General features: G+C 66.8%; 57 protein-coding genes, 1 pseudogene and 1 riboswitch (2 of these 59 running past the window's edge). Of the genes and pseudogenes, 25 read left to right on the forward strand and 33 right to left on the reverse strand.

Features of this window, described 5'->3' with window-relative positions:
- The 5 genes from AC1DVA_RS05065 to AC1DVA_RS05085 all read right to left on the reverse strand — a co-directional run.
- Window positions 1-1,133, reverse strand: partial view of a serine hydrolase domain-containing protein gene (locus tag AC1DVA_RS05065; protein ID WP_476805195.1) — the 5' portion only. The gene continues 376 nt to the left of window position 1, outside the view; 1,133 of the gene's 1,509 nt are visible here — the first part of the coding sequence; its start codon is at window positions 1,131-1,133; its stop codon lies off the left edge, out of view.
- Between the two features lie 12 nt (window positions 1,134-1,145).
- On the reverse strand, window positions 1,146-2,306 hold the full coding sequence (locus tag AC1DVA_RS05070) for an amidohydrolase (protein ID WP_265051557.1): 1,161 nt from the start codon (window positions 2,304-2,306) through the stop codon (window positions 1,146-1,148).
- A 174-nt stretch (window positions 2,307-2,480) separates the two neighbouring features.
- Window positions 2,481-2,696, reverse strand: a complete 216-nt coding sequence (locus AC1DVA_RS05075; protein WP_476805196.1) for a hypothetical protein — start codon at window positions 2,694-2,696, stop codon at window positions 2,481-2,483.
- 93 nt (window positions 2,697-2,789) lie between these two features.
- On the reverse strand, window positions 2,790-3,530 hold the full coding sequence (locus AC1DVA_RS05080; RefSeq protein ID WP_265051555.1) for a M48 family metallopeptidase: 741 nt from the start codon (window positions 3,528-3,530) through the stop codon (window positions 2,790-2,792).
- A gap of 44 nt (window positions 3,531-3,574) precedes the next feature.
- Entirely contained in the window at window positions 3,575-4,876 is a 1,302-nt protein-coding gene (locus tag AC1DVA_RS05085) for a polyhydroxyalkanoate depolymerase (RefSeq protein WP_476805289.1), read from the reverse strand.
- 179 nt (window positions 4,877-5,055) lie between these two features.
- Between AC1DVA_RS05085 and AC1DVA_RS05090 the strand changes: the two genes are divergently transcribed.
- Complete coding sequence (locus AC1DVA_RS05090; protein WP_476805197.1) at window positions 5,056-6,408, forward strand: ActS/PrrB/RegB family redox-sensitive histidine kinase; 1,353 nt, start codon at window positions 5,056-5,058, stop codon at window positions 6,406-6,408.
- Between the two features lie 87 nt (window positions 6,409-6,495).
- Entirely contained in the window at window positions 6,496-7,062 is a 567-nt protein-coding gene (locus tag AC1DVA_RS05095; RefSeq protein ID WP_265051553.1) for an ActR/PrrA/RegA family redox response regulator transcription factor, read from the forward strand.
- A 78-nt stretch (window positions 7,063-7,140) separates the two neighbouring features.
- Here the strand turns inward: AC1DVA_RS05095 and AC1DVA_RS05100 are convergent, their stop codons facing one another.
- Window positions 7,141-8,310 (reverse strand): MFS transporter, encoded by a 1,170-nt coding sequence (locus AC1DVA_RS05100; protein WP_476805198.1) that lies wholly within the window; start codon window positions 8,308-8,310, stop codon window positions 7,141-7,143.
- 98 nt (window positions 8,311-8,408) lie between these two features.
- Here AC1DVA_RS05100 and AC1DVA_RS05105 point away from each other — a divergent pair, with 98 nt between their 5' ends.
- Window positions 8,409-9,374, forward strand: a complete 966-nt coding sequence (locus AC1DVA_RS05105) for a LysR family transcriptional regulator (protein WP_476805199.1) — start codon at window positions 8,409-8,411, stop codon at window positions 9,372-9,374.
- Here the strand turns inward: AC1DVA_RS05105 and AC1DVA_RS05110 are convergent.
- Entirely contained in the window at window positions 9,366-9,833 is a 468-nt protein-coding gene (locus AC1DVA_RS05110) for an MmcB family DNA repair protein (protein WP_476805200.1), read from the reverse strand. The genes AC1DVA_RS05105 and AC1DVA_RS05110 overlap by 9 nt on opposite strands.
- A 264-nt stretch (window positions 9,834-10,097) precedes the next feature.
- The gene (locus AC1DVA_RS05115; protein ID WP_476805201.1) at window positions 10,098-11,156 is read right to left on the reverse strand and encodes a LacI family DNA-binding transcriptional regulator; all 1,059 of its coding nucleotides are present in this window, start codon (window positions 11,154-11,156) and stop codon (window positions 10,098-10,100) included.
- A 118-nt stretch (window positions 11,157-11,274) separates the two neighbouring features.
- Here AC1DVA_RS05115 and AC1DVA_RS05120 point away from each other — a divergent pair, with 118 nt between their 5' ends.
- From AC1DVA_RS05120 to AC1DVA_RS05140, 5 genes are all read left to right on the forward strand, one after another.
- The gene (locus AC1DVA_RS05120; protein WP_476805202.1) at window positions 11,275-12,291 is read left to right on the forward strand and encodes a TRAP transporter substrate-binding protein; all 1,017 of its coding nucleotides are present in this window, start codon (window positions 11,275-11,277) and stop codon (window positions 12,289-12,291) included.
- Between the two features lie 93 nt (window positions 12,292-12,384).
- Window positions 12,385-14,232 (forward strand): TRAP transporter large permease, encoded by a 1,848-nt coding sequence (locus AC1DVA_RS05125; RefSeq protein WP_476805290.1) that lies wholly within the window; start codon window positions 12,385-12,387, stop codon window positions 14,230-14,232.
- Between the two features lie 20 nt (window positions 14,233-14,252).
- Entirely contained in the window at window positions 14,253-14,807 is a 555-nt protein-coding gene (locus tag AC1DVA_RS05130) for a VOC family protein (RefSeq protein WP_476805203.1), read from the forward strand.
- Between the two features lie 116 nt (window positions 14,808-14,923).
- Window positions 14,924-16,207, forward strand: coding sequence for a ribulose-bisphosphate carboxylase large subunit family protein (locus AC1DVA_RS05135; protein WP_476805204.1), 1,284 nt, complete (start codon window positions 14,924-14,926; stop codon window positions 16,205-16,207).
- Between the two features lie 5 nt (window positions 16,208-16,212).
- Window positions 16,213-17,502, forward strand: coding sequence for a four-carbon acid sugar kinase family protein (locus tag AC1DVA_RS05140; protein ID WP_476805205.1), 1,290 nt, complete (start codon window positions 16,213-16,215; stop codon window positions 17,500-17,502).
- A gap of 205 nt (window positions 17,503-17,707) precedes the next feature.
- Here the strand turns inward: AC1DVA_RS05140 and AC1DVA_RS05145 are convergent, their stop codons facing one another.
- The 6 genes from AC1DVA_RS05145 to AC1DVA_RS05170 form a co-directional block, all read right to left on the reverse strand.
- Window positions 17,708-18,652: a threonine ammonia-lyase gene (locus tag AC1DVA_RS05145; protein ID WP_476805206.1), complete on the reverse strand. Its 945-nt coding sequence runs from the start codon at window positions 18,650-18,652 to the stop codon at window positions 17,708-17,710.
- Window positions 18,649-19,692 (reverse strand): succinylglutamate desuccinylase/aspartoacylase family protein, encoded by a 1,044-nt coding sequence (locus AC1DVA_RS05150; RefSeq protein ID WP_476805207.1) that lies wholly within the window; start codon window positions 19,690-19,692, stop codon window positions 18,649-18,651. The genes AC1DVA_RS05145 and AC1DVA_RS05150 overlap by 4 nt, the downstream gene beginning before the upstream one ends.
- 177 nt (window positions 19,693-19,869) lie before the next feature.
- Window positions 19,870-20,652, reverse strand: coding sequence for a transporter substrate-binding domain-containing protein (locus tag AC1DVA_RS05155; RefSeq protein ID WP_476805208.1), 783 nt, complete (start codon window positions 20,650-20,652; stop codon window positions 19,870-19,872).
- A 39-nt stretch (window positions 20,653-20,691) separates the two neighbouring features.
- Complete coding sequence (locus AC1DVA_RS05160) at window positions 20,692-21,423, reverse strand: amino acid ABC transporter ATP-binding protein (protein ID WP_476805209.1); 732 nt, start codon at window positions 21,421-21,423, stop codon at window positions 20,692-20,694.
- Window positions 21,410-22,057: an amino acid ABC transporter permease gene (locus AC1DVA_RS05165; RefSeq protein ID WP_476805291.1), complete on the reverse strand. Its 648-nt coding sequence runs from the start codon at window positions 22,055-22,057 to the stop codon at window positions 21,410-21,412. The genes AC1DVA_RS05160 and AC1DVA_RS05165 overlap by 14 nt, the downstream gene beginning before the upstream one ends.
- The gene (locus AC1DVA_RS05170) at window positions 22,057-22,719 is read right to left on the reverse strand and encodes an amino acid ABC transporter permease (protein ID WP_476805210.1); all 663 of its coding nucleotides are present in this window, start codon (window positions 22,717-22,719) and stop codon (window positions 22,057-22,059) included. The genes AC1DVA_RS05165 and AC1DVA_RS05170 overlap by 1 nt, the downstream gene beginning before the upstream one ends.
- 141 nt (window positions 22,720-22,860) lie before the next feature.
- Between AC1DVA_RS05170 and AC1DVA_RS05175 the strand changes: the two genes are divergently transcribed.
- The gene (locus AC1DVA_RS05175) at window positions 22,861-23,643 is read left to right on the forward strand and encodes an IclR family transcriptional regulator (RefSeq protein ID WP_476805211.1); all 783 of its coding nucleotides are present in this window, start codon (window positions 22,861-22,863) and stop codon (window positions 23,641-23,643) included.
- 33 nt (window positions 23,644-23,676) lie between these two features.
- Here the strand turns inward: AC1DVA_RS05175 and ureG are convergent, their stop codons facing one another.
- From ureG to AC1DVA_RS05215, 8 genes are read right to left on the reverse strand one after another with little or no spacing between them, the layout of a single operon-like run.
- On the reverse strand, window positions 23,677-24,294 hold the full coding sequence (gene ureG / locus AC1DVA_RS05180; RefSeq protein WP_476805212.1) for an urease accessory protein UreG: 618 nt from the start codon (window positions 24,292-24,294) through the stop codon (window positions 23,677-23,679).
- Window positions 24,291-25,013 carry an urease accessory protein UreF gene (locus AC1DVA_RS05185; RefSeq protein WP_476805292.1) on the reverse strand — a complete coding sequence of 241 codons (723 nt, stop codon included), beginning with the start codon at window positions 25,011-25,013 and terminating at the stop codon, window positions 24,291-24,293. Before AC1DVA_RS05185 ends, ureG begins: the two co-directional genes overlap by 4 nt.
- Window positions 24,946-25,443 (reverse strand): urease accessory protein UreE, encoded by a 498-nt coding sequence (locus AC1DVA_RS05190; protein WP_476805213.1) that lies wholly within the window; start codon window positions 25,441-25,443, stop codon window positions 24,946-24,948. Before AC1DVA_RS05190 ends, AC1DVA_RS05185 begins: the two co-directional genes overlap by 68 nt.
- Window positions 25,444-25,451: 8 nt before the next feature.
- The gene (gene ureC, locus AC1DVA_RS05195; protein WP_476805214.1) at window positions 25,452-27,164 is read right to left on the reverse strand and encodes an urease subunit alpha; all 1,713 of its coding nucleotides are present in this window, start codon (window positions 27,162-27,164) and stop codon (window positions 25,452-25,454) included.
- A complete protein-coding gene (locus AC1DVA_RS05200; protein WP_265051534.1) occupies window positions 27,164-27,469 on the reverse strand; it encodes an urease subunit beta in 306 nt (101 codons plus the stop codon). Before AC1DVA_RS05200 ends, ureC begins: the two co-directional genes overlap by 1 nt.
- A 4-nt stretch (window positions 27,470-27,473) precedes the next feature.
- Window positions 27,474-28,055, reverse strand: coding sequence for a HupE/UreJ family protein (locus tag AC1DVA_RS05205; RefSeq protein WP_476805215.1), 582 nt, complete (start codon window positions 28,053-28,055; stop codon window positions 27,474-27,476).
- Window positions 28,056-28,076: 21 nt separating this feature from the next.
- On the reverse strand, window positions 28,077-28,379 hold the full coding sequence (locus AC1DVA_RS05210) for an urease subunit gamma (protein WP_265051532.1): 303 nt from the start codon (window positions 28,377-28,379) through the stop codon (window positions 28,077-28,079).
- Window positions 28,380-28,407: 28 nt separating this feature from the next.
- Window positions 28,408-29,253: an urease accessory protein UreD gene (locus AC1DVA_RS05215; RefSeq protein WP_476805293.1), complete on the reverse strand. Its 846-nt coding sequence runs from the start codon at window positions 29,251-29,253 to the stop codon at window positions 28,408-28,410.
- 591 nt (window positions 29,254-29,844) lie between these two features.
- Between AC1DVA_RS05215 and AC1DVA_RS05220 the strand changes: the two genes are divergently transcribed.
- The 5 genes and pseudogenes from AC1DVA_RS05220 to AC1DVA_RS05240 all read left to right on the forward strand — a co-directional run bounded on the left by AC1DVA_RS05220 (window position 29,845) and on the right by AC1DVA_RS05240 (window position 34,675).
- Entirely contained in the window at window positions 29,845-30,240 is a 396-nt protein-coding gene (locus AC1DVA_RS05220) for a (R)-mandelonitrile lyase (RefSeq protein ID WP_265051530.1), read from the forward strand.
- Window positions 30,241-30,289: 49 nt separating this feature from the next.
- A complete protein-coding gene (locus tag AC1DVA_RS05225) occupies window positions 30,290-31,294 on the forward strand; it encodes a 1-aminocyclopropane-1-carboxylate deaminase/D-cysteine desulfhydrase (RefSeq protein WP_476805216.1) in 1,005 nt (334 codons plus the stop codon).
- Window positions 31,295-31,328: 34 nt separating this feature from the next.
- Window positions 31,329-31,539: riboswitch (cobalamin riboswitch) on the forward strand.
- Window positions 31,540-31,808: 269 nt separating this feature from the next.
- Window positions 31,809-32,839, forward strand: a pseudogene (locus AC1DVA_RS05230) (ABC transporter substrate-binding protein).
- Window positions 32,836-33,879 (forward strand): FecCD family ABC transporter permease, encoded by a 1,044-nt coding sequence (locus AC1DVA_RS05235; protein WP_476805217.1) that lies wholly within the window; start codon window positions 32,836-32,838, stop codon window positions 33,877-33,879. The pseudogene AC1DVA_RS05230 and the gene AC1DVA_RS05235 overlap by 4 nt, the downstream one beginning before the upstream one ends.
- A gap of 10 nt (window positions 33,880-33,889) precedes the next feature.
- A complete protein-coding gene (locus AC1DVA_RS05240; protein WP_476805218.1) occupies window positions 33,890-34,675 on the forward strand; it encodes an ABC transporter ATP-binding protein in 786 nt (261 codons plus the stop codon).
- Window positions 34,676-34,784: 109 nt separating this feature from the next.
- Here the strand turns inward: AC1DVA_RS05240 and AC1DVA_RS05245 are convergent, their stop codons facing one another.
- The 8 genes from AC1DVA_RS05245 to AC1DVA_RS05280 form a co-directional block, all read right to left on the reverse strand.
- Complete coding sequence (locus AC1DVA_RS05245) at window positions 34,785-35,300, reverse strand: protein-tyrosine phosphatase family protein (protein ID WP_476805219.1); 516 nt, start codon at window positions 35,298-35,300, stop codon at window positions 34,785-34,787.
- A gap of 19 nt (window positions 35,301-35,319) precedes the next feature.
- Window positions 35,320-36,426 carry an acetate/propionate family kinase gene (locus AC1DVA_RS05250; RefSeq protein ID WP_476805220.1) on the reverse strand — a complete coding sequence of 369 codons (1,107 nt, stop codon included), beginning with the start codon at window positions 36,424-36,426 and terminating at the stop codon, window positions 35,320-35,322.
- On the reverse strand, window positions 36,423-37,370 hold the full coding sequence (locus tag AC1DVA_RS05255) for a bifunctional enoyl-CoA hydratase/phosphate acetyltransferase (protein WP_476805221.1): 948 nt from the start codon (window positions 37,368-37,370) through the stop codon (window positions 36,423-36,425). Before AC1DVA_RS05255 ends, AC1DVA_RS05250 begins: the two co-directional genes overlap by 4 nt.
- 5 nt (window positions 37,371-37,375) lie before the next feature.
- Entirely contained in the window at window positions 37,376-38,497 is a 1,122-nt protein-coding gene (locus AC1DVA_RS05260) for an alpha/beta fold hydrolase (protein ID WP_476805222.1), read from the reverse strand.
- A gap of 100 nt (window positions 38,498-38,597) precedes the next feature.
- A complete protein-coding gene (locus AC1DVA_RS05265; RefSeq protein ID WP_476805223.1) occupies window positions 38,598-39,731 on the reverse strand; it encodes an ABC transporter permease in 1,134 nt (377 codons plus the stop codon).
- 1 nt (window position 39,732) lies between these two features.
- Window positions 39,733-42,465, reverse strand: a complete 2,733-nt coding sequence (gene rbbA / locus AC1DVA_RS05270) for a ribosome-associated ATPase/putative transporter RbbA (RefSeq protein WP_476805224.1) — start codon at window positions 42,463-42,465, stop codon at window positions 39,733-39,735.
- The gene (locus AC1DVA_RS05275; RefSeq protein ID WP_265051519.1) at window positions 42,462-43,466 is read right to left on the reverse strand and encodes an HlyD family secretion protein; all 1,005 of its coding nucleotides are present in this window, start codon (window positions 43,464-43,466) and stop codon (window positions 42,462-42,464) included. Before AC1DVA_RS05275 ends, rbbA begins: the two co-directional genes overlap by 4 nt.
- A gap of 210 nt (window positions 43,467-43,676) precedes the next feature.
- A complete protein-coding gene (locus AC1DVA_RS05280) occupies window positions 43,677-44,366 on the reverse strand; it encodes a GntR family transcriptional regulator (protein ID WP_476805225.1) in 690 nt (229 codons plus the stop codon).
- Between the two features lie 157 nt (window positions 44,367-44,523).
- Here AC1DVA_RS05280 and AC1DVA_RS05285 point away from each other — a divergent pair, with 157 nt between their 5' ends.
- The 10 genes from AC1DVA_RS05285 to AC1DVA_RS05330 all read left to right on the forward strand — a co-directional run bounded on the left by AC1DVA_RS05285 (window position 44,524) and on the right by AC1DVA_RS05330 (window position 51,155).
- Window positions 44,524-45,510, forward strand: coding sequence for a TRAP transporter substrate-binding protein (locus AC1DVA_RS05285; RefSeq protein ID WP_476805226.1), 987 nt, complete (start codon window positions 44,524-44,526; stop codon window positions 45,508-45,510).
- 70 nt (window positions 45,511-45,580) lie between these two features.
- Window positions 45,581-46,114, forward strand: coding sequence for a TRAP transporter small permease (locus AC1DVA_RS05290; protein WP_265051516.1), 534 nt, complete (start codon window positions 45,581-45,583; stop codon window positions 46,112-46,114).
- 4 nt (window positions 46,115-46,118) lie between these two features.
- Complete coding sequence (locus tag AC1DVA_RS05295) at window positions 46,119-47,399, forward strand: TRAP transporter large permease (RefSeq protein WP_265051515.1); 1,281 nt, start codon at window positions 46,119-46,121, stop codon at window positions 47,397-47,399.
- A gap of 10 nt (window positions 47,400-47,409) precedes the next feature.
- Entirely contained in the window at window positions 47,410-48,246 is an 837-nt protein-coding gene (gene kduI / locus AC1DVA_RS05300; RefSeq protein ID WP_476805227.1) for a 5-dehydro-4-deoxy-D-glucuronate isomerase, read from the forward strand.
- Entirely contained in the window at window positions 48,246-49,016 is a 771-nt protein-coding gene (gene kduD, locus AC1DVA_RS05305; RefSeq protein WP_265051513.1) for a 2-dehydro-3-deoxy-D-gluconate 5-dehydrogenase KduD, read from the forward strand. Before kduI ends, kduD begins: the two co-directional genes overlap by 1 nt.
- A 12-nt stretch (window positions 49,017-49,028) precedes the next feature.
- The gene (locus tag AC1DVA_RS05310; RefSeq protein WP_476805228.1) at window positions 49,029-49,370 is read left to right on the forward strand and encodes a cupin domain-containing protein; all 342 of its coding nucleotides are present in this window, start codon (window positions 49,029-49,031) and stop codon (window positions 49,368-49,370) included.
- Window positions 49,371-49,466: 96 nt separating this feature from the next.
- Window positions 49,467-49,793: an ArsR/SmtB family transcription factor gene (locus tag AC1DVA_RS05315; protein WP_476805229.1), complete on the forward strand. Its 327-nt coding sequence runs from the start codon at window positions 49,467-49,469 to the stop codon at window positions 49,791-49,793.
- The gene (locus tag AC1DVA_RS05320) at window positions 49,790-50,200 is read left to right on the forward strand and encodes an SRPBCC family protein (protein WP_476805230.1); all 411 of its coding nucleotides are present in this window, start codon (window positions 49,790-49,792) and stop codon (window positions 50,198-50,200) included. The genes AC1DVA_RS05315 and AC1DVA_RS05320 overlap by 4 nt, the downstream gene beginning before the upstream one ends.
- A gap of 57 nt (window positions 50,201-50,257) precedes the next feature.
- A complete protein-coding gene (locus AC1DVA_RS05325; protein ID WP_476805231.1) occupies window positions 50,258-50,710 on the forward strand; it encodes a DUF1801 domain-containing protein in 453 nt (150 codons plus the stop codon).
- A 43-nt stretch (window positions 50,711-50,753) separates the two neighbouring features.
- A complete protein-coding gene (locus tag AC1DVA_RS05330) occupies window positions 50,754-51,155 on the forward strand; it encodes a DUF1801 domain-containing protein (protein WP_476805232.1) in 402 nt (133 codons plus the stop codon).
- Window positions 51,156-51,415: 260 nt separating this feature from the next.
- Here the strand turns inward: AC1DVA_RS05330 and AC1DVA_RS05335 are convergent, their stop codons facing one another.
- Genes AC1DVA_RS05335 through AC1DVA_RS05345 form a run of 3 tightly spaced genes read right to left on the reverse strand, consistent with a single transcriptional unit; the run spans window position 51,416 to window position 54,767 of the window.
- Window positions 51,416-53,062 (reverse strand): bifunctional aspartate transaminase/aspartate 4-decarboxylase, encoded by a 1,647-nt coding sequence (locus AC1DVA_RS05335; protein WP_476805233.1) that lies wholly within the window; start codon window positions 53,060-53,062, stop codon window positions 51,416-51,418.
- A 17-nt stretch (window positions 53,063-53,079) separates the two neighbouring features.
- Window positions 53,080-53,817, reverse strand: a complete 738-nt coding sequence (locus AC1DVA_RS05340) for an aspartate-alanine antiporter-like transporter (protein ID WP_476805234.1) — start codon at window positions 53,815-53,817, stop codon at window positions 53,080-53,082.
- On the reverse strand, window positions 53,727-54,767 hold the full coding sequence (locus AC1DVA_RS05345) for an aspartate-alanine antiporter-like transporter (RefSeq protein WP_476805235.1): 1,041 nt from the start codon (window positions 54,765-54,767) through the stop codon (window positions 53,727-53,729). The genes AC1DVA_RS05340 and AC1DVA_RS05345 overlap by 91 nt, the downstream gene beginning before the upstream one ends.
- Window positions 54,768-55,278: 511 nt before the next feature.
- Between AC1DVA_RS05345 and AC1DVA_RS05350 the strand changes: the two genes are divergently transcribed.
- Window positions 55,279-55,668 carry the beginning of an efflux RND transporter periplasmic adaptor subunit gene (locus AC1DVA_RS05350; protein ID WP_265051506.1) on the forward strand. The gene runs 771 nt beyond the window's last position, so 390 of the gene's 1,161 nt are visible here — the first part of the coding sequence; its start codon is at window positions 55,279-55,281; its stop codon lies off the right edge, out of view.

The following is a 55,668-nucleotide window of genomic DNA, read 5'->3' on the forward strand; positions in this document are numbered from 1 at the left end:
AGGCCGCCATCGCCGTCCTCGACGAGGCGTTCATAGCCACCCATGAAACTGATGGAATCCGGCGTCAGCTCGGCCCAGAACGGGCCTTCATCAGCCACGAACAATCCGGTTGGCGCGTTCGCCGCCATCGGCAGTTCCTGTCCGAGCAGGGCTGCGAGGACTGACAGAGCAGGCCAGAGCGCCTCCTCCTCGCGATTGGTCAGGACGACCACGCCGACGCCCAGAGCCGGCGCCATCAGCATATGGTTGCGATAGCCGGTCAGCGAACCGCCATGGCCGACGATGTCGGTTGCCCCGAGGCGGCTGCAGACCAGCCCGAGCCGATAGACGCTCTCGCTTCCATCCGCGAAATGGCGGGGTGCCGTCAGGCGCTCCAGCATGCCGGCGAGCGGCCCGCGCCCCGCGAGCAGGGCGGAGGCCCAGCCGGCGAGGTCGGCGGCGGAGCCGGTGATGCCGCCCGAGGCGGAAAAATGGAAGCCGTAATGGCCGCGCCGCCAGCTTTCGCCCTCACGCCAATAGCCCGTGGCGAGGCCGGGCACGATCTCGGCCGCGTCATAGGGCAGGCGGAAGGAGAGGCCGAGATCACCGGACAGCTCGGCGACGATGTCCCTGTAGGGCCTGCCCGTGATCAGCTCCAGGATGCGCTGGCCCAGCCGCCAGCCCGTATTGGAATAGGCCATCTCGGTGCCAGGAGCCGCGCTCAGCGACGGAAACCGGCAGGCGAGCGCGTATATTTCCTCGGCGCTGAGCGTCGCCGTGAAAGGCACGCCCTGCTGCCAGAAGGCCTCCATCATGTCAGGCAGGCCGCCGGTCATGTCGAGGGCGCGGCCGAGTTCGACCTCGGCCAGCGGCTTGGGCAGCTCGGTCAGCCAGCGGCCGAGCGGCGCATCGAGCGGCACGCCTTCACGCAGCAGCGCGATCGCCAGCACATGCTTGCTGATCGATGCCAGGCGGTTCGGCGCCTGCGGCGTGAAGGGCAGGTCGTGGTCGATGCTGGCCAGGCCGCCGGCGAAAGCCTCGCGCACCCCGTCGCGATCGAACAGGACGACCGCGCCGCCGGGCCCGGCCTCGCGCTGCCAGGCTGCGGCAATCTCGTTCGCACGCGCCGCGGCGCGCATCCAGTCCAGAGCCATGCGCCTGCCCTCTCAGCCTTGCGGCCGGGCTTCGCCGAGCAGATTGCGCAGCGCCCGCATGAAGACGCGCGCGCCCGTGTCGATGGCGTCATCCGGGAAATCGAAATCCGGATTGTGCAGATTCGCAGTGTCGCCAGACCCGAGCAGGAACATTGCCGATTTGGACTTGCCGCCGAACAGGCCGAAATCCTCGGAGCCGCGCGACGGTTTCGTCGGGCCGTGCGGCACCTTTTCCTCGTCCATCGCCCGGCGCAGCATCGCCACCGCCTCCGGCTCGTTCTCGCAATGGTGGAAGATGTCGTGATAGCTCAGTTCGGCTTCGAGCCCGCCGGCCTCCGCGACCTCGCGCACCAGAGCCTCGGCCTTTTCGCAGAGCGCGCCCATCTGCGCGTCGTTGACGGTGCGCAGCGTCACCCAGAGCTCGCCGCGGCCGGGCGCGATGCCGAAGGCCGGCTCGCCGATCCCCGCATGGGTGACGGTGGCGAGCGCGAAATTCGCATCGAGCGCGCCGCCCGGCCCGAGCACCGTCAATTCCGGGATCAAGCGCGCGATGGCGGGAGCCGGCGAACGGCCATGCTCCGGCGTCGAGGCATGCGTGGTCTCGCCGTTGAGGACGATCTTCAGGCCGCGCGAGGCGCAATTGGCCGCGCCTTCCGAGATGCGCGTGTGGCCGACGGGAATTCCCGGCCGGTTGTGCAGGGAGAAGGCGTAGTCCGGCACGATCTCGTCGAATTTCGGATCGGCGATGACGGCTGCGGCGCCCGCGCCGGTCTCCTCCGCGGGCTGGAACAGCAGGATGGCGCGGCCGCGCTTCGGCGGATTGCGCTGCAGCCCGCGCGCCAGGCCGGCAAGAATGGTCATATGGCCGTCATGGCCGCAGAGATGGCCCTTTCCGGGAATTTCGGAGCGATGGTCGCTGGTCGAGAGCTCCTCGATCGGCAGCGCGTCCAGCTCGGCGCGGATCATCACCGTCGGGCCGGGCTCGGCGCCCTCATAGATCGCGGCGACGCCATGGCCGCCCAGCTCCGTGACGATGCGGTCGGGCTGTGTCGGCTTGAGGAATTCGACGATGGTGGCGGCGGTCTCGCCTTCCTCGCCCGAGATCTCCGGCCTCCGGTGCAGCCGATGTCTGAGATCGACGAGATCGACCATATCGCTGTTGGTCAGGAACACGGATGAGCCTCCCGGGCGTATTTTCATTGCATCGGATTTTCCCGGAAAGTGGGCTCCACTTTTCGGTCCGAATGCCGGAGCCGGCACGATCGCCGGCTCTTTCGGGAGAGGTTCGACAATTCATCCGCTTCGACAACCCGCATCATCGCCGGGGGCGGCATGCGCGGGGCGGTGTCAGCCGCCGAGTTCGGCCTCGACCTCGGCGTCGAAGGCCTGCGCCAGCATGGCGCGACAGGCCTCGGCCTGCTCGCGAGCAGTATCGAGAGCGATGTGGGGCATGATTTCCGCAAGGTCGCGGAGCGCGAAATCGACCGCAGACATCAGGCCGAGCGCTGGCTCGCTGGGGGCGGAAGACTGTTGCAGGCGGCGGAACGCGATGACCTGACCCATAGGCATACTCACACTGAAGCCGAATCGGCCTTCACTGTGCGGGGTGAGACTTCAGAAAGTGGTTAACGGCGGAATTGCGGCCGGCACGCCGCGTCAACCATAGCCGTGAAGGCTGGCGCCATGGCGCTTCAGCCAGGCCTCGGCCTCTTCCGTATGGGGGCAAAGCTTGTGGGTCAGCGCCCAGAAGCGATGCGAGTGGTTCATCTCCTTGAGATGCGCCACCTCATGGGCTGCGAGATAATCGAGCACGGAGGGAGGCGCGAGAATCAGCCGCCAGGAGAAGTTGAGATGGCCCTGCGAGGAACAGGAGCCCCAGCGGCTCGTGGTGTCGCGGATGGTGATCTTGCGCGCGGGGATGCCCAGCGCCGCTGTATGGCGGCGCACAGCCTTCTCCAGATCCTCGAGCGCGAGGCGCCGCAGGAAATCCTTGACCCGGCGCGACACATGGGCGCCCTCGCCCGCGACCGCGATGATCGGCGCGCCGTCCTTGTCCTGCGTCGCCTGCGTCAGCCCGCGCGCCTTCGACCAGTGGACGATGCGATGCGGCACGCCGCGCAGCGGAACGGCATGGCCGGGCTCGAACGGCACGGCGAGCGGGCGCTTGGCGACGCGTGCCGCGATCCAGCCGCCATGATTCTCGGCGAAGGCGCGCCCGGCGGCAAAGTCGGCGCGCTCGGGCAATGTCAGGGTGATCTCGCCGTTCGCCTGCGAGACGCGCAACGTCATCCGCCGCGCCGTGGCGCGGCGCTTGACCAGGACGGGATAGCGCGTCCCGGCATGCACGACCTCGATCCGGTCGGGGTCCGGCTGGCGCCTGAACAGGGAGATGCGCATCGCCCGCGATTGTGCGGGATTCGCAGGCGATGGGGAAGTGGCTGTCAGCCGACGACCTTCAGAGCCTTGCGCTGCTCGGTCGCGCTATCGTTCCGGCGGTCCTTGGCGGCCTCCATGTCGAGGCTGACCATGAAGTCGGAGATGCGCGGCTGAATCTCAGAGCGGAAGCGCGAGCCGTTGAAGACGCCGTAATGGCCGACCTTCGGCTGGAGGTAGTGAACGCGCTTCTCGGCGGGAATGTTGACGCACAGATCATGCGCCGCCTTGGTCTGGCCGACCCCGGAGATGTCGTCATTCTCGCCCTCGACCGTCATCAGCGCGACCCTGCGGATCGCCTTGAGATCGACCGGCTTGTCGCGATGCATCATCTCGCCCTTGGGCAGGGCATGCTGGACGAAGACGGTGTCGACGGTCTGCAGGTAGAACTCCGCCGTCAGGTCCATGACCGCGAGATATTCGTCGTAGAACTCGCGGTGCTTCTCGGCGGAATCGCCGTCGCCGCCGACGAGATGCTTGAACATGTCGTAATGGGCGGTGACATGGCGGTCCATGTTCATCGCCATGAAGCCCGAGAGCTGCATGAAGCCGGGATAGACCTGCCGGAACGCGCCCATATGCGGGAACGGCACCACCGTGATGCAGTTGCGGCGGAACCAGTCGGTGCCGCGCTCCATGGCGAGCTGGTTGACCGCCGTCGGCGAGCGCCGGGTGTCGATCGGGCCGCCCATCAGCGTCATCGAACGCGGTGCACAGGGATCGGCCTCGGCCTCCATGCGCGCCACGGCGGCGATGACCGGGACGGAGGGCTGGCAGATCGCCATGACATGGGTATCCGGACCCAGCGTCTGCAGCATGCCGATGACGTAGTCGATGTAGTCGTCGAGATCGAACCGGCCGGCGGCCATGGGCACGAGGCGCGCATCCACCCAGTCGGTGATGTAGACCTCATGGCCGGGCAGGAAGGCCTCGACCGTGCCGCGCAGCAGCGTGGCGTAATGGCCCGACATCGGCGCCACCAGCAGGACCTTCGGCTGCGGCTTGCGCCGGCCCTGAATCTTGCGGTCGAAATAGACGAGCTTGCAGAACGGCCGCTCCCAGACCACCCGCTCCTCGACCGGCACCTTGACGCCGTTGATCGTGGTCTCGTCGAGCCCGAAGGCCGGCTTGCCGTAGCGGCGCGTCACGCGCTCGAACAATTCGCAGGAGGCCGCGACCGAGCGCCCGAACGACGTGTAGGTCAGCGGATTGGCCGGGTTCTTGAAAGCCAGATGCATCGCATCGGAAACACCCCGGACCGGGCTCACCATCATGTGAACCGCTTCATAGGCATGATAGGCAAACGACATGGTGGCCCCGTACATGCGATGTCCTTCCGGCGGCGCAACAAAAGATGATGCGTCGCAACAACGCACCTTACGTTGATTTTGTTCTCATTCAACCCGGCTAAAGGCTAAGATTCTCCTGCCATGTGGATGAACCCCTTATTTCCGCGCCCGCTGGAAGCCGCTGAGAAGGCCGATCGCCAGTGAGTGTCTCGGATCTCTCGGCCCCGCTGCTCGCCCGCACGGGCCGCCATTTGCGGCTCGACACGCTGGTCAGGCTGCGCTGGCTCGCCATCGTCGGGCAGAGCGTCGCGGTCGCCGGCGTGCATTTCGGCCTCGGCTTCTCTCTGCCCTTCGGCTGGTGCTTCATCGTCATCGCCGTCTCGGCCTCGCTGAACATCGCCCTGCGCATCCGCTTTCCGCTCAGCCATCGGCTGAAGGACGGCCCCGCGACGGCGCTGCTCGGCTTCGACATCGCCCAGCTCGCCGCCCTGCTCTACATGACCGGCGGCCTGCAGAACCCGTTTGCGATCCTGTTCCTGGCGCCGGTGATGATCTCGGCGACGGCCCTGCCGCCGCACCGCACATTGCTGCTCGGCCTGCTGGCGATGGTGCTCGCGACGCTGCTCAGCCGCTTCCACCTGCCCCTGCCCTGGGCCGGCGCGGACCGACCGGTTCTGCCGCCCTTCTACCAGCTCGGCAACTGGGTCGCGCTCGTGCTCGGCCTCGCCTTCACCGGCATCTATGCCTGGCGCGTCGCCAAGGAAGCGCGCGACCTCTCGGACGCGCTCGCCGCCACCGAGCTGGTGCTGGCGCGCGAGCAGCATCTCTCCCAGCTCGACGGGCTCGCCGCCGCCGCCGCCCATGAGCTTGGCACCCCGCTCGGCACCATCGCGCTGGTCGCCCGCGAACTCACCCGTCTCGCCCCGCCCGATGGCGAGATGGCCGAGGACATCGCGCTGCTGCGCGAGCAGGTCGAGCGCTGCCGCGGCATCCTCGGCAAGCTCTCCAGCCTGCAGGACGACGATGCCGGCCCGCTCGACCAGCTGACGCTCCGGCTGCTGATCGAGGAGGCTGCCGGGCCGCAGCGGCCCTTCGGCGTTCCCTTCGAGATCACCATGACCGGCGACAAGCCGGAGCCGGTCTGCCGGCGCAATCCCGGCATGATCTATGGCCTCGGCAACATCGTCGACAACGCGGTCGATTTCGCCAGCTCGACCGTGACGATCGCGGCCGAATGGAGCCAAAGCCGCGTCGTGCTCACCATTTCCGATGACGGGCCGGGCTTCCCGCCGGACGTGCTGATGCGCGCGGGCGAGCCCTATCTGTCGCGCGGCGGCGGTGAAAACCGCGCGGGCGGCGGCCTTGGCCTGGGGCTCTTCATCGCCAAGACGCTGCTGGAGCGTGGCGGCGCGACGCTGGAATTCTCGAACCGGGCGGCCCCGGCGAGCGGCGCCTCGATCCGCATCGTCTGGCCCCGCGACATTTTTGAAGCGGATCTGCCGGCCCTAGGGGGTACCAAGCCGGAAGCATCGGCATTACATGAGCTTAGCTGATCGGAGGCCCGCGGGCCTGCGATCGGCTGTTCGAAACCACACTTCGCGCCACCGCAGCGCGCATGGACAAGCGGTCAGGAGACGATGATGCAGGATGCGCCGAGCGAAACCGACAGGGCCGATGCCCATGCGGACATGTCCCTTCTGTTGGTCGACGACGACAAACCCTTCCTCACCCGTCTCGCACGCGCCATGGAAGGCCGCGGCTATGCGGTCCGCACCGCAGACAGCGTCGCGGCCGGGCTCGCAGCCGTGGAAGAAGCCGCGCCCGCCTTTGCCGTGATCGATCTCAGGCTCGGGGACGGCAATGGGCTCGATGTGATCGCCCGCCTCAAGGAACGCCGGCCGGATGCGCGCGGTGTCGTGCTCACGGGTTACGGCAATATCGCCACCGCCGTCAGCGCCGTGAAGCTCGGCGCCTTCGATTTCCTGGCCAAGCCGGCAGATGCCGACGAGATCCACGCGGCTCTCGCCGCCTCGCGCGATGCCCGGCCGCAACCGCCGGAAAACCCGATGTCGGCCGACCGTGTCCGCTGGGAGCATATCCAGCGCGTCTACGAGCTGTGCAGCCGCAACGTCTCGGAGACGGCGCGCCGTCTCGGCATGCACCGGCGCACGCTACAGCGCATCCTGGCCAAGCGCGCTCCGCGCTGACAGGGCCATAAAGAAAGCCCGCCGGATGATGAATCCGGCGGGCTTTCTCTTGTTAGGTCGTTTCTCGGATCGGAACGCTCAGGCCGCAACTGCCCGGGCCGTGCGCCGTTCGAGCGCGACGGCGAAGGCGACCAGGCCCAGCGCCACCAGCGGCACGACCGCCGCGATAGGCGCGATGGCGCCATAACCCAGCCCCTGCGTGATGACCAAGCCGCCGAGCCAGGCGCCGAAGGCGTTGCCGAGGTTGAAGGCGGCGATGTTCAGGCTCGACGCCAGGCCCTGTCCGGCTCCGCCTGCCTGCTGAAGCACCCACATCTGCAGCGGCGCGACGGTGGCGAAGGCGGCTGCGCCCAGCGCGAATGCTGCGATGACCGCGCCGATCTGGCTGTGGAACCCGAAGCTCGAGGCGAACATCACAACGGTCATCAGCGCGATCGAGCCGATCAGTGCCGGCGCCGGAGCCTTATCCGCCCAGCGCCCGCCGAGCAGGTTGCCGACGACGAGGCCACCACCGAAGACGAGGAGGATCGGCGAGACGGCCGCCTCGCTGAAGCCGGCAAGCTCGATGAGGATCGGCTGGATGAAGGTGAAGATCGCGAAGATGCCGCCGAAGCCGAGCACGGTCATGATCAGGCCGAGCTGGACCTGCGGCCGGGTCAGCACCTTGAACTCCTCGGCAAGCGAGCCGGGGACGACGCGCTCGCGGTCTGCCGGAACGAACACGGCAAGGACGACGAAGGCGACGAGGCCGATGGCGGTCACGGCCCAGAAGGTCGAGCGCCAGCCGAAAGCGAGGCCGAGCCAGGAACCGAACGGCACGCCGAGCAGGGTGGCGAGCGTCAGGCCGGTGAACATCAGCGCGATGGCCGAGGCCTTGCGCTCCGGCGCGACCAGGCTGGTGGCGACGAGCGAGCCGACGCCGAAGAAGGTGCCGTGCGCCAGCGCCGTGACGATGCGGGCCGACATCAGCCAGCCGAAGCTCGGGGCCAGCGCGGCGGCGAGGTTGCCGAGGGTGAAGATCGCCATCAGCACCAGCAGCGTCGTCTTGCGCGGCAGGGAGCGGGTGGCGATCGTCAGGACGGGGGCGCCGACGAAGACGCCGAGCGCATAGCCGGTCATCAGCAGGCCGGCGAGCGGGATGCTGACGCCGAGATCGCTGGAAACCTGCAGCAGCAGGCCCATGATCACGAATTCGGTGACGCCGATGCCGAAGGCACCGACGGTGAGAGCATAAAGGGCAATGGGCATGAGATGCCTCCGGGGAACTGGTTCGGCCCGGAGATAGCGCCGCGAGCGCCTGTGAATTAGACTGCGGTAACGATCAGCAATTGTGAGTTGAATTCACGATGCCACGCTCCGAGATCAACCGCTCCGGCGAGATGGAGGTTTTCGCCCGCGTCGTCGAGCTGAACGGCTTCTCGCCGGCGGCACGCGCGCTGAGGATGACGCCCTCGGCGGTCAGCAAGCTCGTCGCCCGGCTGGAGGCGCGGCTCGGCGTCAGGCTGATCGTCCGCTCGACCCGCAAGTTCATGCTGACCGAGGAGGGCACGACCTTCCATGACCGGACGCTGCGGGTGCTCGCCGACCTCGACGACGCCGAGCGCGCCGTCGCCGCCTGTCAGATCCCGCGCGGCCGGCTCCGGGTCAACACCAACGTTCCCTTCGGCCGGCATTTCCTGTTGCCGCTGGTGCCGCGCTTTGCAGCCGGTCATCCCGGGGTGCAGCTCGACATCACGCTCGCCGACGCTGTGGTCGATCTGGTGGACGAGCGCGCCGATGTCGCCATCCGCGTCGGGCCGCTGCGCTCCTCGCAGCTCGTGGCGCGCAAGCTCGGCGAAAGCCGCATGGCGGTGGTCGCGGCGCCAAGCTATCTGGCGGCGCGCGCCGCTCCAGCCCATCCCGACGAACTCGCCAAGCACGACCTCGTCACCTTCAACTTCACACGGCACAGCGATTCCTGGCCCTTCGCTATCGACGGCAAGCGCGGCGATTTCCCCGCCCGCGGACGCACCACGGTCGGCGACGGGGAGAGCGCACGCGAACTCGCGCTTGCCGGCCAAGGGCTGACCCGGCTTTCGCTCTTCCACATCGCCGACGACATCGCAGCTGGCCGGCTCGTTCCGGTTCTCGAGGAATTCAATCCCGGCGATGTCGAGGAGATCCACGTCGTCTATGTCGGTCATGGCGGCCGGCTGCCGGCCCGCGTGCGCGCCTTCATCGATTTCCTGGTCGCCGAGATCGACCTGCGCCGCTTTGCCAAGCCGCTGGAGCCCGCCCCAGCCGAGTCTGCGCGAGAGGCGGCCTCAGTCTGAATCGACCGGATCCTCGATCAGCGCGAGCCTCATCGACGCAAGCCGCGCGAGCGCGATGGTCAGCATCTTGCGGCGCGCGGGGCTCAAGGGATGGCGCGGCGGCTCGCGCAGCAATTCGCCGCCATAGGCATCGGCGACGATCAGCCCGACATCCTCGGGCAAGATCTCGCGCGGGAATTCCGGCGCGACCGCGAAGAGGAAGCCGTCGCAATAGTCGCGATAATCCGGCCATTTACCGTCGACGCGGTAGTCCGCGATGCCTGACTTGACCTCGACGACCCAGAGCTCACCCGAAGGCGACAGGGCGACGATGTCGCCACGCCGGCCATTCGCGAAGGTCATCTCCTTGACGATGGCGTAGCCACGCTCGCGCAGATGCCGGGCCGCGCCGCGACAGACGATACGCGTGATATCGGGCCGCGCGGGCGGCGGGTTGAGAACGGAATCCGGAAGGGACATGCCAACATGTTCCCTCTTTGTTTCCGAAATTGCAAGTCCAAGCCGCTCTCAGGACAGGACCATTGCTTCAGCTTGACTTACCGCCACCGTCATTCCGGCCGGAGCGAAGCGGAGCGCCGGAATCCATCATAGGCCGCTGAGTTCTACGATGGATTCCGGATCGGCGCCGCTTCGCGGCTTGTCCGGAATGACGCGTGGGAGTGGGTCCGGACTTGCTCAAGATCAAAGCGGCGAGACTGCAATCCGAAGCGATTGCTCTGGCTCTCACGGCAGGTTCTCGCGCAGGATAATCTCGATGCTGGGCGCTGCGGTGCCTTCGCCAGCGGGGCGGCCGGCGCGCAGATTGGCGAAGATCGCGATGCAGCTCATCAGCGCCGCATGCGGATGCTGGGTGATGACGGCGTCCATCGTGCCGTCGAGTAGGAGCGCGCGGGTTTCCGGAGTCAGGCCATGGCCGACGAAGACGACCTCCTGCTGGCGCCCGACCTCCTTCAGCGCGCGGGCAATCCCCTCCGGCCCACCGCCGATATTGTAGATGCCAGCAAGGTCCGGGTGCCGGGCCAGCAAGGCCTTGGCCTGCCGATAATTGCGCCCTTCGTCGTCGAGACCCTCACGCAGCCCGACAACCTCGATCTGCGGAAACAGCTCCTCGAAGAGATGCAGGAAACCCATCTCGCGCTCCTCATGGGCGCGGTAGCTCAGGCTGCCCGCGATCATCGCGACCTTGGCCGGACGCCGCCCGATGAAGCGGGCGACGAGAGAGCCGGCGGTGCGCCCGGTCGAGCGGTTGTCGAGCCCGACATAGGCGGCGCGGCGCGAATTGGCGACGTCGGAGATCAGGGTCACAGCCGGTACGCCGCGCTCCGCCAGGCCGTTGACCGCTTCGCGCACGGCCGGGTGCTCCAGTGCCATGAAGGCGATGCCATCGACGTCACGGCCGACCTGTCGGAGCTGCTGGGCCAGCAGCTCCGGCTTGAAGCTCTCGATGAACTCGACACGGGCGCGCATGTTGAAGGAAGCGAGTTGGTCCTGCGCGCCGGCGATGTGGCGTCCGAGCATGGCGAGGAAACGGTTGCTGCCGGCCGGGAGCAGGAAAGCGAGCCGCATCGGCGTCAGCGCCTGCGCCGGCAGGCCGGGATCGAGCACGTAGCCGAGATCGCTCGCCGCCTTGAGCACGCGCTGGACCGTGGCGGCGCGCACGCCGGGACGCTGGTTGAGCACCCTGTCGACCGTCGCCGTCGAGGCACCCGAGAGCGCCGCCACATCGGCGATGCGCGCCATCCGGCGACGTTGCAGCCCGTCTGCCGTCTTCAAATCATCCATGAGATTACATCAAAAAGCATCAAGAATTGAGTTTGACGACCATCATTCCTGTTTTCTACTCTTGAGGCAAGAAGACCTCAATCAATCAAATCGCATCAGCGATACCGGGAGGACCATCATGACGAATTTCACGCGCCGCACGGTGCTGCGCACGCTCGCCGCCGCCCCCGCCGCCTCGCTCATCGCCATGCCGCATATCGCGCGCGCCGCCGAGATCGAGCTGAAATACGGCAACAACCTGCCGCTCAGCCATCCGCTCAACATCCGCGCCCAGGAGGCTGCCGAGCGCGTGGCGAAGGAGACCAACGGGCGCGTCGAGATCAAGATCTTCCCGAACAACCAGCTCGGCGGCGACACCGACATGCTCAGCCAGGTGCGCAATGGCGGCATCACCTTCTTCACGCCCTCGGCGCTGGTGATCGCGACGCTGGTGCCGGTCGCGGCGATCAATGCCGTCGGCTTCGCCTTCGCCGATTACGACCAGGTCTGGAAGGCGATGGACGGCAAGCTCGGCGCCCATGTCCGCGAGGCCATCTCCAAGGTGAACCTCTTTGCCTTCGAGAAGATGTGGGACAACGGCTTCCGCCAGATGACCACCTCGGGCAAGGCGATCGAATCAGCCAAGGAAATGGCCGGCCTGAAGATCCGCGTGCCGGTGAGCCCGCTCTCGATCTCGATGTTCAAGGCGCTCGACGCCGCTCCGGCCAGCCTGCAGTTCTCCGAGGTCTATTCGGCGCTGCAGACCAAGGTCGTCGACGCGCAGGAGAACCCGCTGCCGATCATCCAGGTCGCCAAGCTCTACGAGGTGCAGAAGAGCTGCGCCATCTCCAACCATATCTGGGACGGTTTCTGGTTCATCGCCAATGGGCGCGCCTGGCGCGGCCTGCCGGCCGACATCCAGACGATCGTCGCCGGCGCGATCAACGATGCCGGCGTCGCCCAGCGCGGCGACATCAAGAAACTCAACGAAACCGTGCAGGCCGATCTCCAGTCGAAGGGCCTCGCCTTCAACAAGACGGACCCGGATTCCTTCCGCGCCAAGCTGCGCGACGCGGGCTTCTACAAGGAGTGGCAGGAGCGTTTCGGCAAGGACGCCTGGAGCCTGCTCGAAGACGCCGTCGGCAAGCTGGCCTGAGGCGTGCGGGCAGGCCTATAAGGCGCCCAAACGCATAAGACAGGAAACGCCCCGATGGATGTTCACAGCGCGACCCTTCCCGCTGCTGCCGCCATGCCCGCGACCGGGCTCGGCCGCTTCGCCGGCCATTTCGACCGCACGCTGGGCGGGCTGGTCGAGGCGGTGGCGGCGGTGCTGGTGCTGGTCGAGATCATCATCCTTGGGGCGGGCGTGACGGCGCGCTACGTCTTCCACGCGCCGCTGGTCTGGTCGGACGAGCTCGCCTCGATCCTGTTCCTGTGGCTCTCGATGCTCGGCGCGGTCGTGGCGCTCAGGCGCGGCGAGCATATGCGCATGACCGGCCTCGTCAGCCGCGTCTCGCCGCAGACGCGGGCGCTGCTGGAGGCGGTCGCGATCACCGCCTCGATCGCCTTCCTGCTGCTGATCATCCCGCATGCGATCGAATATGCCGAGGAGGAGAACTTCATCGTCACTCCGGCGCTGGAGATCAGCAATGCCTGGCGGGCGGCGGCGATCCCGGTCGGCGTCGGGCTGATGCTGATCGCGGCGGGCTGCCGGCTGCTGCGCTTTTCCTCGCTGAAGCCGGCGCTGCTCGCGATCGGCCTGACCGCGCTGCTCGTGCTGCTGTTCTGGCTTGCCGGGCCGGCGCTGAAGCCTCTCGGCAAGCTCAACCTGATCGTCTTCTTCGTCGGCGTCGTCGCGCTCAACGTCTTCTCGGGCGTGCCGATCGCCTTCTCCTTCGCGCTCGCGACCTTCGGCTACCTCGCCTGCACCACCTCGACGCCGATGCTCGTCATGGTCGGCCGCCTCGACGAGGGCATGAGCCACCTGATCCTGCTCGCCGTGCCGCTCTTCATCTTCCTCGGCGCTCTCATCGAGATGACGGGCATGGCCAAGGCGATGATCCAGTTCCTGGCGAGCCTGCTCGGCCATGTCCGCGGCGGCCTGTCCTATGTGCTGGTCGGCGCGATGTATCTGGTCTCCGGCATTTCCGGCTCGAAGATCGCCGACATGGCGGCCATCGCCCCGGTGCTGTTCCCCGAGATGAAGAAGCGCGGCGCCAAGCCCGGCGATCTCGTCGCCCTGCTCTCGGCGACCGGCGCGCAGACCGAGACGATCCCGCCCTCGATCGTGTTGATCACCATCGGCTCGGTGACCGGCGTCTCGATCGCGGCGCTGTTCACCGGCGGCATGCTGCCGGCGGTGGTGCTGGGCGCGGCGCTCTGCTTCGTCGTCTGGTGGCGCTGCCGCGGCGAGGACCTCAGCAACGTCACGCGCTTCTCCCGCCGCGAGATCGCCAAGCTCGCCCTGATCGCGGCCCCGGCCATCGCGCTCCCCTTCGTCATCCGCGCCGCGGTGGTCGAGGGCGTCGCCACCGCCACGGAGGTCTCGACCATCGGCATCGCCTATGCGGTGCTGGCCGGCATCCTGCTCTACCGCCAGTTCGACTGGCGCCGCCTGCCGCGCATGCTGGTCGAGACGGCTTCGCTGACCGGCGCGATCATCTTCATCATCGGCTGCGCCACCGCCATGGCCTGGGGACTGACGCAATCCGGCTTCTCGCGCGACCTCGCGCAGGTGATGGCGGCCGTGCCCGGCGGAAGCTGGGGCTTCCTCGGCGTCTCGATCGTCGCCTTCACCATCCTCGGCAGCGTGCTCGAGGGCATCCCGGCGATCGTGCTGTTCGGGCCGCTGGTGTTCCCGATCGCCAAGCAGGTCGGCGTGCACGAGGTGCACTACTCGATGGTCGTGATCTTTGCGATGGGCATCGGGCTTTTCGCCCCGCCCTTCGGCGTCGGCTATTACGGCGCCTGCGCGATCAGCAAGATCAACCCCGACGAAGGCCTGAAATACATCTGGGGCTACATCCTGGCCCTGCTCATCGGCCTTCTCGTCGTCGCTGCCGTGCCGTGGATCTCCATCGGCTTCCTCCGAACCTGATATTTGAGAAAGCAACGCCCATGAGCCGCTTCTTTGGCCAGATCCGTCAGGCCGGCTATGTCGTCCCCGACATCGAGGCGGCCATGGACTATTGGAGCCGCGTGCTGGGCGTCGGGCCGTTCTTCTACAACCCAAAGGTCCCGATCAAGAACTACCGCTACAAGGGCGAGACTTACGAGCCGCACAACTCGGTGGCGCTAGCCAATTCCGGCCCGCTCCAGATCGAATTGATCCAGTGCCGCAACGCCGTGCCGTCGATGTACAAGGACTTCACCGATGCGGGGCTGACCGGCCTGCAGCATGTCGCCTACTGGACCTCGGACTACGACGCCGATCTGGAACGGCTTGTTGCCGAGGGCTTCAAGCCGGTGATGTCAGGCGAGGTCGGCGAGCGCGGCCGCTTCGTCTATTTCGACACGCATTACCATCCGGGCACCGTGATCGAATTGTCGGAGGTCGCCGGCCCCAAGGGCGAGATGTTCCGGCTGATCCGCGAGGCATCGGAAACCTGGGACGGCAAGGAGCCGGTCCGGCCCTTCCCGGATCTGAGCAAGCTCGCCGCTGCTGCGGCGTGAGTCCGCAATTGCATTGCGTCATGCTCGGGCTCGACCCGAGCGTCTCGGAAACCAGCGCCCTCTGGTCATGAGATTCTCGGGTCGAGCCCGAGAATGACGCCTTATGAACGGCCTGGATGCGTCCGATGACCGACAACCGCTTCGAAGCCACCTACCTCATCGAAACCCCACTCGACCCGGCAGAGGTCGCGGAGGTGATGGCGGGCGAGCAGTCCTGCGGCACCTTCGCCCGCGTCGCCGGCGAAACAGACGAATTGCGTGAGCGGGCCCGCGCCATCGTCACGCGGATCGAGGAGCTGGAATCCGCGGCAGAGCCGAGCCTGCCGAATGCCTGGCTCGCCCGCAAAGGCGTCGGCGGGCCGTGGCGGCGCGCGCGGGTCACCATTTCCTTCCCGGTCGACAATGTCGGCGCCAATCTGGCGACATTGGCCGCCGTCGTCGCCGGCAATCTCTATGATCTCGGCGAGGTCACGGGGCTCCGGCTCGAAAGCATTTCGTTGCCTTGGTCCTACCGCCAGCGCTTTCCGCTACCTACACAAGGCATCGCCGGCACGCGCCGGCTGACCGGAGCCGCGACAGGCCCGCTCGTCGGCTCGATCATCAAGCCGAATGTCGGCCTGAGCACCGCGCAAACGGCCGAACTCGTCGCCAGCCTGTGCGAGGCCGGGCTCGACTTCATCAAGGACGACGAGATTTCCGCCGACCCGGTGCATGCGCCCCTTGCCGAGCGCATTCCCGCCGTGATGGCGGCGGTGCGCCGGCATCAGGACCGGACCGGCAAGCATGTCATGGTCGCCTTCAACATCACCGACGAGACCGATGCGATGCGCCGTCATGCCGACCTCGTCGCGCGCGAGGGCGGTTCCTGCGTGATGGCGAGTCTGAACTGGTGCGGCTTCTCAGGCGTCGAAACCTTACGCCGCTCGACTGACCTCGCATTGCACGGGCACCGCAACGGCTACGGAGCCTTCTCGCGCCATCCGCTGCTCGGCATCGGCTTCCAGGCCTATCAAGTGCTGTGGCGGTTGGCCGGTGTCGATCACATGCATGTCCACGGCCTGCAGGGTAAATTCGCGCAGGAGGACGAGGAGGTCGTGACCTCCGCCCGGGATTGCGTGACGCCACTGACCGATGGCGCCGACGACCGGGTGATGCCGGCCTTCTCCTCGGGCCAATGGGCGGGTACGGCGCAACCGACCTGGGATGCGATCGGCCATGACGACCTGCTGTTCATGGCCGGCGGCGGCATCCTCGCCCATCCCGGCGGGCCGAAGGCCGGCGTCGCCAGTATCCGGCAGGCCTGGACCGCCGTGGCGGAAGGCACGCCCGTCACGGAGGCGGCGCGCGCGCATCCGGAATTGCAGCAGGCGCTCGACACCTTCGGCGGCAAGGCAGGCTAGCGGCCGTGAGTGCGACGCAGACGCCTCTCTACGGCTGGTACGGCGACGATTTCACCGGCTCGACCGATACGCTGGCGACGCTGGCCGAGCGCGGCTTTCGCGCCCTGCTTTTCCTACGGCAGCCGAATGAGGCGCAACTAACCGCTGCCGGCCCGCTCGATGCGATCGGCATCGCCGGGGCGAGCCGGGCCATGGCGCCGAAAGCGATCACGGCGGAACTGACGCAGATCGGGCGCTTCTTCGCCGGGCTCGGCGTCGGGCTGATGCATTACAAATGCTGCTCCACCTTCGACAGCGCGCCTGACGTCGGCAGCATCGGCGCGGCGGTTACGGCCCTGAAGCCGATCTTTCCGAACCCGCTGGTGCCGATCCTCGGCGGCCAGCCCAATCTCGGGCGCTATTGCCTGTTCGGGAACCTGTTCGCGGCGGGCGGCGACGGCACGATCCACCGCATCGACCGGCATCCGACCATGAGCCGCCATCCGGTGACACCGATGGCGGAAGCCGATCTGCGCCGGCACCTCGCCGCGCAGGGGCTCGAAGATATCGGCCTCGTCGATTACCGCGCCAATGCCGGCGGCTCGGCCACTCTGGCCCACGCATGTCCGGATGGAAAGCCGGCCGTTCTGTTCGATGTCGCGACCGAAGCCGATCTCGCGGCGATCGGCGGATTGTTTGCGACCTCGCTGGGGAATGGTCCGATGCTCGCTGTGGGAGCCAGCTCGGTCGCGCGCGCCTTCGCGGCTGGGCACGAGAGGGAGCTGGCTGTCGCACCTCATCCGGATGCGAAGCGTCGCGGGTCGGGCCCGGCCCTCGCCCTCGTCGGCAGCCTGTCGCCGGTGACGCGCGCGCAGGTCGAAGCCGCAAGAGGCTATGCGATGCTGCCCGTCGATGCCGGGCGGCTGCTATCGGACGAGAGCTATGCTGCGGAGTTGCGCGCAGCCGCCCTGTCAAAACTAGCTCAGCGCGATGTGATGTTGGTGACGGAACAGCCCACGGGTGCTCCGACCGCAGCCGGCGCGGTTGCCAAAGCAACCGGGGCATTGCTCTCGGCAATCATCGCCGAGGCCGATCTCGGCCGCCTCATCGTCGCGGGCGGCGATACATCGACCATGGCGATCCGATCACTGCCGATATGGGGCTTGTCCTATCGCGGGCCGTGCGTTCCCGGCGCGCCGCTCTGCCGTGCTCATTCCAACTATCCGCGCCTCGATGGACTCGAGATCGTGCTGAAGGGTGGGCAGATGGGTCCGCCGGGCTTCTTCAACGACGAGGCACGCGCGGAAATCGGCTGAAGCGAGCTGATTTCCCTCGGAACTGCTCCGTCATTCCGGGGCTTCGCTGCAGCGAAGAGCCCGGAACCCAGAATCGATGCCGTTTTCACGAAAGGCACAGTCGGGCCAGCGCTCGAATTCATGACGGTATCGGTTCTGGGTTCCGGGCTCAGGCCTGCGGCCTGCCCCGGAATGACGCCGTGGCTTCGTGCAAATTCAACGCAACCTAACCCGGCAGGCAGCCATCGGTGCCGGCGCCGCAGACGAGTGCGCAGACTTTCGTTCCGGCGGTGAGCGCGACTCGCCCGGACTGGAGCGCCGCCAGCGCCGCCGCGCCCGACAAATCTGCCGCGATGCCGAATTCGAACCAGAGCGACTTCGCCGCCTGCTCCATCTCGGCATCGGTCACCAGCACGATCTCGTCGACATTGCGGGCCGTCGCTTCATAGATCGCCTGATCGGTCTGGCGGCAGGACATGGTGGCAACGCGGGTCTCCAGCTTGTCCAGCGCGACGAGGCGGCCGGCGGCGAGGCAGGCATGCAGGGTCGGCGATCCCACCGGCTCGATGCCGATGATCCGCGTCTGCGGCCGCAGCGCCTTCACCGCCGTCGAGAGGCCGGTGATCAATCCGCCGCCGCCGATGGCGACGAGGACGACGTCGACATCGGGCATGTCGTCGAGGATGTCGAGGCCGAGCGTGCCTTGCCCGGCGACCACGACCGGGTCGCTGAAGGGATGAGCATAGGTCGCGCCGGTCTTGGCGGCATGGGTGAGCGCCGCGGCATTGGCGTCGTCCCAGATGTCGCCGACGATATGGACGTCGCCGCCCCAGTCGCGCAGCTTGGCGATCTTGTCGGGCGCGGCATTGGACGGCAGGAAGATGGTCGCGGGCACGCCGAGCACATGGGCCGAGCGGGCGATGGCGAGGCCGTGATTGCCGCCCGACGCCGTGACGACGCCGCGCGCCAGCTCGTCCTTCGACAGGGTCAGCAGCCGGTTCATCGCGCCGCGCGCCTTGAAGGAGCCGGCCGCCTGCAGCAGCTCGAGCTTCAGTGTCACGTCGCCGCCGAAATCGGTGCCGCGCGTCTTGGCATAGGGCAGCGTCGGGGTGCGGCGGATATGCGGCGCGATCCGCTGGCGGGCGGCGCGAATGTCGTCGAGCGCGATCATGACAGGGTTCCGCGATAGGGCGCCGCGACGATGAGGCAGCAATTGCCCGGCTTCACCCGCCCCGGCTGGCGCCGGCCGTAGAGGATGCCGTCGGCGGCGTAATGCAGCGTCTCGGGCGGGCGCGTCGGGTCCCAGGTGCAATGGATTCGCCCGGCCGGCTCGCCGGCGCTGACCTTGGCGCCGTTGGCGTGGAAGGGCTCGAAGATGCCGTCCGCCGTCGCATAGACGTAAGCCGAGATGCCGGGCAGTTCGAGGATCTGGCCATCGCCGCGCTTCGGCTCGGGCTTTTCGCGAACGACGACGCCGAGATGATCCAGCACATTGGCCACACCGCGCCGGCAGACTTGGAGCGCGTCGAGCGAGACCGTACCGCCGCCGGCCATCTCGGTGCCGACAGTGACGAGCCCGGCCCGGCAGGCGGCGGCGGTCGCGGTACGCGGCTCGCCGAGATTGCTGATGACGACGATCATCGGCGCATCGAAGGCCTGGACTGCGGCGACATTGCGCTTGTGCAGGGTGGGGTCGTCAGTCGGCTCGACGATGGCGCTCGGGATGATGTCCAGCGAGGAGCCGCCGGAATGCAGGTCGAGGAAGGCGTCGCCGATCGGCAGGATATGGTCGCTGACGAAGGCCGAGATCTGCTGGGTGATGGTGCCCCGCGGATCGCCGGGGAAGGTGCGGTTGAAGTTCAGCCCGTCGACCGGCGAGGTGCGCTGACCGGCGACGACGGCATGGACATTGTTCGCCGGCATCAGGATGAGGCGGCCCTGGACACGTCCGGGATCGAGATCGCGGATCAGGTCGCAGATCGTGATCGGCCCCTCATATTCGTCGCCATGGTTGCCGCCCTCCATGATCACGGTCGGGCCGGTGCCGTTCTTGATCACGGCGATGGGCACGCGCGTCACGCCCCAGGCATCGTCATGCGGCGAATGCGGGATCATGAGGAAGCCGGCCTGCTTGCCCTCCCTATCGAGATCGACGGTGAGGAAGGCGCTGGACGGGCGCGGAGTCGGCTTGGGGCGCGGGGAACTGGTCATTGCGGGCTCGATGAGACGTGGCTTGGAAGCCTCCCCGGAAAGGAGAGGAACGAGACAAGCCGTCATGCTCGGGCTTGACCCGAGCATCTCCGAGTGAGGCGCCGACCAGCGCCTTCTGGTCAGGAGATTCTCGGGTCTCCGCTACGCTTCGCCCGAGAATGACGGATGTCAGCTCGACTACAGGGTCGGCAGCGGGTCCATCGGCATGTCCAGATACTTCCGGTGGAGCCGGTCGAGCTCGCCGTTCATGGCGTTGAAGAAGATGAAGCCGTCGAGCCAGCGCACCAGATTATGCTGGTCCATCTGCACGCCCATATGGGCCGGGCTGCGGCGGATGACGAATTTGCGCTCGAACTCCTTGTTCGGGTTCTGCTTGGCGAGCGCCTGCGCCACGATCGAGTTGGTGGCGAGCAGATCGGCCTGGCCGGTGATGTAGGCGGCAGCGGCCGTCGCATCGTCCTCGGTGCGCATCAGGCTGGCCTTCGGCGCGGAGGCCGAGATGGCGAGCTCCTGCGTCGTGCCCTTGGCGGCGGCGACGCGGGCGGAGCCGATCGTCTCCGGGCTGCTCACCGTCGAATTCTTGGCGCCGTAGACCGCTAGGAAGGTGTTCGCGTAGGGCGCGGTGAACTGGATCTGCTTGGCGCGCTCGGGGGTCAGGCCCATCACCGAGATGACGATGTCGACCTTGTCGGTCAGCAGGAACGGGATGCGGTTGGCGCCGGTGATCTGCTGCATCTCGAGCTTCACGCCGAGGCCCTTGGCGACCATCTCGGCCATCTCGATGTCGAAGCCGATCGGCTTGCGGTCCGCATCCTGGGCGCCGAAGGGCGGCGCGTCGAGCGGCACACCGATGCGGACCACGCCCTTGGACAGGATGTCCTGGAGCTTGTCGGCCTTGGCCTCGGCGGCGCCGAAGGCGGCGACGGCCAGGGCGGCTAAACCTGCGAACAGTGAACGCATCGTCTTCTCCCCTCGTTGATGTCGGTTCTTGGTTCCGCCTCAGTGCAGGACAGCGCTGAGGAAGGTCTGGAGTTCCGGCGTCTTCGGCTCGGCCAACACGGCGGCCGCCGGTCCCTGCTCGTGGATGCGCCCCTCATGCATGAAGACGACGCGCGAGCCGAAGCGGCGGGCGAAGCCCATCTCGTGGGTCACGAGGATCATGGTCATGCCCTCCTGCGCGACGGATTCGAGGACCTTGAGCACCTCGCCGGTCAGCTCCGGATCGAGCGCCGAGGTGACCTCGTCAAACAGCATCAGCTTCGGCCGCATGGCGAGCGAACGGGCGATGGCGACGCGCTGCTGCTGGCCGCCGGAGAGCTGGGAGGGATAGGCGTCGAGCTTGTCCTCCAGCCCGACGCGGGCGAGCACCTCGCGCGCCACCTCGCGGGCGGCCTGCGGCGCCTGTTTCTTCACGACGCGCGGCGCGAGAGTGATGTTGTCGCAGACCGAGAGATGCGGGAACAGGTTGAAGCTCTGGAAGACGATGCCGACCTCCTGGCGCAGCTTGCGCAGATTGGTGTTGGGATCGTTGACCTGCGTGCCGTCGACGCGGATCACGCCGGCCTGCACCGCCTCCAGCCCGTTGATGCAGCGGAGCATGGTGCTCTTGCCCGAGCCCGAGCGGCCGATCACGGCGATGATCTCGCCCTTCGCGACGTCGAGCGTCACATCCTTCAGCACCTGGACGGCGCCGTAACTCTTGTTGATTCCGTGGATTTCAACGAGCGACATCGAGCTTCCGCTCGATCGAGCGGCTCCATTGCGTAAGAGGGAAGCACATCGCGAAATAGATCGCGGCGACGGTGATGTAGACCGCGAAGGGCTTGTAGGTGCCGGCAGCCGTGAGCTGGCCTTCCCGCGTCAGCTCAACGAAGCCGATCGTCGCGGCGAGCGAGGTGTTCTTGATGAGCTGCACAAGGAAGCCGACCGTCGGCGGGATGGCGACGCGGATCGATTGCGGCACGATGACGTGGCGCAGCTGTTCCCAGAGCGAGAGCCCGAGCGAGGCGCCGGCCTCCCACTGCGTCCTGGCGATCGAGACCAGCGCGCCGCGCCAGATCTCGCCGAGGAAGGCGCTGCCATAGACCGAGAAGGCGGTCGCGGCGGCGAGCCACGGATTGACCGAAATGCCGATGAGCGGCAGGCCGAAGAAGATGACGAAGAGCCAGACCAGCAGCGGCGTGCCCTGGACGATGTGGATATAGGCCGCCGCGAGCCAGCGCAGCGGCGCCACGGGCAGGATGCGCGCGATGGCGAGGACGATGCCGATCAGCGCGGCGCCGATGAAGGCCGTCGCGGTCAGGGCGAAGGTCCAGCGCGCCGCCGCTACCAGGTACATGACGTCGATGAGGCCGAATTCGCGGATCATCGCCTGACGAACGCCCAGTAATAGATGCCTGCGAACAGGCCGCGGAAGGCGAAGGCGAGCCCGAGATAGAGCACGCCGATGACGGTGTAGACCTCGAAATCGCGGAAGGTGCGCGACTGCACGATAGAGGCGGCGTGGAAGAGATCCTCGACCGAGATCTGCGAGACGACGCTGGTCGCCAGCATCAGCAGCACGAACTGGCTGGCGAGCGCCGGGAACATCGCCTTCAGCGCCGGGAACATCACGACGTAGCGGAAGACCTGCAGGCCGGAGAGCCCGAGCGAATGGCCGGCCTCGACTTGCGCCTTCGGGATCGCCTCCAGCCCGGCACGGACGATCTCGGTGGTGTAGGCGCCGAGATTGACGATGAGCGCGATGATCGCCGCGGTGAAGCCGTCGAGCCGCAAGCCGAAGCTGGGCAGGCCGAAGAAGATCAGGAAGAGTTGCACCAGCAGCGGCGTGTTGCGGATGACCTCGACATAGGTTCCGACGGCACGACGCAGCCTGGCCGGGCCATAGACGCGGGCCGCCGCGCAGGCGATGCCGATGACGAGGCCGCCGATCATAGCCGCCGCCGACAGAAGAAGCGTGATCCAGACGCCGTCCAGGATCGATTCCCACGCGGCGAAGACGTCGCGGAACTGCAGCCCGTATTTCATGCCCTGCCGCCTCGGGGGCGATTTCCGCTGCCGCCCCGGCGCGCGATATGATCCGGCAATCGCACCATCCGCCTCCCCTTTACGAGGAGGCTAGGTTCGTTTCTTATTTGATGTCAAGCTTCATATATGAAACAGGAAAGCATGAGCGACCTGCCGGACTCCGAGAGCGGAGATAAAAGCACCTACGCGGCTCCCGCCCTGGAGAAGGGACTCGACATCCTCGAGCTCCTCGCCGAGGCCGGCGAGCCCTTGTCGACGCGCGAGATCGCGGAGCGCCTGGCACGCTCGAAGAGCGAGATCTTCCGCATGGTCTTCGTGCTGCAGCAGCGCGGCTATCTTGCCCGCGAGGCCGGAACCGACCGCCTCGCCCTGTCGCGCCGGCTGTTCGATCTCGGCATCCGCACGCCGGGCGGGCGCCAGCTGACCTTGATCGTGCTGCCTCTGATGGAGCGCTTCAGCGAGGAAAGCGGACTGGCCGCGCATCTGGTCGTGCTGAGCCGGGCGCAGACCGTTGTGCTCGCGACCACCTCCGGCCATCTCGACGCCAGCGTGATCGTGCGGCCGGGCTATGGGCGGCCGGCGCTCGATGCCAATTCCGGCCTGCTCATCCTCGCCTTCCAGAGCGAGGTGCGGCGCCGGCAATTGATGAAGGAGGCCTCCGAGGCCGACCGGGACAGGCTGGAGAGCGAGGACACGCTCCGCACCTTCGCCGAGATCCGCGCCAGCGGCCATCGCGTCGCGCCCAGCCGCGACATCATGGCGGTGACCGACATCGCCTGCCCGGTGATCGGCCCGGGCGGCCATGCCGAAGCGGCGATCCTGGTGCCCTGCCTGCAGCGCCATGGCATCGCGACGGACGAGCAGGCGATCCTGCTGGCGCTGGAAGCCTCCTGCCGGGAGGCCGGTTCGCAGCTTTCGCTGTAGCGAGCCCTTTCGACCGCGGAAGACGCTGGCGCGCTAAGCCGCCAGCCCGCCATTCTCCTCGATGAAGCCGACGATCTCGTCGAGGCCGATGCGGCGGTTCATGTCGGTGAAGACGAAGGGCCGCTCGCCGCGCTGCTTCTGCGTATCCGAGCGCATCACATCGAGATTCGCGCCGACATAGGGAGCGAGGTCGATCTTGTTGATGATCAGCAGGTCCGAGCGGGTGATGCCCGGCCCGCCCTTGCGCGGGATCTTCTCGCCGCCGGCAACGTCGATGACGTAGAGCGTGAGGTCGGCGAGATCGGGCGAGAAGGTCGCGGCGAGGTTGTCGCCCCCGGATTCGATTAAGACCACGTCGAGATCGGGAAAGCGCCGGCGCATCTCGGCGATGGCGGCGAGGTTGATGGAGGCATCCTCGCGGATTGCGGTATGCGGGCAGCCCCCGGTCTCGACGCCGAGGATGCGCTCCTCCGGCAGGGCCTGCAGCCGGTTGAGGATCAGCTCGTCCTCCTTGGTGAAGATGTCGTTGGTCACGACAGCGACGGAATAGCGATCACGCATCGCCTTGCAGAGCTTCTCGGTCAGCGTCGTCTTGCCGACGCCGACCGGGCCGCCGATGCCGACGCGAAGCGGGCCATTGGAGGATTTCACGAGCGGAACACCCTGGAATACTGCGTTTCGTGGTTCATCGACATGATGTCGGCGAGGACCGTGCAGGAGCCGAGATCGTCGAGCGTCGAGCCGGCTGCACGCTGCGCGGTGCGCAGGATCACCGGTTCCAGCGCCGCGAGTGTCGCTAGACCGTCGCGCTGCCCGAGCGGGACCAGCCTGACGCAGGCCTGGATGAGGTTCGAGGCGAAGGCGTGGAGATAGGCGACCAGCGCATCCTCCAGCTTGACCTGATGGCGTGCCGCAGCCGCACCGACGGCGACCGGATAGGTGATCGCCCCCTCCCCATTCGTCGGCCGCTCGCCGCCCCAGGCCGCCATCGCATCGACGAAGGCGCCGCCCTGCAAAGTCGTCTCCATATGCCGCTCGCGCGAGCCCGCCATGGCCTCGGCAAGTTCGGCGACCTCCTCGATGCCGTCGCCGGCCGAGGTGCAGCGCCAGGCCTCGGCCAGCAGCACTGCATCGTTCCAGCCGGAACCACGATCGAGCAGCGCTTCCAGCCAGCCGGTCAGGCTGAGCCTGTCGCGGATCAGCCCGTCATGGATCGCGCGCTCAAGGCCGTGGCTATAGGCAAAGGAGCCGACCGGGAAGGCCGGCGACAGCCATGTCATCAATCGGGAGAGCGCGACCGGATCAGTCATGATGATGGTGGTGGTCGTGCGCGTGATCATGGTCGTGGTCGTGGTGATGACCATGGTCATGCCCGTGGGCATGATAGGCGCCGTGAACGGGCTGGAAACGCGCGACGACCTCGCCGACCGAGGCGCCCAACCCTTCCAGCATGGCGCGGATCACGTGGTCGCGCTGGATCAGGATGCGGTCCGCATCGATCTGCGCCGGCAGATGGCGGTTGCCGAGATGCCAGGCGAGATGGCGCAGCGGGCAGGCCCCGCCGGGCCTGACCTCGTAGAGCTCCTCCTCCGCCGCCGCGATCGCGACCGTGCGGCCATCATCCAGCACGAGCCGGTCGCCATCGGCGAAGAGCACGGGTTCAGGCAGATCGACCATGATCTTCTCGCCCTGATCGGTGGTGACGAGCTTGCGGCGCAGATGGCGCGCGGCATGGTCGAGCCGGATCGTGCCGGCGGGCTCGCCGCCACCGCCGTGGCTATGGGAAATGGCGCGGAGCATGATCGGCCTCAGAACAGGAAATAGCGCTGCGCCATCGGCAGCACGGTCGCGGGTTCGCAGGTCAGCAATTCGCCATCGGCGCGGACCTCATAGGTCTCGGGATCGACCTCCATATGCGGCGTCGCGTCGTTGAGGACCATCGAGGCCTTGGAGATGCCGCCGCGCGTGTTCTCGACCGCGAGCATCCCCTTGGCGACGCCGAGCTTTTCGCGCAGCCCGTTCGCGATCGCAGCCCCGCTGACGAAGGTCACCGACGACATGGCAGGCGCCCGGCCGAGCGCGCCGAACATCGGGCGGTAATGCATCGGCTGCGGCGTCGGGATCGAGGCATTGGGGTCGCCCATGGGAGCGGCCGCGATCATGCCGCCGACCAGCACCATTTCCGGCTTCACGCCGAAGAAGGCTGGGTTCCAGAGCACGAGATCGGCGCGCTTGCCGACTTCGATCGAGCCGACATGCCGGGACAGCCCCTGCGCGATGGCGGGGTTGATCGTGTATTTCGCGATGTAGCGGCGCACGCGCAGATTGTCGTTGTCGCCGGTCTCTCCGGGCAGGCGCCCGCGCTGCAACTTCATCTTGTGCGCGGTCTGCCATGTCCGGATCAGCACCTCGCCGACGCGGCCCATGGCCTGGCTGTCGGAGGAGATGATCGAGAAGGCGCCGATGTCGTGCAGGATGTCCTCGGCCGCGATCGTCTCCCTGCGAATGCGGCTCTCGGCGAAAGCGATGTCCTCGGGGATCGAGGGCGACAGGTGATGGCAGACCATCAGCATGTCCAGATGCTCGGCGATGGTGTTCAGCGTATAGGGCCGGGTCGGGTTAGTGGAGGACGGGATGACGTTCTTGAGCCCGCAGACCTTGATGATATCGGGCGCATGGCCGCCGCCCGCGCCCTCGGTGTGGAAGGCGTGGATGGTGCGGCCCTTGAAGGCCGCCACGGTATCCTCGACGAAGCCGCTCTCGTTCAGCGTGTCGGTGTGGATCATCACCTGGACGTCGTGATCGTCGGCGACCGCGAGGCAGTTGTCGATCGCGGCCGGCGTCGTGCCCCAATCCTCGTGGAGCTTCAGCGCGCAGGCGCCGCCCTCGATCATCTCGATCAGCGCGGCCGGCTTCGAGGCATTGCCCTTGCCGGAGAGGCCGAGATTGATGGGCACCGCGTCGAAGGACTGGATCATCCGGCCGAGATGCCAGGGGCCGGGCGTGCAGGTCGTCGCCAGCGTGCCATGGGCCGGGCCGGTGCCGCCGCCGAGCATGGTGGTGATGCCCGCCATCAGCGCTTCGTCGATCTGCTGCGGGCAGATGAAGTGGATGTGCGCATCGACGCCGCCGGCGGTGAGTATCTTGCCCTCGCCGGCGATCGCCTCGGTGCCCGGGCCGATGATGATGGTGACGCCGGGCTGGGTGTCCGGGTTGCCGGCCTTGCCGATGGCGACGATGACGCCGTCCCTCAACCCGACATCGGCCTTAACGATGCCCCAGTGATCGACGATCAGCGCATTGGTGATGACGGTATCGACCGCACCCTCGGCGCGGCTCGCCTGGCTCTGGCCCATGCCGTCGCGGATGACCTTGCCGCCGCCAAACTTCACCTCCTCGCCATAGATGGTGAAGTCCTTCTCGACCTCGATGATCAGGTCTGTATCGGCGAGGCGGACCCGGTCGCCGACCGTCGGTCCGTACATCTGCGCATAGGCGGCGTGGGAGAGCGTGGCCGGCATCAGAGTTTCCCCATCACCTTCTGCTGAAAGCCGTAGACGGCCCGCCCGCCGCCGAGCGGCACGAGGCGGACCTCGCGCTGCTGGCCGGGCTCGAAGCGCACGGCGGTGCCGGCGGCGATGTCGAGCCGCATGCCGCGCGCGGCGGCACGGTCGAAATCGAGCGCTGCGTTGGTCTCAAAGAAATGGTAGTGCGAGCCGACCTGGATCGGCCTGTCGCCGGTATTGGCGACGAGCAGGGTCACCTGCGCCGCCCCCTCGTTGAGGACGATGTCGCCGGCAGCGGGGAAGACCTCTCCGGGGATCATCGCGTCAGGCTCCCGCGACCAGCCAGAGGCCGCCAAGCGCGGTCAGGCCGCCGACGATGCGTGCCGCGATGCGCCCGCGGTGCGAAAGCGCATTGCCGGCAAAACCGACGCCGACGCCGACCGCATGCAGCAGCGCCGTCGCCAGCGCGAAGCCGGCCATGAAGGGCGCGCTGGTCGCCTCGCCCAGTTCGCCGCCATGGGCATAGCCGTGGAACAGCGCGAAGAAGCCGACCACCGCCATGCCGACCGGCGTGGGCACCTGCAGCGCGACGAGCGCGAGCATGCCGAGCACGACGACGGAGGCGGCGATCACCGGCTCCACGAAGGGCAGCCCGATGCCCGCCAGCGCCGCGGCGAAGCCGAGCATCATCGTGACGACGAAAGCGAGCGGGATCGCCCAGATGGCGCGCCCGCCGGCGAGGAACGCCCAGAGGCCAACGCCGACCATCGCCAGGATATGGTCCATGCCGAAGAGCGGATGCGAGAAGCCGGCGGCGAAGGAGCCATGCTCGGCCGGGTTGAGATGGGCGAAGGCCGGGCTCGCGGCACCAACGCTCAGGATCAGGGCGATCGACAGTCTCTTCATGGCAGCCTCTGTGTCGGGACGTCAGCGGATCGGTTCATGGACGGTGACGAGCTTGGTGCCGTCGGGAAAGGTCGCCTCGACCTGCACGTCGTGGATCATCTCGGCGACGCCTTCCATGACCTGCGCCCGGCCGACGACATGGGCGCCGGCCTCCATCAGCTCGGCGACGCTGCGGCCGTCGCGCGCGCCTTCCACGACGAAATCCGAGATGAGAGCGATCGCTTCGGGATGGTTCAGCTTGACGCCGCGCTCAAGCCTGCGGCGCGCCACCATGGCGGCCATCGAGATCAAGAGCTTGTCCTTCTCGCGCGGTGTCAGGTTCATGCCGTCATCCTAGAGTTTCCGGGCCTTGCTAGAGTTGCCAGACCTTGGGCAGCGAGCGGCCGCCCATCAGCAGGGTCAGCAGCGGCTCCAGCCGCCGCCGCAGAGCGAGCCCGGTCTCCTCGACCAGCCGCGCCAGGAACTTGCCGTTCCACGCGCTGGCGCCGCCGGCTGGTCCAATGATGGATCGGGCCAACTCAAGAAAGCGCTCGGGCGCGGCCCCAGTGAACAGCACCGTCGCCATGGCGCGCCGGCCGGCCATAACCGCCTGCGGCGCCATGCGCGCGGCGATATCACCCTCGAAACGCAGATCGTCGGCGAAGATCAGCCGGCCGTTGCGACGCACCCGCCAGCGATCATGCAGAAGCCCGCTGCGCAGCGTCTCGCCCATCGCCATCCGGCCGAAGAGCACGGCCTCGACAGCAACCAGTTCGGCATCGCCCTCGAGATCGGCGTCGAGCCGGCGCGAGAGGCGGCCGCCATCGAACAGGATCGTCTCCTGCGGCAGCCAGGCGAGCCGCGCGCCGGCCGAGACGCGCAGATGATTGTTGAGCGTCGCATCCGGCCCCGTCGAGCGATAGACACGCTCGCAGGCCTGCGTGGTCACGCAAGCCGCGGTATTCGCGCCGAGATTCACATCGGTGGCCAGGCGGTCGCCGCCCGTCAGGCCGCCTGCGGTGTTGATGAGGATCGCCTGCGGATCGTCGACGCCCAGCGTCTTGGGCAAGCGTATCTTGGCGCAGCCATCCTGGAAGAGACGTTCGAGACGCGTCGTCCCATCCAGCGACCGAAAACTCACGCCGGCATGGCCGACAGCACGCTGCATCCGTGGCGGTCCGGCGCCCTGCATCGCCGCACTATCGGCAGCCAACAGCATCTTCAACGCCGCTTCCGCTTCGGGACGAAGGCCTCAGCTTCGACTCCTGCCGCACCGATGCCCAGCGTCAGGCGGATCGCAAGCCGCACAGCTCTTCCCCCATCGCGATCCCGCCAAGCCACACGCACGCCGCATTCCCCTCTGCTGCCGAAAAAAGACGCAAGTGATATGCCAGCCGGGAGAGCTCAATGTCATTGCGATCAGAGTGGCTCGTCCGCGGCAAAGGATTGATCGGCCCGCGCCGGCTGGCGGGCGCGTTTGCACTGCGCTTCAGTGCCATCACCTGCATTCAAAAGCGGCAGGAGGCACCGACCATTCGGTCCTCAGCGGGCCGAGGCCATCGATGACGCCATCCAAGAAACTGATTTGCACAATAAAGCGGCATCAATCGCCCGCTTTGCGAGCCAAACCCTCAGGGGTGCTCAACCGATCATCACCGCCAAGGCGCGCCGGCCTCGTTCAGTCCGAACGCCTCTGTCGGCACGGCGCTTCCCGGTCTATGCCCGTAGCAGACGAGGCGATTCCCATCGGAGCGCCTATCGTCGCAATATCCCGAGCGCCTTCCGCAGCGCCGGAGACGAGGAGATCACCATGGAGATCATGCGCGCCGGCTCCCGGCCGTCCGGGAAGGGACCGGCCGACTGGTTCACCGGATCGGTCCGGATCGACCCGCTCTTCAATCCGCATGCGCCAGAGCGCGTGCAGGGCGCCAGCGTCACCTTCGAGCCCGGCGCGCGGACGGCCTGGCACACCCACCCGCTCGGCCAGACGCTGGTCGTAGTCAGCGGTGCCGGCCGGGTGCAGCGCTGGGGCGGGCCGATCGAGGAGATTCGACCGGGCGACGTGGTCTGGTTTCCGCCCGGCGAAAAGCACTGGCATGGCGCGGCGCCGGCAACGGGCATGACCCATATCGCCATTCAGGAAGCCGAGAACGGCAAGGTCGTCGAATGGTTGGAGCAGGTCTCGGACGCCCAGTACGGCGGCTGATCGCCGCCCAATCGAGCCAGCCTGACTAGGTCCTACCGCGAACGGGACGATGACGCCTCAGCCTTCCACCCTTTTGCGCGAGCCGCGCCATGCCCTCGTCGAGGCTCCGACGCCGCTCCAGAGGCTGCGCCGTTTCGAGGAGAAGCTCGGCCGGCCCGGCGTCTACATCAAGCGCGACGACCTGATGGAGATCGCGCTCGGCGGCAACAAGCTGCGGAGCCTCGAATACTGGCTGGGCGCTGCGCTGCGCGAGAAGGCCGATATCCTTCTGGTCGGAGGCGGTGCGACCTCCAATCTCTGCCGCCTCACGGCCGCGGCTGCCTCGCTCGTCGGTCTCGACTGCATCGTCCTGCACAATGCGCCGGATACGCCGGAGAATCGCGAGCGCTCCTTCCTGAACCGACTGTTCGGCGCCGAGCTGCGCTTTATCGGAGCGGTCGATGAAAGCCAGCGCAACGCAGCGCTCGCCGAAGCGGCGGCGGAACTCGTGCGTCAGGGGCGGAAGCCCTACATCGTTGGCGACCCCGTGCTCGGCGCGATGGGCTATGTCCGGGCCGCCTTCGAACTGCATGAACAGTCGCAGCGGGAAGAGGCACCGATCCGGCACGTCTTTCTCGCGGGCTCGATGGGGCCGACAGAGGCCGGCTTCATCTTCGGCAATGCCCTGCTCGGGCATCCCTTCCAGGTCCATCTCGTCAGCGTCGAATACGAGCGAGCGGAGCTGGAGGAGCATGTCCGGCGCATCTATGAGGGCCTGCGCGACCGGACGGGGCTCGATGTCGCGCCTCTCGATGCGGCGCCGCCGCAGTATCACATGGAGCATCTCGGCGGCGGCTGGGGCGTGCCGACACCGGCCTCGGAAGCCGCCATCCTGGCCTTCGCCCGCACCGAGGGCATCCTCATCGAGCATGTCTATACGGCGAAGACCTGTGCCGGCTTCGTCGAGGYGCTCACCGAGGGCCGGATCGCCGTCGGCGAGCCGGCCTGCGTGATCCATACCGGCGGCACCGCCGCATTGTTCTCGCAGTTCGGATCGTTCAGGACGGTGACGTAGCGTCTGCCCGCTTGACGCGCCTCGGCGCCGCCCTATGGTGCCGGTCGATCGAGGTTCTCCGGGTCGCACCCCGGAGCTAAGAGGGAATTCGGTGAGGCGCCTTTCGCCGAAGCCGAGGCTGCCCCCGCAACTGTAAGCGGCGAGCCTTCCGTCCATCGTCCACTGGTGCCCCGCGCACTGGGAAGGCCGGGCGGATCAGGCGTCGACCCGCGAGCCAGGAGACCTGCCGCGATCGCGAGACGTCTTTCGGGCGGGGTGTTCCGGAGGGATGCGCGTCGGCGGCGTCCCCAGACCCCGCATCCGGCCGTATCCGCCCAGACTCCCCGCGCTCATTCGGGGAGCGATGAAATCCATGTCCACGATATCCGCTGATGCCGCCGCGCAGGCCGCACGTCACTTGACGCGCCCGCGTCGCGCGACCTATGAGAAATGCAACATTGTTACACTTGATGTCCGTTGCGCCGGGGCCTCGCTGCTCCGCTGCCGTGACGCCCTCTCCAAGCCGGTCCCGTTCATGCGTCGTGCCTTCCAGTTCGTTCCCGCCTTGCTCGCCGTGGCGGCCGGCGGCGTCCTCTTCACTGCCGGCGCCTCGGCAGCTCCGACGCAATATCCGCTGACGCTGGAGAACTGCCGGGAGACGATCACCTTCGCCGCCCCGCCCAAGCGCGTCGTCGCGCTCGGCCAGACTCAGACGGAAATCCTTTATGCGCTCGGCCTCGGCGACCGTGTCGTCGGCACCGCCGTCTGGTTCTCTCGGTCGCCAAGCCCTATGAGCCCGTCAACGCCAAGGTGAAGCGCCTCGCCGACAACGATCCGAGCTTCGAGGCCGTCGTCGGGCAGGAACCCGACCTCGTCACCGCGATGTTCGAATGGCATCTCGGGCCGAACGGCATCGTCGGCAAGCGCGACCAGTTCCACAAGGTGAAGGTGCCGACCTATGTCTCGCCGACCGATTGCGTCGGCAAGGACAATTCCGGCCCCGGCGACGGCGTGCGGACGCAGATGTTCTCGATGGAGCTCGTCTATCGCAACATCCGCGAGTTCGGGCAGATCTTCGACGTTTCCGACCGCGCCGAGAAGCTCGTCGCCGAGCTCAAGGCGCGCGAGGACAAGGCCGTCGAGCAGGTCGCAAAGCTGAAGGCGCAGGACGTGCCCGTGGTCGTCTGGTTCTCCAGCAAGGACATCAAGGGCGACGGCTTCATGGCCGGCAAGAACGGCGTGCCGGCCTATATCCTGTCGCAGCTCGGGGCGCGCAACATCATCACCACCAACGAGGAATGGCCGCTGGTGGGCTGGGAGAGCATCGCCGCCGCCAACCCGGCCGTGATCGTCACGGTCAGGATGGACCGCCGCCGCTTCCCGGCCGACGATATCGAGAAGAAGCTCGAATTCCTGAAGACGGATGCCGTCGCCAGCAAGCTCGACGCGGTGAAGAACAACCGCGTCGTCATCATCGACGTCGGGGCCACTCGCGCCGGGCTCGATACGGTCGATGGCATCGAGACGCTCGCCAAGGCGATCGCGAGCTTCGGCATCGCCCCTTGAGCCACGCCGCCCACGGTCCGAACTGGCCGGCGCGGATCGGTCTCGCGCTGCTGTCGCTGCTGGCACTCACCTTGTCGGTGGCGCTGGCGGTGACGATCGGCGAGATGGCGATCCCGTTTCAGGTCGCCGTCAAGGCGCTCGGCAACGGGCTGTTCGACCTCGACCTGCCGGTCAGCGCGATCCAGCAGGGCGTCATATTCGACTACCGCCTGAGCCGGGCCTTGATGGCCGGCCTGTGCGGCGGGGCGCTCGCGCTTTCCGGCGCAATCCTGCAGGCGCTGCTGCGCAATCCGCTGGCCGAACCCTATATCCTCGGCATCTCCGCCGGCGCCTCGACCGGCGCCGTCGCGGTGCTGATCCTCGGCATCGGCATCGGCGGCGTGGCGATCAGCCTGTCGACGGGCGCCTTCATCGGCGCCTGCGCGGCGCTGGCAGTCGTCGCGCTGCTCGCGACCGGAGCGGGTGGCGCCAGCGACCGCGTCATCCTGGCCGGCGTCGCGACCTCGCAACTCTTCAACGCCGCGACGGCAACCATCGTGATGACACTCGCCAGCGCCGAGCAGGCGCGTGGCGTCATGTTCTGGCTGCTCGGCAATTTCGGCGGCGTGCGCTGGCCGGATCTGTGGATCGCGACGCCGGTCGCCCTGCTCGGCTTCGGCGTCTGCATGCTGCACGCCAAGGCGCTCGACGCCTTCGCCTTCGGCGTCGACGCCGCCGCCTCGCTCGGCATCGCGGTTCTGCGCGTGCGGATCGTGCTGTTCGCGACGACGGCGGTGATGACCGCCGCCATGGTCAGCATCGTCGGCACGGTCGGTTTCGTCGGCCTCGTCATCCCGCACGCCGCGCGTTTCCTCGTCGGCTCTGGCCATGCCCGCCTGCTGCCGGCCTGCCTCGTGATCGGCGCGGTCTTCATGATCCTCGCCGACATCCTCTCGCGCGTGTTGGTACCGCAGCAGATCCTGCCGATCGGCGTCGTCACCGCCCTGTTCGGGGCGCCGGCCTTCGCGCTGATCCTCTATCGCGCCAGGAGACCTGAGTGAGGAAGCCGGCATGACGCTCGCGACGCAGGACGTGCGCTGGAGCGCGGCCGGACGGATGATCGTCGACGGCGTGACGCTCGCGGCGGCGCCGGGGCGCATCCTCGGCCTGATCGGCCCCAACGGCTCCGGCAAGTCGAGCCTGCTCAGGCTGCTCTGCCGATTGCGCAAGGTGGCGAGCGGCGTGGTGACGCTCGACGAGCGCGACATCGCCCGGGTGCCGCGCCGCGAACTGGCACAGCGGCTCGCCTTCGTCGAACAGCAGGCCACGACCGAGATCCAGCTCTCCGTCTGCGAGGTCGTCCGCCTCGGCCGCACGCCGCATCGCGCCGCGCTCGCCTCGTGGAGCGCCGCCGACGAGGCAGCCGTCACCGAAGCGCTGGTGCGGGTGGGCCTCGAAGACCGGCATGATCAGCCCTGGCACACGCTCTCGGGCGGAGAGCGCCAGCGCGTCCATATCGCGCGGGCGCTGGCGCAGGAGCCGAGCGAGCTGATCCTCGACGAGCCGACCAATCATCTCGACATCCAGCATCAGCTCTCGATCCTGACGCTGATCCGGCGGCTCGGCATCACCTGCATCGTCGCGCTGCACGACCTCAACCTCGCCGCCCTGTTCTGCGACGAGATCGCGCTGCTGCATCATGGCCGGTTGCTGGCGGCGGGCACGCCGGAAGCCGTGCTGACGGAAGAGACCATCCGGACCGTGTTCGGCGTGGCCGTGGCGATCAAGCCCGGCCATGCCGGGCGCCGGCATATCGAATACCTGGTCGACCTCGATCGGGACCAGCCGGGAGTGTGACTGGGCGTGTGCTGGAGCGTGCTTATCCAGCTCGGAACCACGCCATCATCCCGGACGGAGCGAAGCACAGATCCGGGATGACATGTATTTCTAGCAATAAGCGCCAGGTTCAGCGGCCGGAATTCAGCGCCTCTTCGGCGTAGCGGGCGACCAGGCGCTTCTGGATATCCGTCTCGGGGCCCGAGCCGGCGGCAGTGATCGCGCTGATCGCCGCATCTCCGCTCAGGCCGAGCGCGACCAGGATGCAGGTCGCGACCATGCCCGTCCGCCCGATGCCGGCTGCACAATGCAGGAACAGCGCCCTCCCCGCCTTCAGGTCGCGTGCAGCCTCTTGCGCGAGGGTCTTCAAGCCGCCGCCATCCTCGGGAACGCCGAAATCGCCGATCGGAAAGCTTGTGACGGGGATGCCGAGATCGTCCTGCCGCGCGGCATAGTCCGGCGACTTCAGCCGGATTTCGTCCGATGGCGTCAGGCAGATCACGCGGGCGATCCCCTGCCGCTGCAGATCTGCCAGATCGTCCGCCAGCGACCGCAAACGGCCCGGCATCGGTCCGAGCCAGAGCTTGCCGGCGATTTCAGCGGGTAAATCGACGCGTCGCATGAAGCCCGAACCGGCGCTGCTCATTGGATCTCTCCTGTGACGTTCAGGCGATCAACCCCTTCGCCTGAACGGCCATGACACGCTCCTCATTGGCCGGAATGACGAGAACCTTGAAGTTCCCGAGGAAAGCAAGGCGCTCGAGGATGGCGTACCGGACCGGCGCGGCATGCTCGCCGATGCCGCCGGTGAAGACGAAGCCGTCGATGCCGCCCATGGCAGCGGCCATCGCGGCGCCGAATTGCGCGACCTTCAGCGCGAAATAGTCGAGCGCGAAACGCGCCTGCGGATCGTCGCTCGCGAGCAGCGTCTCGACATCGTTGCTCAAGCCGGAAAGACCGAGCAGGCCCGACTGCTCGTAGAGGGCGTTCGAGACCTCTTCCGCGCTCATCCCGAGGCTCTGGAACATGTAGAGCACGGCGCCGGCATCGAGCGCGCCACTTCGGGTGCCCATGGGCAAGCCGTCGAGCGCGGTCATGCCCATGGTCGTGTCGATGCTGCGGCCACCCCGGATGGCGCAAAGGCTCGCGCCATTGCCGAGATGGGCGGCGACGATGCGCCCGGCGTGGAGATCGGGATGCTGCTCGGCCAGAACCATCTCCAGCCATTGATACGACAGGCCGTGGAAGCCGTAGCGGCGGATGCCCTTGTCGCGCAGCCCCTGTTCGAGCGCGAAATTATGGGTGAGCGGATCGTGCCCGGCATGGAAAGCGGTGTCGAAGCAGGCGATGTTGGGCACGTCGCCCATCAGGCGCTGCGCAGCCGCTACCGCAGCGAGATTGTGCGGCTGATGCAGCGGCGCCAGCGGCGAGAGCGCCTCCAGCGCAGCGAAGACAGCCGGCGTCACCACGACCGGCTCGGCATAGTTCTCGCCACCATGGACGATGCGATGGGCGACGGCCTGCATCCGCCAGCCATCGTCATGCCGGTCGACGAAAGCGAGGACGGCGGAGAGCGCGGTGTCATGGTCGCAGGCCTGCGGCAACGCGATGCGCTCGCGCCTGCCGTCGGCAAGGCTTGCATCCATCGCGGGCTCGGCTTCGCCGAGGCGCACCGCCTTGCCGCGGGCGAGCACGCCGAGGTCGTCGCTGCGGAAGACCTGGAATTTGAGGCTGGAAGACCCGGCGTTGAGGACGAGGATCGTATCGATCACTTGATCCGCCCCGTGCGGCGCGCATCGGCCAGGAGCACGGCCAGAACGCAGGAGAGCAGCCGCGCACGCAGATTGTCGGCCCGGCTGGTCAGGATGATCGGCACGCGCGCGCCGAGCACGATCCCGGCGGCATCGGCGCCGCTCAGGAAGGTGAGCTGCTTGGCCAGCATGTTGCCGGCCTCTATCTCGGGCACGAGAAGGATGTCGGCATGGCCGGCAACGGCGGAGACGATGCCCTTTTCCTTCGCCGCCGCGGCGCTGATCGCATTGTCGAAAGCGAGCGGCCCGTCGACGATGGCATCGGTGATCTGGCCGCGCTCGGCCATCTTCGAGAGCGCAGCGGCATCGAGCGTCGCCGGCATGTGGGGGTTGACGGTCTCGACCGCCGCGAGGACGGCGACTTTCGGCAGATCGTCGAGGCCGCCCAGAGCGACATGCCAGAGATTGACGGCATTCTGGACGATGTCGGCCTTGGTAGCGAGATCCGGCGAGATGTTGACCGCCGCATCGGTGATGATGAAGGGCTTGGGATAGCTCTCGATATGCATCACGAAGGCATGGGAAATGCGCCGCTCGGTCCGCAACCCGGAATCGGCCCGTACGACGGCACCCAGAAGCTCGTCGGTATGCAGCGAGCCCTTCATCAGCGCGCCGAGCTCGCCGCCCGCCGCCAGTGCGACGGCCTTCGCCGCGGCCTCGTGACTATGCTCGGTGTCGACGAGCTCCCAGGGCGAGATGTCGATGCCGGCCTCCCGCGCGGCAGCGTGGATGCGGGCGGCCGGGCCGATCAGGACCGGTTCGATCAACGCCTCGCCGGCCGCATCGGCCACCGCTTCGATCACATTGGCCTTGACGGGATGGACCACGCCCGTGCGCACCGCCGGGAGATCCTGGCACCGACCGAGCGCGAGCTGGAGATATTCGGAAGCGGACAGCGTCTTCATGGCATCTAATCCTGTTCGGCGATCCAGCGGGCGATCCCCGGCCAGGTTTCGCCAAGCGTCTTGCGGCCCATGAACAGGCCGATATGGCCGCCGGGCACCAGCTTCTTCTCGACCTTCTTTTTCGGCGTCCCGACGAGATCCTCCGCCGCGAAGACCTGCTCGCTGGTGGTGATGTCGTCCGCCGCGCCAGCGAGGAGATAGACCGGGCAGGTGACATCCTTCAGGCTCAGGCGCCGGCCGAGCCCGACGAACTCACCCTTTGCGAAGCGGTTTTCCTTGAAGATCTGCTCGATGGCCTGGAGATAGTAGACGCCAGGCAGATCGAGCGGGTTCTCGTACCAGGCCGCGAAGGTCTCGGTCCGGTCGAGATAGTTCCTGTCGGCGAGATTCTGGTAGAGCCGGATGAACTTGTCGACGTAGTGCTCCTCCGGATGCATGTTCTTCCAGCCGGCGAGCATGAAACGGCCCGGCATCAGCCCGCGCCCGAGCCGTACCATGTCGCGATAACTCTTCAGCGGCATGGTCTGCGCCATCTGCTTGATCGGTCCATCGCCTGCATCGGCATCGATCGGAGAGCCCGCCAGCACCAGCGACCTGACCTTGCCCGGAAAGCGGGCCGCCAGCATCGCGCTCAGCCAGCCGCCCTGGCAGAGGCCGACCAGATGCACGACACCGCCGAGATCGTCGATCGCGGCATTCAACTCGGCGAGATAGGTGTCGATGCTGAAATAGCGCATCTCCTGCGTCGCCGGCTTCCAGTCGGTGACGAGGGCGTGGTCGATGCCGTTCGAAAGCAGCGTCTCGACGAGGCTCTGGCCCTTGTCGTAATCGGCAATGGTCGCGCCGTGCCCGGCATAGGGCGCATCGATCAGGACGGGAACGCCATCGGCACGCGGCTTGCCGAATTCGCGCAATCGCATCGTCTGAAGGTCCAGGCGCACCGTGTTGGGCGTGGCCCAGTCCGGCGGCGGCGGGCGGGTGATCTTCACCGCCTCGGACAGGAAATCGAGATTGCGCTCGGTCAGGCGCAAGGCGGCATCGACGGGCCAGAACCAGGGCAGGCTGAGTTCGGCGGGGCGGTCTGCGGCGAGTTGCGCGGCACGCGTCGTCTTCTTGCGGGCGGTCATAAGCGGATCCAGATCTCCTCCCGTCAGCTCGGACACTAGGAAGCCGACAGGGCGATGACAACCGGTGCGGACGGGCCAGCACCGGACGATGGAGCGGCCCTCAGGAGAAGATCACCTTGCGGAACCGCGTGAGCGCGAAAGCGAAGTAGGCCGCGCCGATGGCGATGATCTTGGCGATTTCCGGCCAGACGATGTCGAGGCCCGCGCCGCGATAGAGCACGCCTTGCGAGAAGGCGACGAAATGCGGCGTCGGGCTGAAGATCCGCATGATCCATTGCAGCCAGAGCGGCATGCTCTCCATCGGCGTCGTCGCGCCGGACAGAAGCTGCGTGACCACGAAGACCGGGATCGCGAGCAGGCCGAACTGCCCCATCGTCGTCGCCAGCGTGCCGAGCAGAATGCCGAGCGCTGCGACGGAAAAGGCATAGATCGCCGTGCCGAACACGAAGAGCAGGAGCGAGCCTGCGATCGGCACGCCCAGCGCCCATTCGACGATAAGAAGGAGCGAGGCCACCGCCGCGACCAGGATGACCAGCGCATTCGCCACCATCTTGGCGAGCATGATCTCGACCGGCGTGACCGGCATCACCAGGAGATGCTCGACCGTGCCCTGCTCGCGCTCGCGGATCAGCGCCGCGCCGGTCAGGATGATGGTCAGCAGGGTGACGTTGTTGAGCACCTGCATGACCGAGCTGAACCAGCCGGAGTCGAGATTGGGGTTGAAGCGCGCCCGCACCACCAGATTGATCGGCAGCGCGGTCGTCGTCTCGCGCCCGGCCTGCCGGTTCGAAATCTCCTGGGCGATGATCTGCTGGATATAGACCGCGCCGTTGCCGGCCTGGGTCATCGCAGTGGCGTCGATGTTGAGCTGCAGCACCGCCTGCCGCCCGGCCAGCAGGTCCGCCTGGAACTTGGGCGGGATCTCGAGCACGAAGACGAGGCGGCCGGAATTCATCTCGGCGTCGATCTCGGTGGCGGCGATGCGCTTCGAGACCTTGAACAGCGGCGGGCCGAAGGCGCCGAGCAGCGAGCGCGAGAACTCGGACTGGTCCTCGTCGACGACACCGATGGTCAGATCGCGCGCCTCCAGCTTCACGCCGGTCGCTACAGTGTAGACGGCAATGCTGAAGGTGTAGGCCACCAGCACCAGCATGATCGGGTCGGCCCGCAGGCTGCGCAATTCCTTCACCATGAGGCGCAGGATGTTCTGGAGGTGGATGACGAGCGCCGCCATCTTAATTCTCCTGCTTGCGCAGCGCCAACTGGGCGACGACGAGGAAGAGCAGGAAGAAGCCGCCGAGCACCAGCAGATTGGGCCAGAGCTCGGCCGCCCCCAGCCCCTTGGTGAAGACACCGACGCTGACCGGCTGGTACCAGGCCGGCGGCAGGCTCATGCCGATGATCCGGCCGCCACCCGAGAGCGAGGCGACCGGCACCATCAAGCCGGAGAAATTGACCGCCGGGATGATCGACAGGATCGCGGTGGCGAAGACGGCCGAGACCTGCGTGCGCGTGAAGCTGGAAATGAGCTGGCCGAAGCCGGTCGTGGCGGAGACATAGAGCAGGGTCGCCAGCACCAGCACCCAGGCCGGCCCCTTGATCGGAACCGCGAAGACGGTCAGCGCGATCAGGACCAGCATGACGAAGCTGACCATCGCGACGGCGATATAGGGCAATTGCTTGCCGAACAGGAATTCGAAGCGGCTGATCGGCGTCGAGCGGAAATTGGCGATCGAGCCGGTCTCCTTCTCGCGGACAACGCCGATCGCCGACATGATCGCCGGGATGAGGATCAGCATCAGCATGATCACGCTCGGCACCATCGCGTTGGCGCTCTTGAAGTCCTGGTTGTAGCGGAAGCGGGTCTCGATCGTGACGGGCGTCGGCGCATGGCTCGACGCGGCCTGGGAAGCCACGAAGTTCTGCGCGTACTGCGTCGCCAGCCCGGTGACATAGCCGCGCGTCGTCTCCGCCCGGAACGGCATGGCGCCATCGAGCCAGACGGATAGTTCCGGCACCCGTCCGCTCATCAGGTCGCGACCGAAGGAGGGCGGGATCTCGATCGCGAACTGGAGCTCGCCGCTCCGCAGGCGCTGGTCCAGTTCGACGGCGGATCGGATCGGCGCCTGTTCGTCGAAATAGCGCGAACTCGAGAAAGCCTCGACCAGTTGCCGGCTCTCCATCGAGCTATCCTGGTCATAGGCGGCGAATTTCAGGTTCTCGACATCGAAGGAGATGCCGAAGCCGAAGGCCAGCATCAGCAGCAGCGGCCCGAGGAAAGCGAAGCTAAGCCGGATCGGATCGCGCAGCAGCTCGATGGTCTCGCGCCTTGTGCAGGCCCAGAGCCGGCGCGGATCGAAGCGGCGCGCCGGCGGCGCCGGCCGGGCCGCGGCGGCTGGGACCGCAGCCGCTTCCGCAGGCGCATCCTCGATGCCGGCGGCCTCCTTGAGATAGGCGATGAAGGCCTCTTCCAGCGTGTCCACGCCACGTTTCCGCACCAGCTCCTGCGGCGTGCCGACCGCGAGCACCTTGCCGGCATGCATGAAGGAGATGCGGTCGCAGCGCTCCGCCTCGTTCATGAAATGGGTCGAGAGGAAGATCGTGACGCCGTCGTCGCGCGAGAGGTCGATCAGCGTGCGCCAGAAGGCGTCACGCGCGATCGGGTCGACGCCCGAGGTCGGCTCGTCGAGGATCAGCATGGCCGGCCGGTGCAGGACGGCGACGGCGAGCTGCAGGCGCTGGCGGATGCCGAGCGGCAGGCTGTCGGGCCGTTCGTCGGCAACGGTCTCGAGGTCGAAGCGAGTCAGGAGCTCGGCGATCCGGCCGGGGATATCGGCCGGTGGCAGATGGTAGAGCTCCGCATGGAGCAGCAGATTCTGGCGGACCGTCAGCTCGCTGTAGAGCGAGAAAGCCTGCGACATGTAGCCGACATGGCGGCGCGTCTCCATGTCGTCGGCGGCGAGCGGCTGGCCGAAGAGCTTTGCCGTGCCTTCGCTCGCCGGCAGCAGGCCGGTCAGCATCTTCATCGTCGTCGACTTGCCGCAGCCGTTGGAACCGAGGAACCCGAAGATCTCGCCGCGGCCGATGCGGAAGCTGACATGGTCGACGGCGACGAAATCGCCGAAGCGGCGGGTCAGACCCTCGGCTTCGATCGCGGGCGTGGCGTCGTCACTCACGACCCGCGGCCGCATCACGACCTCCCGATGCTGCGCGCGCTTGGCTTCCGGGAGCAGCGCGACGAAAGCGCCCTCCAGCGTCGTTTGCCCGGCCTTTTCGCGCAGCTCGGCCGGCGTACCGGTGGCGATCGCCTTGCCGTCATCCATGGCGACAAGCCAGTCGAAGCGCTCGGCTTCTTCCATATAGGCGGTGGCGACGATGACGCTCATGCCCGGCCGACGGGCGCGGATCGTGTCGATCAGGTCCCAGAACTGGCCGCGCGAGAGCGGATCGACACCCGTCGTCGGCTCGTCGAGCACGAGCAGGTCGGGATCGTGGATCAGCGCGCAGCACAGGCTCAGCTTCTGCTTCATGCCGCCGGAAAGCTTGGCTGCCGGCCGGTTCTCGAAGGGGTCGAGCCCAGTGGCCTTGAGCAGTTCGTCGATGCGGCTGCGGCGCTCGGCGGCATCCTGTCCGAACAGCCGCGCATGGAAGTCGATGTTCTCGAAGACCGAGAGCGTCGGGTAGAGATTGCGGCCCAGCCCCTGCGGCATATAGGCGATGCGTCCACGCCGCGCCTCGCGCTGCGCCTTGACGCCGAGATCGCCGCCCAGCGCATGGACGCTGCCCTGCTGGATCGTGCGCACCCCGGCGACGAGCGCGAGCAGGGTCGACTTGCCGACGCCATCGGGCCCGATCACCCCGATCATGCGGCCGGACGGGATGTCGAGCGTCATCGCGTCGAGAGCGGTCACCTTGCCGTAACGGTGCGTGACGCCGACGAGGCTGGCGGCAGGACCGGCCTGCGTCATGGCAGCTTCACGACCAGGGAGTCGGGCCATTTCGCGGAGGGAGAGGTACGCACGAAGCCGAGGCCGCGCACGCCCGTCTTCACCTGCCGGTGGTATTTGGCGAGCAGCGCGGGATCGACCTGGAGCTTGGCGCGGAAGACCAGCTTCTCGCGCTCCTCGGCGGTCTCGACGGCCTTGGGCGTGAACTGCGCATCGGCCGCGACGAAGCTGACCGTCGCCGGAATGACGTATTGCGGCACGGGATCGAGGATGATGCGCGCCTCGTCGCCCAGCGCGAGCTGCCCCGCCTGCGAAGCCGGCAGGTAGATCGTCATGTAGACGTCCGAGAGGTCGAGGATGGTGATGACACGGGTGCCGGCCGAGACCACTTCGCCGGTCCGGGCGAGCTGGTACTGGACGCGCCCGCTGCGCGGCGCGACCAGCACGAGATCGACCAGGATCGCCTTGATCTGCTCGGCATCGGCCTCGGAGGCATGGATCGCGAACTGTGCCTGATCGCGCTGCGCCTGTGCTGCCCGCAGCGCGGCGTCGGCGGCATCGGCCTTGGCAGAGCGCTGATCGTCGGTCTGCTTGCTGAGATAGCCCTTCGCGACCAGCTCCTTGCCGCGTTCGGCATCGGTGCGGGCGAGGATCTGATCGCTTTTGCGCTGGGCGATCAGCGCCTCGGCCTCGGCGAGCGCCTGGCGGGCGCGAAGGACCTGTGCCTGCGCGGCGCGCAGCTGCGCCTCGTATTCCGGCGAGGAGATGCGGGCGACCACCTGGCCGGCGGTGACCTCGTCGCCCTCCTTGACCGAGACCTCCGCCAGGCGGCCGGCATATTTCGAGGAGACGTCGATCTGCGTCGCCTCGATGCGGCCGTTGGTCTTGACGATCCCTTCCGGCATCGCGTCGCCGCGCAGCCTTTCGATCAGCGCCTTCAACCGCGACTGCGCCTGTACGGGAGGCGGCGACAACAGGAACGTGGCGAGGGCAGCGGCGACGGCTACTCGGTATACGCGCATGGAGCGTCTCCAACGGGACAGGCCTGGAACGTTCAGCTCTGCGGTTTTCAATAGCACGCAAGCCGCAGCCGGCGAGAGCCGCGGTCGCATGACGCCCCTTTCGCTCGCGCTCGGGAGCGCGGCACAACGCCGCGATCTCGCGCCCATCGTTTCCCGAGGGGGTTCGGTCGCCTCTGCCCGCTGGCGGGGCGGCTCGCAATGCGCGGCGCGCTACTCGAACAGGTCGGGATGCGCCGCTTCGGTCTTTGGCAGGGCGCGCAGGATCTCGGTGAGATGGTGGCGCATGGCGGCCTCGGCCTCGGCGGCATCGCCCTCGTCGATCGCCGCCATGATGCGCCGATGCTGCTGGATCAGCGGCAGCATCGCCTCGGGCCCCGGCAGGGTCAGCTGGCAGACCCGGTCCATATGCGCCTTGATGTCCCGGATCGCCTCCCAGGCGAGCGGCATGCCGACGCCTTCCGTCAGCTCGACATGGAAAAGCTCGTCATAGCGCTGGAAGGCGGCATGGTCGTCGCGCGCGGCGGCCTTGTCCTGCATCTCCAGGAAATCGGCGATGCGCTGCCGGCTCTGTGCGGCGAAGGACTGGCAGGCCTGCCGGACGATCGCGACCTCCACCGCCTCGCGCACGAAGCGCGATTCCATCATCTTGCGCACCGAGAACTTGACCACGACGGTGCCGCGCTGCGGCTGGATATCGACGAGCCGCGTCTTGGCGAGCGCGATCAGCGCCTCGCGCACCGGCTGGCGCGACACGCCGTATTTCAGCGCGATCTCCTGCTCCGACAACCGCGTGCCGGGCGGCAATTCGAGCGCGATGATCGCCCGACGCAGTTCGGCTTCGACACGTCCGGCCGCCGAAGCGCCCTGGAGAGCGGCGGGTGACGCCAACGAAAGGCTCAAGTCAAAAACCTCCAGGGCCTGTTGCGTACCATACAACAACATACTACCATACAATCACTGCCGCAACCAAGCAGGGGCGGGCAGCAAGTTTACGTTCGAGGCGCCAGCGAACAAGCCGGGAAACGGCAGGGCGCTCGAAACCACGGGAGAACGCACCATGACCGCACGCCGCAGATTCCTTGCCTATACCGCCGCGCTGGCCTTTTCGGCAGCGGCAGCTTCATCCGCGCTCGCCCAGAGCGTGACGCTTCGTTCCGCCGACATCCATCCGACCGACTATCCGACCGTCGAGGCGGTCCGCCACCTCGGCAAGCTGCTCGAAGAACGCACCCAGGGCCGGATCAAGATCAACGTCTTCCACTCCGGACAGCTCGGCCAGGAGAAGGACACCATCGACCAGACCCGGTTCGGCGTCGTCGACATCAACCGCATCAACATGGCGCCGTTCAACAACCTGATCCCGGCGACCAACATCCCCTCCCTGCCCTTCATCTTCCGCTCGGTCGATCATATGCGGAAGGCGATGGACGGGCCGATCGGCGACAATCTGCTGAAGGAATTCGAGAAGCACGACCTCATCGGCCTCGCGCTCTACGATTCCGGCTCGCGCTCGTTCTATAATTCCAAGCGCCCCATCAACAGCCCCGCCGACATGAAGGGCATGAAGATCCGCGTCCAGCAGTCCGACATGTTCGTCGCGCTGGTCTCGGCGCTGGGCGCCAACGCGACGCCGATGCCCTTCGGCGAGGTCTATTCCGCGCTGCAGACCGGCGTGATCGACGGTGCCGAGAACAACTGGCCGTCCTATGAATCGACCCGCCATTTCGAGGTCTCGAAGTTCTACTCCGTGACCGAGCACTCGCTGTCGCCGGAAGCGCTGGTGATGTCGAAGAAAAGCTTCGACAAGTTCAACGCGGCCGACCAGGCGATCATCAAGGCTGCGGCCAAGGAATCGGTCCTCAAGATGCGCGAGCTCTGGGATGCGCGCGAGAAGGCGTCCGAGGCCAAGGTCAAGGCCGGCGGCGCACAGATCAACACCGTCGAGAAGAAGCCCTTCATCGACGCGATGAAGCCGGTCTACGACAAGTTCGTCACCGATCCGAAGCTGAAGGAAATGGTCGCCGCCATCCAGGCGGTGAACTGAGCCTCTGCGATGCGGGGCGGCCGGCAACGGCCGCTCCGCTTTCGGCAACCCGCCAGCCCGGGCCAATTTCATGCGCGCTTTCACTGCCTTCCTGACACGCCTCGATGCCAAGCTCAGCCTTTACGCGCTGATCACCGCAGGGGCCGGCCTCGTCCTGATGACCATCATGGTCGCCTGGGGCGTCTTCGGCCGCTATGTGCTGAACGACACGCCCATCTGGGTCGAAGCCGGATCGCTCTTCCTGATGTCCTGGTTCATCCTGCTCGGCGCCGCTGTCGGGGTGCGCGAAAGCGACCATCTCGGCTTCGAGGTCGGGCTCGTGATGTCGCCGCCGCGCTTACGCGCCGTGCTGACCGTGCTCGGCGAGGGCCTGGTCTGCGCCTTCGGGCTCGCCATGCTCGGCTATGGCTGGCAGCTCGCGGCCGGCACCTGGAGCGACCGGATGCCGATCATCGGCATCTCGCGCGGCTGGGACTATGTCCCGATCGCGGCGGGCGGCGCGCTGATCGCCCTGTTCGCGCTCGAAAAGATCCTTCTCTTCATCACCGGCGAGCAGCAGGCCCCGCTCGGTTTCGTCCATTTCGGCGAGAGCCAGGAGGCCTGATCACATGGAACTCTGGGTTCTCTTCGGCCTCTTCTCGCTGCTCCTGCTGATCGGTGTGCCCGTGGCCTTCTGCCTCGGCATCGCCTCCGTCGCGACCGTGGCCTATATGGGCCTGCCGCCGGTCGTGGTCTTCCAGCAGATGAACTCCGGCATGAACGCCTTCGCGATGATGGCGATCCCGTTCTTCATCTATGCCGGCGACCTGATGATCCGCGGCGGCATCGCCGAGCGGCTGATCCAGATGGCGGCGAGCCTCGTCGGACATCTGCGCGGCGGGCTCGGACAGGTGAACGTGGTGACCTGCACGCTCTTCGGCGGCATCTCCGGCTCGGCCGTCGCCGACGCCTCGGCCGTCGGCGGGCTGATGATCCCGCAGATGAAGAAGCGCGGCTATGACGCCGACTACGCCGTCAACGTCACCGCGAACGCGGCGATCATCGCGCTGCTGATCCCGCCCTCGCACAACATGATCATCTATTCGCTTTCGGCGGGCGGCAACATCTCGATCGCGGACCTGTTCACGGCAGGCGTCGTGCCGGGTCTCATGCTCTGCGGCGCGCTGATGGTCGCCGCCTGGGCGGTTGCGGTGAAGCGCGGCTATCCGCGCGAGGCCTTTCCGGGCTTTGCCGCCGTCGGACGCTATGTCGTGCTGGCGCTGCCCGGCATCCTGCTGATCGGCATCATCTTCGGCGGCGTCCGTTCCGGCGTCTTCACTGCGACGGAATCGTCCTGCGTCGCCGTGGTCTACGCCATCCTCGTGACCGTCTTCGTCTATCGTCAGCTGACATGGACGGCCTTCGTCGAGGCGACGCTCGGCGCCGTCCGCACCACCGCGATGGTGCTGCTGGTCATCGGGACGGCCGGCGCCTTCGGCTGGCTGATGGCCTTCCTGCAGGTGCCGCAGGCGACCATCGCCGCGATGAAGGCGGTCTCCGACAATCCCATCGTCATCCTGCTGATGATCAACCTGATCCTGCTGGTGCTCGGCACCTTCATGGACATGGCGCCGATGATCATCATCTGCACGCCGATCTTCCTGCCGGTGGTGAAGGCGTTCGGCGTCGATCCCGTCCACTTCGGCGTGATCCTGATCCTCAATGCCGGCATCGGCCTCAACACGCCGCCGGTCGGTTCGGTGCAGTTCGTCGCCTGCGCCATCGGCCGCATTTCCATCGGGGAGTCGATGCGGACGATCTGGCCGTTCTACGGCGCCAGCGTCGCCGTGCTCCTGCTCGTCACCTATGTGCCCGGCCTGTCGCTCTGGCTGCCGCGCCTGTTCCACTGAAGGATCGACCATGACCATCGAAATTCGCCAGGTTTCGCACCCCGAGGCGGTGAAGGGCTTCAACACGGCTGAGCTGCGCCGCCATTTTCTGATCGAGACATTGTTCGTCGCCGGCGAGGTCAAGCTGACCTACAGCCATCTCGACCGCGTCATCGTCGGCGGGGCCATGCCGGTGGGCAAGCCGGTCGTGCTGCCGACGCCGAAGGCGGTCGGCACCGATGCCTTCCTCCGGCGGCGCGAGCTCGGCATCGTCAATGTCGGCGGCGCCGGCACGGTCTCGGTCGGCGGCAAGGCCTACGCACTGGCGAAGCGCGACGCGCTCTATGTCGGCAAGGAGGCCGGCGAGGTCTCGTTTTCAAGCGACGATGCCGGCAATCCCGCGAAGTTCTACCTGCTCTCGACGCCGGCTCATGCCGCGCATCCGACCAAGGTCATTCGGGAATCCGACGCCAAGACCCTCGCGCTCGGCGAGCAGGCGACCGCCAACAAGCGCATCATCCGCCAGTACATCATCCCCGGCGTTTGCGACACCTGTCAGCTCGTGATGGGCCTGACCACGCTGGAAGAGGGCAGCATCTGGAACACCATGCCTTCGCATGTCCACGACCGGCGCATGGAGGCCTATCTCTATTTCGACGTCCCCGAGGATGCCCGCGTCTTCCATCTGATGGGCGAGCCGCAGGAGACCCGCCACCTCGTGGTCGCCAACGAGCAGGCGATCCTCTCGCCCGGCTGGTCGATCCATTCCGGCGTCGGGACGAAGGCCTATTCCTTCATCTGGGGCATGGGCGGCGACAATGTCGATTACACCGACATGGACATGGTCGCGACCGGGGATCTGCGCTGATGCGCTCTGCCTTCGATCTGAGCGGCCGGACCGCGATCGTCACCGGGGCCAATACCGGGCTCGGTCAGGCGATCGCGGTGGCGCTCGCTCAGGCGGGGGCCGGCATCGTCGCGGTCGGCCGTTCGAGCATGAGCGAGACGAAGGCGCTGGTCGCCGAGACCGGCCGGCCCCTCCATGAGATCGCGGCCGACCTCGCCACGCTGGAGCCGATCGCGCGGATCGTAGAGGAGGCCGAGGCCGCGGCGCAGGCCGACGGCTCGCGCCTCGACATCCTCGTCAACAATGCCGGCATCATCCGCCGCGCCGACGCGATCGACTTCACCGAGGCCGATTGGGACGCGGTGATGGACGTCAACCTGAAGTCGACCTTCTTCCTGACGCAAGGCGTGGCGAAGCGCATGCTCGCCGACGGCAAGGGCGGCAAAGTGATCAACATCGCCTCGCTGCTCTCCTTCCAGGGCGGCATCCGCATCCCGTCCTACACGGCGTCGAAGAGCGGACTCGCTGGGCTGACAAGGCTGCTCGCCTGCGAATGGGCCGCGAAGGGCATCAACGTCAACGCCATCGCGCCGGGGTATTTCGCGACCAACAACACGCAGGCCCTGCGTGCCGACCCCGCGCGCAACGACGCCATCCTCGCCCGCATCCCGGCCGGGCATTGGGGCCAGCCGCAGGAGATCGGCGGCGCTGCCGTGTTCCTCGCCTCCGACGCAGCAGCCTACATCCACGGCGTCGTCCTGCCCGTCGATGGCGGCTGGCTCGCACGCTGAGGGAGATCTGACATGGACCGCAAGAACGAGCCCTTCGCCCATGATGCCGATCTCGCCTGGGAGCCGGCCGGCGAAGGCGTGACGCGGAAAATCCTGACCTATCGCGAAGACGTCATGATGGTACGCGTACGCTTCGAGGCCGGCGCCATCGGCCCGGCGCACAGCCACCCGCATATCCAGTGCTCGCTGGTCGAGAGCGGCGTCTTCGACATCACGATCTCCGGGCACACCGAACGCCTGAAGGCCGGTGACAGCTTCACCGTGCCGCCCGATGCCATCCACGGCGCCGTCAATGTCGAGGCCGGGACGCTCGTCGACGTCTTCACGCCGATGCGGCAGGACTTCGTTTCCTGACAGCCGAGAGCCGCCGCGAGATACAGCGCAGCCCGGATTGACTCACGCATAACCCGTCAGTTATTGGTTAGACCGATAACTGACGGGTTATGCATTTTGCCATCAACCGATCACGATCTGCTTTTCCGGACCCTTGCCGACCCGACGCGGCGGGCGCTGTTCGAGCGCCTGTGCCGGGACGGCGAGCAGACGGTCGGCGCCCTGACCGCTCGCGCCGGCGTTTCGCAACCGGCCGTGTCGAAGCACCTCGGTCTGCTGAAGCAGGCCGGGCTGGTCCGCGACCGGCAAGAGGGCCGCCAGACGCATTACAGCGCACAGCCCAAGGCACTGGCACCGCTGGTCGACTGGACTGGCCAGATGAGCGGCTTCTGGGAGAACCGCTTCGACGATCTCGAGGATCTGCTGAGGAGAATGGATCAATGAGTGAAACATCGGACGAGGTGCTTTCCGTCGTCGTGGAGCGGCAGCTTCCGCACGCTCCCGAGAAGATCTGGCGCGCGCTGACCCAGCCGCATCTGATCGCGGAATGGCTGATGAAGAACGACTTCCAGCCAATCGTCGGCCATCGCTTCGATCTCAGCGCCGAATGGGGCTCCGTCCAGTGCGAGGTCCTGGAGGTCGAGCCGACCAGGACCCTGTCCTACACATGGGGCGACCACAGGCTGAAGACGGTGGTGACCTGGACGCTGACGCCAGCCGGGTCCGGCACGTCGCTGCGCATGGAGCAGGCGGGCTTCCGCGCCGACCAGCCGCGCTATTTCCAGGGCGCGCAGGGCGGCTGGCCGCGCTTCTTCGCGGCGCTGGAGGATGTGCTGGCGCGGCTCGGCTGAGGAACGCACGCCGTTCGGGCGCGTCGTTTGGAGATCGGTTTGCCGGAGGAGAGCGGCTTGGCGAGGAAGACAAGACCATCGATCGAGGCCGATGCGGCCGGCCCCGCCAAGCCCATCCTGCTCTCCGGCGGCAACCCGCAGATCGCCAAAGCCGAGGGCGATGCAGCCGTGCAGGCCTATATCGCGGCGATGCCAGAATGGAAGAGCGCGGTGGGAAAGGAGCTCGATGCCCTGATCGAGCGCACCGTCCCCGACCTACGCAAGGCGGTGAAATGGAATTCGCCGCTTTACGGAACCAGCGACCACGGCTGGTTCCTGGGGGTCCACTGCTTCACGCGTTATGTCAAAATCGCCTTCTTCAACGGCGCCGGGCTCGACCCGCTGCCGCCCGTCGCGTCGAAGGACGAGAATACCCGCTACGTCCACATCGACGAGCATGGCCTGACCGACACGGCGCTGATGGTGCGCTGGGTCGAACAGGCCGTGAAACGGGCCGGCTGGGTGATTTAGGCACCCTGCCCCGAAGCAGCACACCGAAGCTGGAGGACAACCCATGGCCAAGGCAACCCAGGGCGAGACATCGCCGTCCGAACTGATCGACGCGCGGATCAAGGAGCTGGGTGACTGGCGCGGCGAGATGCTCGCGCGGCTGCGTGAGCTGATCAAGCAGGCCGTCCCAGAGGTCGTCGAGGAGTGGAAATGGCGGGGCGTGCCGGTCTGGTATCACGGAGGCATGATCTGCACTGGCGAGACCTACAAGAACGCCGTGAAGATGACCTTCGCCAAGGGCGCGGCGCTGGAAGATCCCTCCGGCCTGTTCAACTCCAGCCTCGATGGCAATGTCCGGCGCGCCATCGACTTCCACGAGGCCGACAAGATCGACGAGAAGGCCCTGACGAGCCTGATCCGGGCGGCCATTGCGTTGAACGCGGCGCCCTCCGGCCGGTCGCGCTAGAGCGAAGTGATTTTGTCAGGAACCACGCCGTCATCCGGGCTTGACCCGGGATCCATGCCAGAGCTTGTCCGACGAATCCCTCAGGCATGGATCCCGGATCTGCGCTTCGCTCCGTCCGGGATGACCCGCGTTTCCACGAAAACGCGACATGCTCCAGGCCGGCTGGGCCATCCTTGGCGGAGGCGCTCGGCGGAGTTGCCGAAACGCCCGTGAGCGAATGGCGGAGAACGGCCGGCGCCCTGGCACCGGCCGATAGCGCCTCAGCCCTTCGACTTCTTGCGTCCGGGCTTTCCGCCGCGCTTCTTGGCCGCCGGCGAGCCGCCCTTCTGGAAGGCGCGGTGGTACTCCTCCGCCATCTCGCGCAGCGCCTTGCCGATATTGGCGTATTGATACTCGTTGAGATTGGCGAGGGAGGCACGCCCGGCCGGCTGGCGCGTGCCGAAGCCGCGGCCGGGCAGAAGCACGATGCCGGTGTCGTCGGCGATCCTGAACAGCAGTTCGTCGGGATTGACGTTCTCCTTGACCCAGGCTGCGAAGTCCGGCCCGTAAAGGCTGCGCGAGATCGTCTCGAGATCGAGCAGCGTGTAGTAGTCGACCGAGTTCGGATCCTGCTCCTGGGCTACGCCTAGCTCGCGATACAGCGCCGCCTCGCGGCGACGGATCAGCTTCTTCAGCTCTGCCTTGTAGCCGTCGTTCTCGTCCATCAGGGCGAAGAGCGAGAACAGCACCATCTGCACCTGCTGCGGCGTCGAGAGGCCGGCGGTGTGGTTGAGCGCGACGGTGCGGCTGTCCGCGACCAGACGGTCGATGAAGCGCAGCTGGCTGACATCCGGCAGGAGCGAGCCGTAACGCCTGTCCAGCGCGGTCTTGGTGCTCTTCGGCAGGTCGTCCAGCGCCTTGTCGAAAACGGAATCGCGATGCGTCGCGACGACGCCGAGGCGCCAGCCCGTCGCGCCGAAATATTTCGAGAAGGAGTAGACCAGCATCGTATTCTTCGGGCAGGTCGCGAAGAGCGACCTGAAATCATCCGCGAATGTGCCGTAGACGTCGTCCGTGAGGATGAAGAGGTCGGGGCGATGGTCGCGCACGATGGCCGCGACCTTCTCCAGGCTGCGATCGTCCATCTTCACCGATGGCGGGTTGCTGGGGTTGATGCAGAAGAAGATCTTGACCGCCGGATCCTTGAGCTTTTCGAGCTCGGAATCGGGGTACTGCCAGCCCTTTTCGGGATCGGCGTCGATCGCGACCTCGACCAGACCGTATTCGTCCAGCTCGGGGATCTCGATATAGGGCGTGAAGACCGGCATGCCGATCGCGACCTTGTCGCCGCGCTTGACCAGCCCGTTCTGCTTCAGCGTGTTGAAGATGTAGGTCATCGCGGCGGTGCCGCCTTCGACGGCGAAGAGATCGATGCTGCTTGCCGGGATGAAGCCGCCGATCATCTCCTTGACGATGTAGTGCCTGACGATCTCCTCGCTCACCACGAGCATGCGCGGCGGGACCGGATAATTGCTGCCGAGAATGCCCTCGACCATCTCGTGCAGGAAGGCCGAGGCGGAGAGCCCGAGCTGGTCGCGCACATAGCTCAGGGCGCGCCCGAGGAAGACGACGCCGGGGTGCTCGCGATTATCGGCGATGAAACGCTCGAACCGCCCCTCGATGCCCTCGATCTGCGGCAGGCCGCCGATGCCGTTGGGCATATAGGAATAGGACAGTTCGGCTTCAGCCGTCGCGAAGAGGCCGAGCCGGAAGAACGCCCGGCGCGGCAGCGTCGCGAGGAAGTTCGGATTGCCGCGCCCGGCATTCAGCATCAGGCGGTTCTCGCGGCTCGACGCGAGCTTGATCAGTTCATCCTTCAGTTCGAACGGGCTGAGCTTGGAGTATTTGCTGTAGTCGGTCGCCATCATACGTCTCCTCGATCAGATCAGGCGAAGGCCACGACGAGCGGGCCAAGCAGGGTCAGGAAAACGTTCGCCAACGCGTAGGTGATGGCGAAGGGGGTGGTGGGAATGGAGTTCCCGGCCTTGTCCAGAACCTCGCCGAAGGCGGGGTTGGCACTGCGCGATCCAGACAGTGCGCCGGCAAAGATCGCGGTGTTGTCGTAGTGCAGGATATAGCGCCCGACGAGCATGGTGATGATCATCGGCAGGATCGTCACGACCACGCCGATCAGGAAGATCGACAGGCCGCTCTGCGCGATGGTGGTGACGGCCTGATGCCCGGACTGAAGCCCGACCACCGCGACGAAGCCGGCGAGGCCGAGATCGCGCAGCAGGGTCGAGGCTGCCGTGGGCATGTTGCCGATGGCGAGGTTGCGGCTGCGATACCAGCCGAAGGCCAGACCGGAGAGCAGCGCGCCGCCGCCGCTGCCGAGCGTCAGCGGGACATCGCCGATGCGCAAGACCAGCAGGCCGATCAGCAGGCCGACGACGAGGCCGACGCCGTGGAAGACGAAATCGGTCTTGTCGCTGGCGACGAGGACGGTGCCGACGACCTTCGCCACACGCTGGACGTCCTCGGCCGTTCCATAAAGCGTCGCGACATCGCCGACTTCGATGACCGTGTCCGGCTTCAGCGGCAGCGGCTTTCCCGCCCGCTGCAGCCCGGTGACATAGATGCCGTGGCGCAGGCTTCCGGCGGTCGCCTCGCTGATCTGCTGCACGGTCTTGCCGATGAAGTCGCGGTTGGCGATGGCCACGTCCTGTTGAGTACGACCAGGTCCATGCCTTCGGAAGACTGGAGCTCGGGGCCGATCTGGCCGGCCACGCCGACGACGCCGGCGCGACGGCCGACGAGGAGGACGGTGTCGCCGGCCATCAGCGTGAGATCCGGCTCCACACCGATGACCGAGCCGGCGCGCTTGAGCCGCTCGATGACGATGGAGGAGCCGCCCGCGAGCGCCTCGACCTCGGCGACCGTGCGGCCGGCCACGCCCTCCACCTTGAAGAGGCGCCCCACAAGATCCGGCGCGGCCGGATGCTCCCCCGCGCCATAGACGCGAATGCCGGCGAGCATCTCGGCCTCCGCCTTCATGGCGTCGTCGCGGATGCTGCGGCCCATCAGCCAGGGCAGGATGTTGACGCAGACGATGATCGCGCCGAAGGAGCCGAAGATATAGGTCACCGCATAGCCGACGGCGACATTGCCCTGCAGGCGCTGGACCTCGTCTGCCGCGAGCCCGAGCTTGCCGATGGCGGCGCTCGCCGTGCCGATGATCGCCGATTGGGTGAGCCCGCCGGCCGCGATGCCGGCCGCGAGGCCCTTGTCGAGCCCGAACATCCTGGCAAGGATGACGACGGTGGCGAGGCCGCTGAGCGCCAGCACCGCCGCCATGACGATCTCACGGATCGACTGCCGCCCGAGCGACCGGAAGAATTGCGGCCCGCTCTCGAAGCCGACCGCGTAGATGAACAGCGCGAACAGCACCGACTTGATGCCGTTGTCTATGGTGACGCCGACCTGGCTGATCAGCACGGCGGCCAGCAGGGAGCCTGCAACGCCGCCGAGCTGGAATTTCCCGAACTGGAACTTCCCGATCCAATAGCCGGCGGCCAATGACAGAAAGAGAGCTATTTCAGGGGATTGATGAAAAATCGACGATAGCGCCGCCACGGACCTACTCCTGAATCTCGGAAATCTGGCACGTTGGAAAATGGATGAGCCGAAAGAAGAATGCCGAACTCTAAACTGGAATTCTTATGCAACTCAAGGTTCAACATCGGGAGCGTTTTCCGCGATGCGGCCATCAATCTGAAGTTGAACTGGATATAAATTTTAATTCGAAAAATTGAAAATAAATCGTAACAATATCCATTCCTGAAGCCAACCAGCGAAACCTGAATTTTGATCTATATTTAGAATATACATAAGATACGCTCGTCACACATATGTTCAGGACGGTACGGAAAGCAGCCTCGGGYGTCGCCGTATGTACCACCGCCTCGACAGATTTGCCCTCACACGCTTCGAAAAACTCATGGGAAACGCGAATAGCAGGCAAGAAGCGGACGTGTCAGAAGTATTCAACAATGTTGTAGCGCCGCGGGAGAAAAACACTCAGTATCGCCTCGCGCTGGCCGCCCCAGGAGAAGCCGGCGCGATACGAGGCGGCAAGGGGAAGCGGATGCCTGAGTTTTCGCAGCAGTCGAACGAAAAATCCCGTACCCGACTTGCCTACCTCACAGTAATTGCCTTGGCCGGCGGGCTCGCGATCGCCCCCATAGCCCCTGCATCGGCCCAGCAGGCCGCCCCGGCGGCGGTCCAGGTCGGCACGGTCGCAGCCGAGAAGCGTGCCATCGAACGGACCGCCGATTTCGTCGGCCGCGTCGAGGCCGTCAATCGCGTCGACATCCGCGCCCGCGTGACCGGCTATCTGGACGAAGTCCTGTTCAAGGACGGCGCCATCGTCAAGGAGGGAACGCCGCTCTTCCGCATCGAGCGCGCGCCGTTCGAGGCGGCTGTCGAGCAGGCGCAGGGCGCGCTGGAAGGGGCGCAGGGAACCTTGCAGAACGCC

The organism is Allobosea sp. P4_C6 (assembly GCF_056402015.1).

Coding starts and splice junctions, on each gene's coding strand:
- kduI (WP_476805227.1), top strand. CDS start 47,410: ATGACCATCGAAATTCGCCAGGTTTCGCACCCCGAGGCGGTGAAGGGC.
- AC1DVA_RS05255 (WP_476805221.1), bottom strand. CDS start 37,370: ATGAAGACGCTGTCCGCTTCCGAATATCTCCAGCTCGCGCTCGGTCGG.
- AC1DVA_RS05120 (WP_476805202.1), top strand. CDS start 11,275: ATGACGAATTTCACGCGCCGCACGGTGCTGCGCACGCTCGCCGCCGCC.
- AC1DVA_RS05285 (WP_476805226.1), top strand. CDS start 44,524: ATGACCGCACGCCGCAGATTCCTTGCCTATACCGCCGCGCTGGCCTTT.
- AC1DVA_RS05240 (WP_476805218.1), top strand. CDS start 33,890: ATGACGCTCGCGACGCAGGACGTGCGCTGGAGCGCGGCCGGACGGATG.
- AC1DVA_RS05080 (WP_265051555.1), bottom strand. CDS start 3,530: ATGCGCATCTCCCTGTTCAGGCGCCAGCCGGACCCCGACCGGATCGAG.
- AC1DVA_RS05260 (WP_476805222.1), bottom strand. CDS start 38,497: ATGACCGCCCGCAAGAAGACGACGCGTGCCGCGCAACTCGCCGCAGAC.
- AC1DVA_RS05160 (WP_476805209.1), bottom strand. CDS start 21,423: ATGTCGCTCGTTGAAATCCACGGAATCAACAAGAGTTACGGCGCCGTC.
- AC1DVA_RS05320 (WP_476805230.1), top strand. CDS start 49,790: ATGAGTGAAACATCGGACGAGGTGCTTTCCGTCGTCGTGGAGCGGCAG.
- AC1DVA_RS05335 (WP_476805233.1), bottom strand. CDS start 53,062: ATGATGGCGACCGACTACAGCAAATACTCCAAGCTCAGCCCGTTCGAA.
- AC1DVA_RS05085 (WP_476805289.1), bottom strand. CDS start 4,876: ATGTCGTTTGCCTATCATGCCTATGAAGCGGTTCACATGATGGTGAGC.
- kduD (WP_265051513.1), top strand. CDS start 48,246: ATGCGCTCTGCCTTCGATCTGAGCGGCCGGACCGCGATCGTCACCGGG.
- AC1DVA_RS05245 (WP_476805219.1), bottom strand. CDS start 35,300: ATGAGCAGCGCCGGTTCGGGCTTCATGCGACGCGTCGATTTACCCGCT.
- AC1DVA_RS05265 (WP_476805223.1), bottom strand. CDS start 39,731: ATGGCGGCGCTCGTCATCCACCTCCAGAACATCCTGCGCCTCATGGTG.
- AC1DVA_RS05190 (WP_476805213.1), bottom strand. CDS start 25,443: ATGCTCCGCGCCATTTCCCATAGCCACGGCGGTGGCGGCGAGCCCGCC.
- AC1DVA_RS05330 (WP_476805232.1), top strand. CDS start 50,754: ATGGCCAAGGCAACCCAGGGCGAGACATCGCCGTCCGAACTGATCGAC.
- AC1DVA_RS05200 (WP_265051534.1), bottom strand. CDS start 27,469: ATGATCCCCGGAGAGGTCTTCCCCGCTGCCGGCGACATCGTCCTCAAC.
- AC1DVA_RS05135 (WP_476805204.1), top strand. CDS start 14,924: ATGCGTCCGATGACCGACAACCGCTTCGAAGCCACCTACCTCATCGAA.
- AC1DVA_RS05105 (WP_476805199.1), top strand. CDS start 8,409: ATGCCACGCTCCGAGATCAACCGCTCCGGCGAGATGGAGGTTTTCGCC.
- AC1DVA_RS05100 (WP_476805198.1), bottom strand. CDS start 8,310: ATGCCCATTGCCCTTTATGCTCTCACCGTCGGTGCCTTCGGCATCGGC.
- rbbA (WP_476805224.1), bottom strand. CDS start 42,465: ATGACGCAGGCCGGTCCTGCCGCCAGCCTCGTCGGCGTCACGCACCGT.
- AC1DVA_RS05275 (WP_265051519.1), bottom strand. CDS start 43,466: ATGCGCGTATACCGAGTAGCCGTCGCCGCTGCCCTCGCCACGTTCCTG.
- AC1DVA_RS05175 (WP_476805211.1), top strand. CDS start 22,861: ATGAGCGACCTGCCGGACTCCGAGAGCGGAGATAAAAGCACCTACGCG.
- AC1DVA_RS05155 (WP_476805208.1), bottom strand. CDS start 20,652: ATGCGTTCACTGTTCGCAGGTTTAGCCGCCCTGGCCGTCGCCGCCTTC.
- AC1DVA_RS05290 (WP_265051516.1), top strand. CDS start 45,581: ATGCGCGCTTTCACTGCCTTCCTGACACGCCTCGATGCCAAGCTCAGC.
- AC1DVA_RS05310 (WP_476805228.1), top strand. CDS start 49,029: ATGGACCGCAAGAACGAGCCCTTCGCCCATGATGCCGATCTCGCCTGG.
- AC1DVA_RS05295 (WP_265051515.1), top strand. CDS start 46,119: ATGGAACTCTGGGTTCTCTTCGGCCTCTTCTCGCTGCTCCTGCTGATC.
- AC1DVA_RS05205 (WP_476805215.1), bottom strand. CDS start 28,055: ATGAAGAGACTGTCGATCGCCCTGATCCTGAGCGTTGGTGCCGCGAGC.
- AC1DVA_RS05095 (WP_265051553.1), top strand. CDS start 6,496: ATGCAGGATGCGCCGAGCGAAACCGACAGGGCCGATGCCCATGCGGAC.
- AC1DVA_RS05115 (WP_476805201.1), bottom strand. CDS start 11,156: ATGGATGATTTGAAGACGGCAGACGGGCTGCAACGTCGCCGGATGGCG.
- AC1DVA_RS05170 (WP_476805210.1), bottom strand. CDS start 22,719: ATGAAATACGGGCTGCAGTTCCGCGACGTCTTCGCCGCGTGGGAATCG.
- AC1DVA_RS05145 (WP_476805206.1), bottom strand. CDS start 18,652: ATGATCGCGCTCGACGACATTCGCGCCGCCCGCCAGCGGATCGCGCCG.
- AC1DVA_RS05185 (WP_476805292.1), bottom strand. CDS start 25,013: ATGACCATGGTCATCACCACGACCACGACCATGATCACGCGCACGACC.
- AC1DVA_RS05220 (WP_265051530.1), top strand. CDS start 29,845: ATGGAGATCATGCGCGCCGGCTCCCGGCCGTCCGGGAAGGGACCGGCC.
- AC1DVA_RS05110 (WP_476805200.1), bottom strand. CDS start 9,833: ATGTCCCTTCCGGATTCCGTTCTCAACCCGCCGCCCGCGCGGCCCGAT.
- ureC (WP_476805214.1), bottom strand. CDS start 27,164: ATGCCGGCCACGCTCTCCCACGCCGCCTATGCGCAGATGTACGGACCG.
- AC1DVA_RS05075 (WP_476805196.1), bottom strand. CDS start 2,696: ATGGGTCAGGTCATCGCGTTCCGCCGCCTGCAACAGTCTTCCGCCCCC.
- AC1DVA_RS05125 (WP_476805290.1), top strand. CDS start 12,385: ATGCCCGCGACCGGGCTCGGCCGCTTCGCCGGCCATTTCGACCGCACG.
- AC1DVA_RS05210 (WP_265051532.1), bottom strand. CDS start 28,379: ATGAACCTGACACCGCGCGAGAAGGACAAGCTCTTGATCTCGATGGCC.
- AC1DVA_RS05215 (WP_476805293.1), bottom strand. CDS start 29,253: ATGCTGTTGGCTGCCGATAGTGCGGCGATGCAGGGCGCCGGACCGCCA.
- AC1DVA_RS05130 (WP_476805203.1), top strand. CDS start 14,253: ATGAGCCGCTTCTTTGGCCAGATCCGTCAGGCCGGCTATGTCGTCCCC.
- AC1DVA_RS05150 (WP_476805207.1), bottom strand. CDS start 19,692: ATGACCAGTTCCCCGCGCCCCAAGCCGACTCCGCGCCCGTCCAGCGCC.